We start from the raw sequence: 41,672 nt of genomic DNA, 5'->3' as shown, positions 1-41,672 counted from the left end.
CCGGTCTCTCCCAGGCGTCTCAACCGTCTTTCCAGTCCGTCAGGCCGTCACTCCGACCAACCAACACCGCCTCAGCAGCGCCGGTGAAGGGCGTTCTAAGGATAACTACAAATCACCGCAAGCAGAAAATGACAGGAATAGGAAAAAAATCGCGAAAACAAAAACTATTGTTTATTTTCAATATATTGCTTCCGTCATACCTCCCCAGAACTCAGTTTTTGCCTAGGCCTCGCAGTGAGAAATCACTCACTGTCTGACTTGCCCACATGGTTACCCACAGCCCAGCCCCCGAGTCATGCGGAATCGGCGTGCCGGGACGCCGTATTGAATGCCGGTTTGGGCAGCCGCAGCAGTAACAGGGCAAGAATCACGAACAGGTAGATCAGAGGCTCGATCTGAAAGCCCTTCGCCAACATAACGTAGTGCAGCCCCGCAAGAATGGCTGCCGGGTAGACCAGCTTGTGCAGGCGCCGCCAAGCCGCCCCCAGCCACCGGACCGAGGCATTGTTCGACGTGATCCCAAGCGGCAGCATCAGAACGAATGCCGCCATGCCGACCGTGATGTAGGGTCGCTTTATGATGTCTGCCCAGATTTGACTTGGGTCTTGCACGTCCAGAACCAGCCAAACCAAAAGATGGCACGCCACATAGGACAGGGTCAAAATGCCTATGGCCCGCCTGAACTTCATGAGGTTCAAGCCGGTGAGCCGCCTCAGCGGCGTGACCGCCAAACCCAGGATCATCAACTGAAGCGCCAGTTCTCCATATTCATGTTCCAAAGCCTCGATCGGTTCGACCCCAAGGCCACCGGTCATGCCTTGGTAGAACAACCAGGGCGCTGGAACCAATCCGGCGATGTAGATCGCCCAGACAGGAACGCGGCGCAGTATCTGGTTCAGCTTGTGCATGGCCTCAGTAGTATTCCTTGAGATCCATTCCGTCATAAAGCCCTGCGACCTCTTCTTCGTAACCGTTGAACATCAGTGTCGGTTGTCGCTTGGCAAACAACCCGCCGCCGATGCGGCGTTCCGAGGCCTGGGACCACCGCGGATGATCCACGGTCGGGTTCACGTTGCTGTAGAACCCGTATTCACGCGGGTTGGCCATGTTCCAGCTGGTTGGCGGCTCGTCCTCGGTCAGAGTGATGCGTACGATCGATTTGATCGACTTGAAGCCATATTTCCACGGAACAACCAGGCGCAGCGGGGCGCCGTTCTGGTTGGGGATCGGGCGGCCATAGATACCCGTCGCCATGATCGTCAACGGATGCATGGCTTCATCCAGCCGTAGACCTTCGCGATACGGCCAGTCCAGAACCGGATATGCAACGCCTGGCATCTCGTCGGGGCGCAGTGCGGTTTCGAAGGCCACGTATTTCGCCCCCTCCTGCACACCGGCCATGTTCAGCAGATCGGCCAGCTCGAACCCGTTCCAGGGCACGACCATCGACCAGGCCTCGACACAGCGGAACCGGTAGATGCGTTCTTCGGTCGTCATTTCGGACATGATGTCCTGGAAATCGTACTCTCCCGGGCGGTCAACCAACCCGTCGATCGTGACGCTCCATGGTTCGGTCTTGAGGGTATGGGCGTATTTCGCAGGGTCGTCCTTGCGGGTCCCGAACTCATAGTAGTTGTTGTAGGAGGTGATCTCTTCCCACGTGTTCTGCTCCAGCGCATCTTCCGCATCGGCACGGCCCGCGATCATCGCCAGTCCCGATCCGGCGAGTCCGGCCATGATCTGTCGGCGGTTCAGGAACGCCGCCCGCGGGGTCGTATCGGCATGTGTCAGGGTGTTGATCCAGCGGTGCGCCATTCCGTTCTCCGTTCAATTACAAAAATCAGCCTTGAGTTAGCCCCGTTTTAGCACCGGACCAACGCAACTTGCGTCACGATTGAGAGACGGGACTGTAACGAAGCCTGCGTTGCATTCCCGTCGCGCACAGACGAACACCTGTTTGGAGCGGCATCAACGGGATGGAAGCTGCACACCCGATAAGGTATCGCCGAAACCACCAGAGACTGTGTGAAGGCCGCCCCGTGTTACTGACCAAAACCATTCCTTTGTCCCTTTCGATCCTGTGGCGCTTTGCGGTGACTTTCCCGATCCTGCTCATCGGCCTTTTTCTGTTCGGCGCGTTGGGTGGCGTGATCGGGTTCGTCATCGGGTTGATCCTGCCCGGAACACTGTTCATCGCAACCTTCCTGATCAGCGCCTCATCCGGCGTGATCCCGATCATGGTCGGCGCCCGGTTCGGGTTCCAGTCAAAGCTGATCCGACCCGGTGTGGGCTATCGCAAGCTGATCGTTCCCGCCATTGCCTACGGCGCGGCGGAGTCCCTGGCGATCGGCCTGATCCTTGCGCCAGTGGTCGGGTTGGCCTTCGTTCAGGTCGCGCCGAATCTGGTTGATCTGACCAAGACCCCCGAAACACCGGCCCTGGACTGGCTGACCTCTGCCGGCGCGTCGGTTTCGGTGGCGGGCCTCGTCGTCACGCTTGCAGTATTCACGGTAGCCTCGGCTGCGCGGGCCAGTCTGCTGGTTCCCCTGGCTGCGGCGGCCTTGGGCAGCGATCCAGACGACCGACCTTATACACCCTTCCGCAATCTGGGTGCGTCCTTCTGGCCGCTCTTTGCTTTGGTGGCTATCAGCTATGTATCGATGATGGTGCTTTACGTCCTCGCCTTTCTGGCCGTGGCATTCCTGGCGGGGCTCCCGGCGTTGGCAACGTCCGTCACCGAAATCGAAGGCCTGTTCCGAGGCGGCGCCATCGAAAACCCGATCTGGCCTGCCGTGGCCTTGTTTCTCAGCTTTATCCTGGTCGGGCTTTGGGGGCTGAGCCTGCAATCCGCTGGCGCGGTATTGGCCTATCTGAAACTGCAGGGCGGGCGCCCCAGCCGCCATATGGTGGATCCGGCCCAGCGCATGGCTCCGCCGGCACCACCACCATCGCCCGAGTCCGGTCCGCGCCTGAGTGCCGACGACTTGCGAGCATTGCGCAAAAGCCGTCAGAACCAAGACTGATTGGTGCGCATGAAAAAGGCCCGCCATTTTTGGCGGGCCTTTCCTGTTTCAGCCAAGCCGCAGCTTAGTGGACCACGGCCTCGTCCGGGCGCGGGCGGTCGCTGGTGCCCAACCGGTCGCCGATGATCAGACCATCGGGTCCGGCAGTTACCGGCACGGTGTCGCCATCCCGGATGTCGCCGGCCAGCAAAGCCTCGGCCAGCGGGTTCTGCAGGGCACGCTGGATCACGCGCTTGAGCGGACGCGCCCCGAAGACCGGGTCGTAGCCTTCGTTGGCCAGCCACTCCTTGGCAGCATCGTCCAGCACAAGATCGATCTTGCGCCCGGCAAGCCGCTTCCGCAGGCGGGACAGCTGGATGTCGACGATTGCATCCATATCCGACCGCTGAAGCCGGTCGAAGATGATGGTCTCATCCAGACGGTTCAGGAACTCGGGCCGGAAATGCGCCCGGACCGCGTCCATCACGTCGCGCTTGGCCTGCGCCGTGTCGGCCCCTTCGGCCAACTGGCTGAGCGCCTGCGAGCCGAGGTTCGAGGTCAACACGATCAGCGTTTGCTTGAAGTCGACCGTGCGCCCCTGGCCATCAGTCAGGACACCATCGTCCAACACCTGCAACAGCACGTTGAACACGTCCGGATGCGCCTTCTCGACCTCGTCGAACAGCACCACCTGGTACGGCCGGCGACGGACGGCTTCGGTCAGAACGCCACCTTCCTCATAGCCGACATAGCCCGGCGGAGCACCGATCAGGCGGGCGACGGCGTGTTTCTCCATGAACTCGGACATGTCGATCCGCACCATCGCGTGTTCGTCGTCGAACAGGTATTCGGCGACGGCCTTGGTCAGCTCGGTCTTACCCACACCGGTCGGGCCGAGGAACAGGAACGAGCCCAACGGGCGGTTCTCGTCGTTCAGACCCGCCCGGGCCCGGCGCACGGCGTTGGCCACGGCGCGCACGGCCTCGTCCTGGCCGACCACGCGGGCATGCAGCGCGTCTTCCATGCGCAGCAGCTTTTCGCGCTCGCCTTCCAGCATCTTCGAGGTCGGGATACCCGTCCAGCGTTCGACCACGGCCGCGATCTGTTCGGGACGCACCGTTTCCTTGGCCATGACCGCGTTGCTTTCCTGGCTTTCGGCCTCGGCCAGCTTGCGCTCCAGCTCGGGGATCACGCCATAGGACAGCTCACCGGCCTTGGCCAGATTGCCCTCGCGCTTGGCGATCTCCAGCTCGGCACGCGCCTTGTCCAGATGTTCCTTCAGCTCGCGGGCGCTGGCCAGCTTGTCCCGCTCGGCCTGCCACTGGGCGGTCATCTCAGCGGATTTCTCCTTGAGCTCGGCCAGTTCCTTCTGCAAGGCCTCAAGCCGATCTTTCGAAGCCGCGTCATCTTCAAGCTTCAGCGCCTCTTCCTCGATCTGGAGTTGCAGGATCTGGCGATCCAGCTGGTCCAGCTCTTCCGGCTTGCTGTCCACTTCCATGCGCAGACGCGAGGCGGCCTCATCCACGAGGTCGATCGCTTTGTCAGGCAGGAAGCGGTCGGTGATGTAGCGGTGCGACAAGGTCGCGGCCGACACAAGCGCCGAATCCGAGATTCGGACACCATGGTGCAGCTCGTATTTTTCCTTGATGCCGCGCAGGATGCTGATCGTGTCTTCGACCGTAGGTTCCTGCACGAAGACGGGCTGGAACCGGCGGGCAAGGGCCGCGTCCTTCTCGACGTATTTGCGGTATTCGTCCAGCGTGGTGGCACCGATGCAGTGCAACTCGCCCCGCGCCAGCGCAGGCTTGATCAGGTTGGCCGCATCCATCGCACCGTCGGACTTGCCGGCACCCACCAGCGTGTGCATCTCGTCGATGAACAGGATGATCTCGCCGGCGGCGGCGGTGACCTCGTTCAGAACGGCTTTAAGACGTTCCTCGAACTCGCCACGGTATTTCGCACCGGCGATCAGGGCACCCATGTCCAACGCCAGCAGCTTCTTGTCCTTCAGCGATTCCGGAACGTCGCCGTTCACGATGCGCAGAGCCAGACCTTCGGCGATGGCGGTCTTACCCACACCGGGCTCACCGATCAGAACCGGGTTGTTCTTGGTCCGGCGCGACAGAACCTGCATGGCGCGGCGGATTTCCTCGTCGCGGCCGATGATTGGGTCGATCTTGCCCTCGCGGGCGGCCTCAGTCAGGTCGCGGGCGTACTTCTTCAGCGCGTCATAGCCTTCTTCGGCATTGGCGCTGTCGGCGGTGCGGCCCTTGCGGATGTCGTTGATCGCCTCGTTCAGCTTCTGGGCGGACACGGCACCGGCTTCCAGGGCCTCTTTGGCCTTGGATTTGACGATGCACAGCGCCATCAGCACGCGCTCGACCGGCACGAAGCTGTCGCCGGCCTTCTTGGCGATCTTCTCGGCCTCGTCCAGAACCTTGGCGGTCTGGCCGTCCAGATAGACCTGGCCCGCGTCGCCGCTAACCTTCGGGATCTTGGCCAGGGCAACATCCAGCGCCTCGACCACGCGCTCGGGCGCGCCGCCCGCACGTTTGATCAGGTTGCTGGCCAGCCCCTGGTCATCATCCATCAGTGCTTTCAGAATATGTTCGGGAGCCAGTCTCTGGTGTCCCTCGCGCAGCGCAATGGTTTGCGCCGCCTGCACGAAACCTCGTGCACGCTCGGTGAACTTGTTCAAGTCCATGGCATTCTCCTTTTCCAAGCGCCCGTTAAATTTGCGCCTGCTTGGCAGCACGCAGCGGTCCGGGCCTCATGGATCAATTTGGGAAATGTCTTCGCCGCTTCAAGAGGGTAGCGGGTGAAAAAACGCTCAGCCGCGGGGAATCGTATAAACGGTATAGCCGCCGGTTTCGGCCACCTGCTGAGCATTCTGCATCTCGACCAGCGACTGCGCGGCGGCGCTGCCGGTGGGGCACGAGACAAGGTCGGCCGTGTGGTCCAGGAAATTGACGGTAAAGGCGGTTTCGCCAGTCAACTGGCACCAGTCATCTTCGGACCGATAGCCGCCGACCAGGTACAAATCGTCATTGGTGGGCGGCGGGGCAGCGCCCGTCTCGGGTTGTGGAGGGGTGTCGTCACAAGCGGCGAGCGCGGCCACGGCGGCCAGCGGAAATAGGTGCTTCATGGTCTGTCCCTTTGGTGCAATTCTCGTTTCTGAATGGCGGCACCATAGCACAGTTGGGCCAAAGCGGGGAAACCCGGGCCTCCCCTGCCAGCCGTGGCGGTCAATCGCCTTCGATTTCCCGGATCAGTTTTGTTGCAACGTCGTCGCCCTGATCGGCCGCAAGACGGTAATATTTCAACGCGCCTTCGATCTCGCCCGCTTCGTACAGCAGCCGGCCAAACTTGCGCTGCGAGGCCATATGGCCAAGCTCGGCCGCCCTGCCCCAGAGCACAAAAGCCGCCTGCGTGTCCTGGGGCACGCCGTCCCGCCCGTGATAGGTCAGCGACCCCAGATTATGCAGCGCCACGACGTCATCTTCTTCGGCGGCCTGGAAATAATACTCCAACGCCTTTTCGATATCCTTGGGATATCCGTTCTGGCCGGTTTCGTAGATCAAGCCCAGATGCACCGCAGCATCGACGTTTCCGTGATCGGCGGCCCGCTCCAGATAGTCGACCGCGCGGTCCATATCCTGTGCGACATGCGTACCGTCGCGATGAAAGATGCCCAGGCGGACCATAGAAGGATCATACCCAAAGAACGCAGCCCGTTCATAATACTCGAGCGCCTTGTCGATATCGCGCGCGACACCATCCCCGTGCTCATAGCCGTATGCCACGTTGTGCATCCCCATGGACAGGCCGGCATCGGCGGCCGCCATGTACCACCCGAACGCCGTTTCATCGTTTTCGGGAACGATCTCACCCTCGTTATAGAGCGAAGCGAGCGTGTTCATCGCCAGCCCGCTGCCTTCCATTGCCGCCAGCTCCGAAAATTCGAGCGCCATTTCCAGCTTGCCGCCTTTCATCAGCGCCCGGCCGAACGCGGCGACGACCTCGGCATCGACATTCTGGTCTTTCAGCAGCAGATCGGCACAGATCGCCATCGCATTCTCGGCGTCCATGTCTGCCCATTCCACCCCCTCGAAATAAGGCGACTGGCCCGGAGCGGCAGCGGCCATCAGGCACTCATATTCTCCATCCGAATAGTCGGGCTCGTATGGCGGATCGTCGGGGTCTGGTTCCGGCCGGGGTCGCAGGTCGGTGACAAGCAGGCGTCGTGTCTCTTCTTTGGGGGCGCTGACCTCCTCCGGTTCAGGTGCGCCTTCGTTGAACTGGGCCAGTTGCTCGCGTGCAAGTTGCGAGTAGATCGGGCACTCCGCATAGACCTCGGCAAAGCTTTGGATGGCCGCCGCCGACCCGCTGTCCTTGACGTCCGCCCAGACCAGTCGGGCCTCTCCGCAATCCGTTTCGCCGGCCCAGACAGCGCCCGCCCCGGCCAAAACAGCTGCCGAAGCCATCACACCCAACCGTATCATCCTGTACTACCCTGCGTCTTTTCTTGTCTGATTGCGCCACACGCTCTACAGAAGCGCCGATCCCGTCAAGCCTGAAAGGTCGAAACAATGCCCAAAGCCCTGCCCCAAACCGCAGATGACCGCCTGATCGTCGCCCTCGACGTACCCAACGCGCTGGAAGGGCTGAAAATGGCCGAGACGCTGGGCGACGCGGTATCGTTCTACAAGATCGGTCTGGGCATGCTGACCGGTGGCGGGTTGGCCTTGGCAAACGAGTTGAAGCAGGAGTACGGCAAGCGCATCTTTCTGGACATGAAGCTGTTCGACATCGGCAACACGGTCGAGAATGCCGTGCGGGGGCTGGCGCAATTCGATCTGGATTTCCTCACGGTGCATGGCGACCCCCACGTGGTGCGTGCCGCCAAAGAAGGCGCAGCAGGCAAGGACCTGAAGATCCTGGCGGTGACCATCCTGACCTCGCTGAACCGTGACGATCTGGATGCAGGTTTGATGAAGTCCGGCGACATGCAGCATATGGTTCTGGAACGCGCGGTCCGCGCATTCGAGGCCGGCGCCGACGGCGTGATCGCCAGTCCGCAAGAGGCGGCCCTGATCCGCGCCCTGCCCCAGGCCGAAGGCCGACTGATCGTCACCCCTGGCGTGCGGCCGTCCGGATCGGACCTTGGCGATCAGAAACGCGTCGCGACACCCGCCGCCGCAATCAATGAAGGGGCCGATCACATCGTGGTCGGGCGGCCGATTTATCAGGCCGCCGACCCCAAGGCTGCAGCCGACGCCGTACTGGCCGAGTTGCGTTCGGCGTAGCCTTTCGAGGGCAAGTCGCGTCAAATCACCATTCCAGAAGCACGATTTGGCCCGCAAGCGGTTGACCTTGCGTCACTTTTGGCCGCGGCCGCGCCAAATTGCCTCTGTGCCCCAAAACACACATGAAAAACACGAGTTTTGGGACCTGCTTCGTAGGCCTATCGAAATCGACATTTTTGGGCGATTCTGATCAAGAGACACTCCCCAACGGGCCGCGTCTTCCTGAGGCCCGTTACCTCCCCCCGCGAAACTGCGGGGGGTCTTCTTGTCGGCCCCACCTTTTCGTTCAATCGCTTTGCGCTGCAGCGTGCGGTGTTGTACTTTTGGCACCTCGGCCAGACTGCTCATTCACGGTGCCCGTGGAAAGGAAATGATGCCCGCTCTCTGTCGCGATTGCCTTGCCAGTCTTCACGACGAACGGCGCTGCCCCTCCTGCGGCAGCCCGCGGGTGTTGCGGCATCCAGAGCTGTTCGATCTGACCATCGCCCATATGGATTGCGATGCGTTCTATGCCTCGGTCGAAAAGCGCGACAACCCCGAACTGGCGGGCAAGCCGGTGATCATCGGCGGGGGGCGGCGTGGCGTGGTGTCAACAGCCTGCTATGTGGCGCGTATTCGCGGCGTGCGCTCGGCCATGCCAATGTTTCAGGCGCTGAAACTATGCCCCGATGCAGTGGTGATCAAACCGCGCATGTCCATCTATGTCGAGGTCTCACGACAGATCCGCGCGATGATGGACGAACTGACACCGGATATCGAACCCCTGTCACTGGACGAGGCGTTCATGGACCTGTCAGGCACTCAGCGGCTGCATGGCGCGCCGCCCGCGGTGATGCTGGCACGGCTGGTCAAACGCATGAAAGACGAACTGGGTCTGACCGGCTCGATCGGGCTTTCGCACAACAAGTTTCTGGCCAAGGTGGCGTCCGATCTGGACAAACCGCGCGGGTTTTCCGTGATCGGCATGGCGGAAACCGCCGAGTTTTTGAACGGCAAACCGGTGCGGTTGATCTGGGGCATCGGACCGGCTGCGCAGGAGTCACTGGAACGGGCCGGCATTCGCACATTCTCGGACTTGCTGCGATGGGATCAAGAGGCCCTCACGGCGCGCTTCGGCTCGATGGGCTATCGGCTGTGGCACCTGGCCAGAGGGCAGGACAAGCGGCGCGTTTCGGCCCACGAGCCGATGAAGTCGATCAGCAATGAAACAACGTTTTTTGAAGACACCGCCAACCCCGACATTCTGGACGGCCACCTTTGGCGCATGGCCGAAAAGGTGGCCGACCGAGCGAAGGCCAAGGGGCTGGCCGGGCGGGTCGTGACGCTGAAGCTCAAAAAGGCCAACCACAAACTGCTGACCCGCCGGGTCTCGTTGCGGGATGCGACACAGATGGCCGACCGCATCTACCGCACCGCTCGCGGGCTGTTCGATCAGGTCGGCGATCAGGGCCCCTATCGTCTGCTGGGCTGCGGATTGTCAGACCTGTGCGCCGAAGATCAGGCAGACATATCCGGCGACCTGCTGGACCCTGGGGCCACGCAACGCTCGAAAGCAGAACGTGCGACAGACGAGATCCGCCGAAAATATGGAACTGATGCAATCGTGAAGGGCCGAGCGCTGCGGTGACTCTTCCTATTCGGCGGCCAACCGTGCCGGCTGAGAACCAATTCGGGCGATATCCGCAATGACTTCTTCCAGAATATCCCTGAACGCCAGGAAATTGGCGTTGGGCTCGATCGTGTTCTCATTCATGTAGAGCGCCCGGTCGATCTCGATCTGAATCGCATGCTGATGGCGGGCAGGACGCCCGTAGGTCTGGGTCACGTACGCCCCTGCAAAGGGTGTGTTACGGGCCACGGTCAGACCTGCGGACGAAAAGGCCGCTTCGATCTGATCAACAATGACGCCCGATGCCGAGGCACCAAACCGATCCCCCAGTACGATCTCGGGACGGCGACCCTTGGGGTTCCCGGCCATGGCAACGGCCTCGTGCGGCATCGAGTGGCAGTCGATAAGGATGGCCTGTCCAAACATGTTGATCGATTCGGCCAAAAGAGACTTCAGGCGGGCGTGATAGGGACGCCAATAGGTGTCGATGCGCAGACGCGCTTCGTCCATCGTAAGTTTGCCACTGTAGATTGCGCGACCGTTGGATACGACACGGGGGATCACGCCCAACCCCGATACCACGCGCGGGTTGTGCCCCTGACGGCGCGCGCCCAGAATCAACGCAGGATCCAGTTCTTCGGCGCTGCGGTTGAGGTCAAGGAACGCGCGCGGCATCTGCGCCGCAATCAACGGTGCGCCGTGGATCGAGGCGGAAGCGAACAGTTGATCGACAAAGGCATCTTCGGAAGAGCGAATCACATTGCGGTTCAGAACCGAACGATCCAGAAAGCCTGGCAAATAGTTCCGGCCGCTATGTGGCGAAGAAAAAACAACGCACGACGTGCGTTCTGCGGGCATTTCCAAAGCGTATGCGGCGCTGTGCATGGCCTCTCCTTCTTTGCCGATAACATAGACCGGAAAATTGTTGGACCAAACCCCTTGAACCCCTTCGCGACTCCTTTTATAGACCCCTCCACCGGCGCGGAGATCCGCGCCCCGTTTCGTTATGGGGCAGGATACGCAAAGGGAAAGTGGGCGGTTAGCTCAGCGGTAGAGCACTTCGTTGACATCGAAGGGGTCACAAGTTCGATCCTTGTACCGCCCACCATCGTTTCACTGTTTCGGGTCTGACCCGGGGCACCCGCTAACCCAGGCGCTGGCCACGTCCTTGATGAAGGCGCCGCAGAATTGGAGAGAGACCATGAAGGTCAAGAACTCGCTCCGCTCGCTCAAGAACCGGCACCGCGACTGCCGGGTTGTGCGTCGCAAAGGCCGCGTCTATGTGATCAACAAGACGCAGCGCAAGTTCAAAGCTCGTCAGGGCTGAGAACGGCAAATCGCTGTTTCAAAGAACCGCGCCTCCGGGCGCGGTTTTTTTTGTGCCGCGCGCCGAGACTGACCGTTCGTGTTAGGCTGTCGAAAACAGCCGGGAGCGCGAAACGGATGAAACACTCTTGCATCGACATACTGGTGGGCACCACCAAGGGTGCCTTCGTGATCATCGGAGACCGGGAGCGCGAATCTTGGCGCGTTACGGGTCCGCATTGCGGCGGCTGGCCCATCAATCACGTCGTCGGAGATGACGAAACCGGGACGCTCTGGGCCGGCGGTGGCGGCGACTGGCACGGAGCCGGCGTCTGGCGCTCCGAGGATGGCGGCCAAAGCTGGGAGGTCACCAAACTCACCCAAGGGCAGCAAGACGAGTGGGCCGCGAACGATCCCGACTTTGCCGAGTTGATCGGGTGGACCGGGGAAGTAGCACCGTTCGGCGATGAGTTCTCGCAGATCTGGTCGCTGCATTTTTCAGGCGGCGCATTGTACGCGGGAGCCAAACCGGCGCGGCTGTTGGTCAGTTCGGATGCTGGTCAGACCTGGGAAACGGTCAATGGCCTGACCGATCACCCCTCAGCCGAAGACTGGTCGCCGGGGGCCGCAGGCTTGGTGCTGCACACGATCGTTTCCGATCCAGACGATGCGCAAAAGCTGTGGGTGGGCATATCGGCGGCCGGAGTATTCGCCTCGGAAGACGGCGGCACTACGTGGGAGCGGCGCAACCGGCTGTCGAACGCCGAGAGTTGCGACCAGCACGACCATCCGGCCGCGCCGCGGGACGGTCAAATCGGTCATTGCGTACACAACATGGTCCGGGCGCCCGGCACCAAAGGGCTGCTGTATCAACAGAACCATCATGGTGTCTGGCGTTCGTCCGACGGCGGGCGCAGCTGGGACGATATCTCGGGCGGGTTGCCGTCGACCTTTGGATTCCCAATCCACGTCCATCCCCACGATCCCAATACGATCTGGACCTTCCCCCTGAACGGAGACAGCATCGGACGGTATCCGCCGGATGCGGCAGCGGCGGTCTGGAAGTCGACAGATGGTGGTCAAAGCTGGACCGCTTGTCGCGAAGGGCTGCCGCAGACCAGCTGCTTTTTCACTGTTCTGCGCCAGGCGATGGCAGGAGATTGTCGTGACCCTGCGGGTGTCTATTTCGGAACCAACAGCGGCTCGGTGTTTGCAAGCACCGACGAAGGCGATACCTGGACCGAGATCGCCAGGCATCTGCCGACCATTTTGTCGGTCGAGACAATTCAACGCGTGCGCTAGCCATCTCTGCCCGGCGCACCCAAACACGCTGCGGCAAATTAGACCAAGTAATTTTGTCGGATTTTCTTGCATCCTGCCCGGAATCGTTTAATTGAGCAAATCAGTCGGGAAATGCCCCGCTCACGAGATTCGACAACTGGGACATCCACAGATGAAAACCACGAGCTTTATCGCCGCCGCACTGTCGGCCCTGATCGCGGGATCAGCCGCCGCCGAAGGCGAGCTGAACCTTTACTCCTCGCGCCACTACGACACCGACGAGCGTCTCTACACCGATTTCGAAGAAGCCACTGGCATCAAGATCAACCGCATCGAAGGCAAGGCCGACGAGCTGATCGCGCGGATGGAAGCCGAAGGCGCGAACTCGCCCGCCGACATCCTGCTGACCGTGGACACCTCGCGCCTGGCGCGGGCCAAGAACGCCGGCCTGCTGCAGGCGGTCGACAGCGACGTTCTGGAAGAGCGCATCCCCGCCAACCTGCAGGACGAAGACAACCAGTGGTTCGGCTTCTCGCAGCGCGCGCGCGTCATCTTCTACGACAAGAATGACGTGACCAACCCGCCGGCCACCTACCTGGATCTGGCCGACCCTGAATACAAAGGGCTGGTTTGCATCCGGTCGTCCAGCAACACCTACAACCAGACCCTGCTGGCCTCGATCATCACCCATCATGGTGCCGAAAAGGCCAAAGAATGGGCCGAGGGCGTCGTGGCCAACATGGCGCGTGAACCTCAGGGCGGCGACACCGATCAGCTGCGTGGAATCGTGTCCGGTGAATGCGAAATCGCCGTGTCGAACTCGTACTACTTTGCGCGTGCCCTGCGCAAAGACGTCAAGGGCCTGTCGGACAGCGTCGACATGATCGGAATTCAATTCCCCGCGCAGGATGCCGAAGGCGCACACATGAACCTGTCGGGTGCGGGCGTCGCGGCCCATGCCCCGAACAAGGACAATGCGGTCAAGTTCCTGGAATACCTCGCCAGCGATCAGGCACAGGTCTACTTCTCGAACGGCAACGATGAATTCCCGGCCGTCCAAGGTGTTGAGCTGGCCGAGAACGTGGCCGCTCTGGGTGAATTCAAGGCCGATGAAGTGAACCTGTCTGAAGTCGCCAAGAACATCCCCGAGGCCCAGAAGATCTTCAACGAGGTTGGCTGGAAGTAAGCCGACATCATATCGAGCAGTTGAAGGGGCGCAGCACAGGCGCCCCTTTTTATTTGATTTATTTCTGCTACATTTCTCATTATCGAAACTGATTCTCGGATATGAGAAATGCTAGACAACCTGTCCAGCCGCCTCGCGCGCCATCTGAGCGACCTGCGCCGCAGCCGGGGCTGGTCGCTTGAACAACTCGCGCAGGCCAGCGGGGTCAGCCGGGCCACCCTGTCGCGCATGGAGAAGGCCGAGGTCAGCCCGACGGCCGAGAATCTTGGCCGATTGTGCGCAGCCTACGGACTGCCGATGTCGCGCCTGTTGATGATGGTCGAGGACAGCTTCGACCCCAAGGTTCCTTACGAACGGCAGATCGAATGGCGCGACCCCGAAACCGGGTTCACGCGGCGGTCGGTGTCGCCGCCCTCGGCGGGGCTGACGGGCGAGGTTCTGGAATGTCACCTCCCACCCGGCACAACGATCACCTATGACGCACCGCCTCGTCCCGGGCAGGAACATCACTTGATCGTGCTGGATGGCGCATTGACTCTGACCGTTGATGGAACGTCCCATGCGCTGAACGGGGGTGATTGCCTCCGCTATCATCTGTCGGGCGCGACCCGTTTTGAAACCGAGGCGTCCCGCGGCGCCCGCTACATTCTGGTGCTGATATGATTACACGCCTGACCGAAACGACTTTTGACCAAGCGGTGGAGGATCTGGCGGATATCCTGCATGGCTGCGTGCATACCGGCGCCAGCATAGGGTTCATTCTGCCGTTTTCCCATGACGCCGCGCGCGCCTATTGGCAGGAGCGCGTGCGCCCGGCGCTGTCAGCCGGAGAGCTGGATCTTTTCGTGGCCTATGGCGACGGACGCATCCAAGGGACGGTTCAGCTGATTCCGGCTGCGATGCCCAACCAGCCGCACCGCGCCGATGTGGCCAAGCTGCTGGTGCATCCCGACGCACGGCGGCGCGGGCTGGGCCGCGCCTTGATGGGTGCTCTGCAAGAGCGCGCCGTCGAACTTGACCGATCCCTGTTGGTGCTGGACACACGCAGCACCGACCCGTCGCGCATCCTGTACCAGAGCCTGGGCTTTGAAACTGCCGGAGAGATTCCCGGCTATTGCCGCAACCCGTTCGAACCCGTGTTCGAACCCACCACCTACATGTACAAGGCGCTGGGCTAACGCAGCACCAGGTCGGCCGCGCCCGAGTTCTGCACCACGCGCCGGGCGTTGGGAATGTCATTGGCGAAGGCTCGGCTCTCGGCTTCGTCGCGCGGCAGGCCCAGCCCGATCCAACGGTCCAGCAACCGCGCCTCGAGCGTCGGCAGGGGCACGTCCAGAAACACGGTCAGCGCCCACAGATCGCTCAGATCGTTCCAACCCGGTTCGTCCAGCAGGAGATAATTTCCCTCGACGATCACCACCTTCTGGTCGCGGGTCACGAACGAACAGGCGGCGATGGACTTGTCGAGCACGCGGTCGAACTCGGGCACGGCGACCTCGTCTTCGGCCTGAAGGCGGCGCACCAAGGCGTGAAAGCCCGGCAGGTCGAATGTCTCGGGCGCACCCTTGCGCGGCAGCAGATCGCGTGCCGTCAGGATCTGGTTGTCATAGTGGAAACCATCCATCGACAGCAGCCCGGTCGGAATGCCGCGCCCCTGCAGCGCCTGTTGGGCAAGAGCGGCCACGGTGGATTTCCCCGCACCCGGCGGCCCGGCCACGGCAACAAGCTGGCGCGCTTCGCCGTCCGCCAGCCCGGCTGCGGCGTCGGCGATCCGCTCGGCCAGCGCCTGCGGCGATGACCCTTCGGTCGTCATGCCGCGCGATCCTGGTCCGGCGGCTCTTTGGCGCCCGTCATGAATGCCACGGCATCGGACATGGTGTAGTCTTTGGGGTCGATCACGCAGAGCCGCTTGCCAAGCCGATGCACATGGATGCGGTCGGCCACTTCGAACACATGGGGCATGTTGTGGCTGATCAGAATGATCGGAATGCCACGCGATTTCACGTCCTGGATCAGTTCCAGAACCCGCCGGCTTTCCTTGACGCCAAGCGCCGCGGTGGGTTCATCAAGGATGATGACCTTGGACCCGAACGCCGCCGCCCGGGCCACGGCCACACCCTGACGTTGTCCACCCGACAGGGTCTCGACCGCTTGGTTGATGTTCTGGATCGTCATCAGCCCCAGTTCGTTCAGCTTGTCGCGCGCGAACTTCTCCATCGCCGGACGGTCGAGCATCCGGAACACCGAACCCAACGGTCCCTTGCGCCGGATCTCGCGCCCCATGAACATGTTGTCGGTGATCGACAGGGCGGGCGACATGGCCAACGTCTGATAGACCGTTTCGATCCCGGCTTCGCGCGCGTCGATGGGCGAGTGGAAATCGACCTTGCGGCCTTCCAGCCAGATCTCGCCCTCATCCGGGGCGACGGCACCGGAAACCGCCTTGATCAAGGTCGATTTACCCGCGCCGTTGTCCCCGATCACGGCCAGGATCTCGCCCGGCATCAGGTCGAAATCGCAATGATCCAGCGCCGTGACCTTGCCATAGCGTTTGACCAGATTGCGCCCTTTGAGAATGGGTTCCATCACGCTGCTACCTTTCTGATCCACTGGTCCACGGCCACGGCGGCGATGATCAGCATGCCGATAAGAAGGAAAGTCCACTGCGCATCCGCGCCCAACAACCGCAGTCCGAGGGTAAACACGCCAACGATCAGCGCCCCAAACAACGAGCCCAGGATCGATCCGCGCCCCCCGAACAAGGAAATGCCTCCGATCACGACGGCGGTGATGCTTTCGATGTTGGCCAACTGCCCCGAGGTGGGCGAGACCGAGCCAATGCGCCCGATCAGCGCCCAGCCGGCAAAGGCGCAGATCAGCCCCGACAGCATGTAGACCGACATCAGCGTGCGATGCACGTTTACGCCCGACAGCTCGGCGGCCTCGGGGTCGTCGCCCACGGCATAGACATGGCGCCCCCACGCGGTATGCCGCAGCGCATAGGCCAGAACCAGGATCAGCACCAGCATGAAGATCACCCCGACCGTGAACACAGCCCCGCCGACATTGAACTTGGCGCCGAACAGTTGAAGGATCGGGGCGTTGGCCTCGATTTCCTGCGATCGGATGGTTTCATTCTGTGAATACAGGAAGTTGGCGGCCAGTACGATCTGCCACATGCCCAGCGTCACGATGAAGGGCGGCAACTTGACCCGGCTGACCAGGAAACCATTCACCGCGCCGATGGCGGTCCCGATGGCCAGACCGCACAGGATCGCCACCGTGGGCGGCAGCCCATAGCGGAAGGTGAACTGGCCCATCACCACCGAGGACATGACCATGATCGCCCCCACGCTCAGGTCGATCCCGGCGGTCAGGATCACAAGACTCTGGGCGGCGGCCACGATGCCGACGATCTGCACCTGTTGCAGGATCAGGGTCAGTGCGAATGGCGAAAAGAACTTGGCCCCAAGCAAGGCGCCGAAAATCAGGATCGCCGCGACCAGAACGATCAGCGGCACCAGCGACGGGTTCACATGCAGAAAGTGTTGGACCGTCCCCATGAAACCGCGGTGGTGATCTTCGAATTCGGCAACTTGTTCCGGGCTGCCTTTGGCCGCCGCTTCGAAGTCGTCGGACTGTCTCGATGTGTCGGACATCAGTGAGGTTCCCCCATGCGTCAAGCTCCCGTCTTGGGGCGACTCTAGCAAAATTTCGGGTGAGGTCGTGGTTCAATTCAGGGGCCGCGCGCTGCGGCCCCTGAAGGGTTCAGATCAGCCCCAGCAGAGGTCCATGCCCTCTTTGACAGAGATCGACTCGACGCCTTCGGCCGGCTTGTCCGTCACCAGCGCAACACCGGTGTCGTAGAAGTCCTTGCCGGGCGTGTTCTCGGGCTTCACGCCCTCGTCGGCCCATTTCTTGACCGCCTCCACGCCAAGCGACGCCATCAGCAGCGGGTATTGCTGCGAGGTCGCACCGATCACACCGTCGGCCACGTTCTGCACACCGGGGCAGCCGCCGTCGACAGATACGATCAGCACGTCGTTTTCGCGGCCGATGGCCTTGAGCGCTTCATACGCACCCGCGGCGGCCGGTTCGTTGATCGTATAGACCACGTTGACCATCGGGTCCTTGGCCAGAAGGTTCTCCATGGCCTTGCGGCCGCCCTCTTCATTGCCGGCGGTGACGTCATGGCCCACGATGCGCGGGTCGGTTTCGTCGCCCCATTTATTCGGGTCGCCTAGGTCAATGCCGAAGCCCTGCAGGAAGCCCTGATCGCGCAGCACCCCGACCGAGGGCTGGCTGACTGCGAGATCCAACATCGCGATCTTCGCATTCTGCGCTTCATCTCCCAGCGTGGCTGCGGCCCATTTGCCGATCAACTCGCCCGCCAGAAAGTTGTCGGTTGCGAAAGTCGCGTCCGCCGAGTCGATTGGTTCGAGCGGTGTATCCAGCGCGATGACCAACACACCCGCGTCGCGTGCCTGCTGAACGGCCGGAACGATCGACGAGGTATCGGATGCGGTCAACAGGATACCCTTGGCGCCGTCCAGAATGCAGGTCTCGATCGCCTGCACCTGAGTCTCATGGTCGCCGTCGATCTTGCCGGCAAACGCCTTGAGCGTCATGCCCAGTTCTTCGGCCTTGGCGGTGGCACCCTCTTTCATCTTCACGAAGAAGGGGTTGGTGTCGGTTTTGGTGATCAGGCAGACCGTGTCCTGCGCGGCGGCAGCGCCTGCCATGGCTGTAAAGGCCAGCGCGGTCGCGCCAGCAAATGCTGAAATCTTCAAGGCTTTTCCTCCCAATATCTCCGATACCCGACGGGCATCTAAGGAATCCGAACGGATTTCTTCCGGCTCCCATGTGTCAAACCATCCGGTGATTCTCGGGTTCTGTCAATAAATAAATCACTCTTATTTATTATTGACACTGGGTAGGCGCATCCACATTCTTGACTGAAGGAGGAGCGGCCCGTGCCCGACGAACAATCAGCGCAAAGCAATCCGCCCGAGCGCGTTTCGACCGTGCGCGGGACGAACCAAAGTGGCATGCGCGCCCACAATGAACGACTGGTGCTGTCACTGGTCCGCCGGCACCAAGCGCTCGCCAAATCGGAGCTGGCCCGCATGACCGGATTGTCGGCGCAGACTGTCTCGGTGATCATGCGCCAACTGGAAAGCGATGGGTTGCTGCTGAGGGGCGAGCCACAACGTGGCAAGGTTGGGCAACCATCGGTGCCAATGCGCCTGAATCCGGATGGGGCCTATTTTCTGGGGCTGAAGGTCGGCCGCCGCAGCACCGAGCTGGTATTGACCGATTTCCTGGGCAAAGTACGGGATCGCGCGCGCGAGACCTATGATTATCCCACCCCCGGTGCGACATTGGATTTCGCCACGGGCACATTGGACAGGATGATACACCAGATGCCGGCAGCATCGCGTGACCGGGTTGCCGGGTTGGGCATTGCGATGCCCTTCTATCTCTGGGACTGGGCGCAGACCCTGAATGTCCCGCAAGAAAGGATGGATCCATGGCGCTCGGCCGATCTGCAGGCCAGTCTTTCCCAAGCGCGAAACATTCCGGTCTATCTGCAGAATGATGCCACCGCAGCCTGCGGGGCAGAGTTGGTGTTCGGACCATCTGAAAGGCCGCGGAACTTTCTGTATTTCTACATGGGTTACTTCATTGGCGGGGGAGTCGTCCTGAACGGCGTCATTTTTTCCGGGCGCGGGAATGCAGGCGCCTTGGGTCCGTTGCCGGTTCCCGTCGGCTCGGGCGAAGTCAAACCCCTGATCGATGTCGCCAGCCTGTGCGTGCTTGAGCAGAAGCTTGTCGCCGCAGGGCTGGATCCCTTCCACATGTGGGAGACCCCGGACCATTGGGACATGCCGGACACGCTTCTCGAGGCATGGATGGACGAGGCTGCGAAAGGTCTGGCCTATGCGATCCTGTCTTCCTGCAGCCTGATCGACTTTGAAACGGTGAAAATCGATGGCTGGACGCCCGAGAGCGTTACCGCTCGCTTGATCGAACGTGTTGAGACGCATCTCTCCCAGCTCAACTTCACCGGGCTCGAGCAGCCCTCGGTTCTGGCCGGGTCGGTGGGTCCGGATGCCCGCGCCCTGGGGGCAGCCAGCTTGCCTCTGTCGGACAGATACCTTGTCGAAACCTGAACGACAGCCGCGGACCTCCAAGAGCATTGGCGAGGTTTCGCCTGACGAACGATCACAAAGCCCGCGCCAACCCTTCCCCGTACAGCCGGTCTAAGATATTACAGGCACGGCGCCAGCACTGCTTGGCGGGCTGCAGGTACCACGTGTTCAGAATGAGGTTCTATTATTGAAACTGCGTCACCTTTTACCCGCCCTTATCGCATGGTCAGCCCTCCCCTTTGCGGCCAGTGCGCAATCATCTGACGCCGATGGCGCAGGGTTGTCACTGGAACTCAACGCGGCGCAGGATGTGGGGCAGGCCTGTCGGCTGTCATTTCTGATCACGAACGAAACCGGACAGGCGATCGACAAAGCCGTTTTCGAAACCGTGATCTTCGACACGCAGGGTTCGGTGATCAAACTGTCATTGTTCGATTTTCGGGATTTGCCGCAGGACCGCCCGCGTGTGCGCCAATTCGACCTGCCCGACAGACCATGCGCAACGGTCGGGCGCGTTCTGATAAACGGCGCCAGTTCCTGCGTAACCGGTGGTTCCGAGAGTGATCTTTGCAATTCGGCCCTTTCGGTGACCAGCCGCTTGGAAATGGAGCTTTTGGGATGAACATCTTCAACGCGCTTGGCCAGATCCTTGCACTAGGCGGGCCAGTAGTGGCGATCCTTCTTGTGATGTCGATCCTGACCGTGGCGGTTTCGATCTACAAGCTCTGGCAGTTTGCGGCCTGTGGCGTCGGCCGCCACAGGGTGCTGTCCCAGGCATTGGCGGCCTGGGATGCCGGAGACCACGACACTGCGCGCGAGCGTCTGGCCGCCAGCAGCAGCTACCTTGCCCCGATCGTGGGTGCGGCAATGAACGCCCAGGATACGGCGGGGCTGGACGAACGGCTGGACGCCGAAGCCGGACTGGCGTTGGCCGGGCTCGAGCGCGGTTTCCGGCTTTTGGATACGGTCGCGCAGTTGGCCCCCTTGCTGGGGTTGTTCGGTACGGTTCTGGGCATGATCGAAGCGTTCCAAAGCCTGCAGACGGCCGGGGCCGGTGTGGATCCGTCGCTGCTGGCTGGTGGGATCTGGGTTGCGCTGGTGACGACTGCGGTGGGTCTGGCGGTTGCGATGCCCACATCCATGGTCCTGTCCTGGTTCGAAAGCCGTACCGCGCGCGAGCGGGTGTTCGCAGACAAGGCCTTGCGCACGATCCTCGTACCGACCCAGGCGCTGCCTGCAGCAACGACAAGCACCGCGTTTGTCGCCGCGCCGGGACATGCGTAACGCGGCCCCATTCGTTCGGCGCGCCATGTCGATGACACCGCTCATCGACGTGATTTTTCTGCTTTTGCTGTTCTTCATGCTGACGTCGACCTTTTCGACATTCGGAGAGATTCAACTCAGCAGCGCAGCCGCGGGCCCATCAGAGCCCAGCGCCCCGTCGGATCGCGCTTTTGTGCAATTGGGGGCGAACCGCGTGGTGCTGAACGGAGCACCGCTCTCGCTGGATGAATTGGCACAGGCGCTGCAGCCCGGGCAAGTGCTGGTCAGTCTTGACGGCGACGTTACCGCCCAACGGCTTGTTGACTTTCTGGTGAAATTGCGCGGCCTCGACGGTCTGTCGGTAACGGTTCTGGAGTGACGCCATGATCCGCCACGACCGCCCAAGCCGCAAGCGCGACTCGACCATCCCGTTGATCAACGTGGTCTTTCTGATGCTGATCTTCTTTTTGATCGCCGGAACCGTTGCTCAACCGTTGGACCCGGACTTGGAACTGGTCAACACATCCGATCTGGACGGCCGCGAACCACCCAACGCACTGGTTCTCCACGCTGACGGGACGCTCAGCTTTCGCGGAACACCGACGGATCCGCAGACCTACATGACCGATCGCGGGGAAGATCCTGTGCGGATCGTGCCTGACCGGAACGTTTCCGGGGCACGCCTGATCGAAGTCACCGGCGCCTTGCGCCGTCTCGGCGCCACCGCAGTCTTTGCGGTGACCGAACGGGCGCTCGAATGATCCGGGAATCCCTGTTTGTCGCGGCGCTGGCCGTTGTGCTTTCGGTGCTGTTCCACCTTTTCCTGCTGCTGCCAGCCGCGCGGGGCCCTTCGGAACCTGCGACGGCCGGTTCGCAACCGGACACGGTTGCCTTGGGCAACGCGTTCGAGGATCTGGCGGAAACCGCGACCCCGCCCGAGCCGCCGACCCCCGCAGAAGAGCCCGAGCCAGAGGTCGAACAGCCGACAGAGCCGGACCGGGCCGAAATACCCGTCAGCGAAACACTGGTCGCCTCGTCGGACCCGCAAAAGGTCAACTCGCCGGATATTGGACAAACCAACCCGGTGCAGCCTGATCAGCCCGTTCCGGAAATAGTTGAGCCGGCGGACTCGGCCGAAGGTGATCGGCAGGCCGCCGATGAGGTCGACGAAACACCACCCGTCCAAGCCGAAACGCAGTCCGCAGCGGCGCCCGAAGCACCGGTCGAACCCATAGAGGCCCCGGTTTCGGAACCAGAGCAACTGGCTGCCCTGCCTGCCCCCTCACCGGTTCCGGAGCCTTCAGTGCCGGCAGAGGAGCAGCAACCGGTCGAAAGCGACACCGAAGACGGCGTCTCGAATCTGGCGGTTGCAACATCGATCCGCCCGCGCCTTCCGGACCGGACCCCTGCTCCGGCCCCTGTACCCGACCAAAGGGCCAGCCGGCTGGACAGTTTTGACAACCTGCGATTTCCCAACAAGCAGATCGACTCGCCGCTGACGACCTATCGCCGACAGGGGGTCGATGCCTTTACCCGAGGGAGCAATTCCAATCAGTCCGGCGGTCGAGGCCCAGGCAACTCGAATGTCACCAATTACGCCGGGCAGGTTCTTGTCCACCTCAACAGAACTCCGCCGGTCTATGTCTCGGTTCGCGGCTTTGCCAAAGTCTTCTTTGAAATCAATCCGGACGGAACACTGGCCTGGGTCGATATTATCGACAGTTCCGGCTCGACCGAGGTCGACAGGGCCGCCAAGGAACAGGTCCGCCGCGCATCGCCCTTCCCGAAACCTCCGGGCGGGGTCAGCCGGAAGCTGTCGTTCTACTTTCAGAACGGCTAATCGGGCCTTTGCTGCGCTGGCCCGAAGCAACTGGACGCAATCAGTCAGACCAATGATCTTTCCCACGGAGGCTTCACGCCGATCTCGGTGATCAGAAAATCCATGAAGACCCTTACCTTTGGCGACAATACGTTCGACTTGGGATAGATCAGCCACAGCACGTTGTCTTCCGCCGCCTCATATTCGGGAAGGACATGACGCAACTTGCCCGAGGCAAGCTCTTCCTGAACGCTCCACAGTGAGTTCATCGAGATCCCCGCCCCTGCCACGGTGGCCAGCTTCTGGCTGAGACCGTCATCCATGATCAATGGACATTTCGTGGCTCCGGGATCGAAACTTGCGACAGCTCCCCGGGCAGTTTTCAGCGCCCGGGCCCGGGTGTGGCGAAATGCGATCAGCCGATGATGCACCAGATCATCCGGCGTCTCGGGTTCTCCGTGGGCCGACAGGTAATTCGGTGTCGCGCAAAGGATGCGTTTGTCATCCGCCAGCTTGCGCCCCTTGAGGCTGGTATCGATCAGCGGTGCGTTCCGCAAAGCAAGATCATAGCTGCCTTCGATCAGATCAAACTGCGCATCCGACAGACGCAAGTCCAGGGTCACACTCGGATGCTGTTCCTGGAACTTTGCAAGGATTGGAGCAATGTAGAGCTGGGCAAATGTGCTGGGCGCAGTAAACCGCAGTGTGCCGGTGGCTTGAGCCGACCCCTGCCCCAAGGCGGCCAAGGCCGCAGTCTCTTGCGCCAGAATCTCGCGCGCATAAGGCAGAAACTCGGCGCCTTCCAGCGACAACGATACTTTCCGGGTCGAGCGGTGAAGCAACTCGACACCCAGCTGATGCTCCAGCTTGGCAAGTCGGGCGCTCGAGACTGCGGGCACCAAACCCAGTTCGCGCCCGGCGGCCGATATGTTCAGCTTGTCCGCTGCAAGCACGAAAAGACGAAGCGCTTGTGTGTCCATTAGCTTATTATACGCAAAATCCGAAAACTGAAACCTGATATCCGCTGTTTCATCGGATTCTGCAAGTGATATTTCTGGCTCCACGGAAGACAAACCAAATGGAGCCACAAATGTCCGTTCGCCCGAACGTTCAGTCTCAGATCCTCGAAGCCTTCAATTTCCGGCACGCGACAAAGGTCTTTGATCCCGACCGCAAGATCAGCAACGCCGATTTCGAAACCATTCTTGAAGCTGGCCGCCTGTCGCCCACCTCTTTCGGGCACGAGCCATTCAAGATTCTTGTCATCCAATCGCCCGACAAACGGGAGCTTTTGCGCGAGTTTTCCTGGGGCGCCAATGGCATGATGAACGGCAGCTCCGGCCAATTGGGGACAGCCAGCCATTTTGGCATCATTCTGGCCAGCACTGCGGCAACCATGACCGCTGGGTCTGATTATCTGCAGGACCACTATCGCAAGGTCAAACAACTGCCCGAGGACGTCATCGAATTATTCAACGGTGCGTATGGCAAGTTCCAGTCAACCGACCATCGCATCACCACTGAACGCGAGATCACCGACTGGTCCGGCAAACAGGCCTATATCGTTCTGGCCAACATGATGACGACCGCTGCTTTGATGGGTGTCGATTCCTGCCCCATCGAAGGGTTTGACCTGGAACTCACCACCCAGACTCTGGCCGAGCATTTCGGGATGGATACATCGAAATGGAAACCCGCGGTGATGTTTGCCTTTGGGTATCGCGCTAGTGATCCGCAATTCCCCAAGACCCGCCGCCCGATGGCCGAAACCGTGAACTGGTTCTGAGCCAACGTCGAAAAAGCCAGGGGCTGCGTCATCCGCAATTCAGTGAGGGTACAGATGCAACGAACCGGTATCGTAAACTATCACGTTCACAAACCTGAACGGCAGGCGTTCCAACTGGACGCCGGCGGCATTGTCGGCAACCTGATTTCGCCCGAACTGTTGCCGACACAAGTGAGCCTGACTGATACGCGGACATCGGGGCAACCCCTGCGCTTTGACCCCGACGGCGTCGAGTTTCTGAATGCGCCCAGTGCCATCCGCGATTTTTCCGGGGATCAGTGGAAACGGCCCTACGAACACGAGCTCACTCAACTGCTGACCACAAAGATCGGCGTTCGCGAGGTCGTGATCTTTGACCATACCTTGCGCGTGGACGACCCAAAGGCGGCGCGCAAGCCGGCGCGCAATGTCCACAGCGATTACAGCGCGGACGGCGCTCGGAAACGGCTGGAGGATTTGCTAGGCGCCGAGCGGGCGGCCGAGTGGAGCAAAGGGAACTATGCCTTTGTCAATCTCTGGCGGCCGGTCGATCACCCGATCAACAGCGCGCCGCTTGGATTCGTCCGTCCTTCGTCCGTCGACCCCAAAGACTGGATCCTGCTTGACCTGATCTATCCTGACCGCAAAGGGCAGATCATGGGGCTTGTCGGGAATGCACGGCATGACTGGGTCTATCTGTCTCGAATGAGTCCGGATGAAATCGCTATTTTCAACATCTACGACAATCGGGGGTTGCCTTCCGTCGCGCACAGCGCGCTCGATATGGTCGAGGACCCGACCGTCAACACCATCCGGAAAAGCATCGAGACCCGCACTTTGGTGCGGTACTGACCAAGGAACCATCATGTTGGACAAAAACCAAAACCTGTCCTTTGCCCCGATCAACAAGGCCTACGGTCAGGTATTTCGACCGGATCAGCTGACGCTAGGGCTGGTATTGCCGCTTGAGGCCTACCCGGTGGGATCCGAGCCGACGATGAAGGGCCACATGAAGGCCGCGCAATTGGCCGAGTCTCTGGGCTTTGCCGCGCTTTGGCTGCGCGACGTGCCGTTCAATGTTCCAAGTTTCGGGGACCCCGGCCAGATCTTTGACCCGTTCGTCTATCTGGGTGCGCTAGCGACCGCGACGGATCGCATTGCCCTGGGGACCGCCAGCATCGTCTTGCCGTTGCGCCATCCGGCCCATGTGGCAAAGGCAGCCGCGTCGGCGGATGTATTGTCCGATGGCCGACTGCTGTTGGGTGTGGCGTCCGGCGATCGACCGGAAGAGTATCCGGCAATGCGTCAATCCTTCCCCGATCGCGGTGAACGGTTCCGCGACAGTGTCGACTATATCCGTGCGACGGCAACACCCTATCCCAAGCATGAAAGCCTGCAGGGACATCTGGCCGGCGACATTGACCTTCTGCCAAAACCCTCGCGATCGCGCCTGCCGCTGTTGATCACGGGCGGCAGTCGACAATCCCCGGATTGGGTGGCTGAAAACGGCGATGGGTGGATGACCTATCCGCGCGATGCGGCATCACAGGGGCGCGCGGTGGCCGATTACCGGAACCGTCTGAAAGCACTGGGGCAACCGGACAAACCGGTGATGCAGTCGCTCTATGTCGACTTGCTGGAAGACCCAAATGCCCCCGCACGCCCAATACATCTGGGGTTCCAGTCGGGTTTGAATTTCCTGCGCCGCTACTTGGCTGAAATCCGTGAGTTGGGGATGAACCACGTCGCCCTGAATTTGCGTTTCAACCAGGCTGCCATCGAACCGACACTCAAACGCCTGGCGGATACGATCCTGCCGGAATTTTCATAAGGAACGGATCGCATGACCAAAACCATTCTGATCACTGGCGCAACCGATGGTATCGGACTGCTCACCGCCAAGAAGCTGGCCGCTGACGGTCACCGTGTTCTGTTGCACGGGCGGAACTCTGCAAAGCTGGAGGCAGCCGCCCAGAAGGTTGGAGGGCAGCCGGAAACCTACAGCGCCGATTTGTCCGACCTATCAGCCGTGAGGTCTTTGGCGGAGGCCATCCGGTCCAATCACGACCGGCTGGATGTGCTGATCAACAACGCCGGCGTCCTGAAGGCTCCGCAGACCACTCTCGAAAACGGTCTCGATATCCGCTTCGTTGTGAACACGCTCGCGCCCTATCTGCTGACCGAACTTCTGCTTCCGATCATTCCCAAGACTGGCCGCGTCGTGAACCTGTCCTCGGCCGCCCAGGCCCCTGTGGATGTGGATGCTTTGACCGGCAGAACGCGGTTGGCCGATATGGGCGCATATGCGCAAAGCAAGTTGGCAATCACGATATGGACGCGCGAACAGGCCCGCGCCCTGCCCGATGGACCGGCGTTGATCGCGGTCAATCCGGGTTCGTTGCTGGCGTCCAAAATGGTCAAGGACGGTTTCGGAGTCGCCGGCAACGACCTCAACATCGGCGCCGACATCCTGATCGACGCCGCACTTAGCGATCGGTTCGCGCAGGCGTCGGGCGCCTATTTCGACAATGACGGCGGTACATTTGCAGACCCGCACCCCGCAGCGCTGAAGTCCGAACACGCTGCCGACGTCATGAAGGCCATTCAAGACACTATCCGCCGATACGGCTAAGCCGGGCGCACTCCCGCGCCCCGCCAATCCATGCAGACCCTCGCATCTTTGATGGCGAGAACAGGAGAGGACTGTCCAATGAAATACGAAAATTTCCAGACCTTCGACGTCGCGGTCGAGAATGCAATTGCCACCGTGACGTTCAACTTCGGAGCGGTCAATGTTCAGGGCCAGGAGATGCTGGCTGACCTCAACAGCCTTGCGATGCGGCTGGAGCAGGACCGGCAAACCAAAGTGGTGATCTTCCAGTCAGCGAACCCCGAAATCTGGGTCTGTCACTACGATACCGAGTTGCTCAAGGATCTTTCGACCGAAGCCGTCTCGCGCGAAGACGCCCGGCTGCTGGACCTGCAGTCCGTGTGCGAACGGCTGAGCAAGGTCCCGCAGGCAACAATCGCAAAGCTTGAAGGCTTCGCGCGTGGCGGCGGACACGAACTCGCACTCGCGCTGGACATGCGTTTTGCGGCACGCGGGAAGTTCAAGTTCATGCAGATGGAAGTTGGCATGGGTATCCTGCCCTGCGGCGGCGGAGCTTCTCGCATGGCGCGACAAACCGGACTTGGCCGGGCATTGGAAATCATCCTGAGTGCGCAGGACTACGATGCCGACGATGCCGAGCGCATGGGCACCATCAACAAGGCGCTGGACCCTGACGAGATCGGTCCCTATGTCGATGCTCTGGCCAGGCGCATTGCCCAGTTCCCCGCCGAATCCATCAACGCGTGCAAGCAGATGGTCTACGAATCCATCGACAAACCTATTTCCGAGGCGTTGAGGGCCGAGGCCTATTGGCTGTACCAAGCGACAAGCAAGACGCCGGCGGTCAAACGCTTTCGAATTGCCGATGAACAAGGGCTCGAGCATGATATCGAGAACCAGCGAAACTGGAACGAACTGGTCATGAAGGTACAAGAAATCACCAACTGATCATTGCCCCTTGATCCGCTGAAATCGGTTTCAGCGGATCATATCCCGCAGCCGGTTTGGGCGTTCCGACGGCAAGGGGGCGGAGGCACGCAGGTCGCCATACTGCGGTTGTCAAAGAACTCACACACCCATGTTCCGAAGCCGGCGATAAGCCAAACGATAGACGGCAACAGCACCGCCATCCGGGGCGGCCGGGCTGATCCACGGTGTGCGGCGCTTTTCGGTTGCCAACGCATGGGATCGAATGTGCCGGAACGAACGACAGGCTTACTGAACAAACACCCAAAAAACGTTCAGCGGGTGCCTTCTTTGCGCCAAAAGCAGAAGAAGTGCTCCAAAAACCGCATTGGCGTGGCTCCGAGGTTCGACGCAACTCCTCCTAATCCACCACGCCTTGAAGCGCGGAGAAAAGTGTCGGTCAGCTCGTAAATCAAAGCCATCAACGTCGATTGGGTCTCTTGGATCACTTGCGCGTTTCCGCCCGAAATCCTGAAAGCCGCAAGAACACCGACAAAACCGCCAAATTTGTGATAGGTTACTCGGTATTAACAAGAAATTTTGGGAGGACGAAAATGAAACACAAAACAAGATCAACAATAATGGCCGCGTTGTTTGCTGCAGCTGCCACAGCCGTTTCCGCACAAGATGATCCCCCCATGAACTTCCTTATTATTTGGGGAGATGACATTGGGTTTTGGAATATCAGTGCCTACAACCATGGCATGATGGGGTATCAGACACCCAACATCGACCGTATTGCCAAAGAAGGCGCGCTATTTACTGATTGGTACGGTGAGCAGTCCTGCACCGCAGGGCGAGCGGCCTTTATTACAGGACAATCTCCCATCCGCACGGGCCTGACCAAGGTCGGCTTACCCGGCGCGCCCGAGGGTATGCCTGTCGAAGACCCAACCATCGCCGGACTGCTAAAAAACCATGGTTACATGACTGGCCAGTTCGGCAAAAACCATTTGGGTGACCGTGACGAGCACCTACCCACAAACCATGGTTTCGATGAGTTTTTCGGAAACCTCTACCATCTCAACGCAGAAGAAGAGCCCGAAAACCCTGACTACCCCAAGGATGAAGCCTTCAGGGAAAACTTCGGCCCGCGCGGGGTGATCAAGTCGACCGCTGATGGCTCGATCGAGGATACCGGGCCGCTTACGAAAAAGCGCATGGAAACCGTTGACGAAGAAGTCACAGCCAGCGCGTTGGATTTCATGGATAGAGCCGTCGAACAGGACAAACCTTTCTTCCTTTGGTGGAACTCCACCCGCATGCACATTTTCACGCATCTGAAGGAAGAATCCGAGGGAGTGACGGGACTTGGAGTTTATCCCGACGGCATGGTCGAGCATGATGGGCATGTCGGCGTACTGCTTGATAAACTTGATGAGCTCGGAATCGCCGACAACACCGTCGTAATGTATTCAACCGACAACGGAGCGGAGACGTTCACGTGGCCGGATGGCGGAACGACACCCTTCCGCGGTGAGAAGAACACGCAATGGGAAGGTGGCTATCGCGTCCCGACGGTCATCAAGTGGCCGGGCGTCATCGAGCCGGGATCGAAGGTCAATGGCGTTGTATCGCACACGGATATGTTGCCTACCATTCTGGCTGCGGTCGGTGAGCCAGACATCAAAGAAAAGTTGCTCGATGGTGGCGTTGAAGCCATCGGTCGCCAATACAAGGCCCATCTTGACGGCTACAATCTTCTGCCGTCGCTGTCAGGTGAAACGGATGAGTGGCCGCGCAGCGAGTTCATCTATTGGACCGATGATGGCAGCGTCGCCGCCTTGCGATACGAACAGTACAAGGTGACATTCCTGAAGCAGAATGCGCACGGGCTTGATGTATGGCTCTCACCGTTTGAAGTCCTGCGCGCACCGATGCTGGCAAACCTCCGCAGCGATCCGTTCGAGCGAGCCGAAGAAGAGAACGCTATGGGATACCAGCGCTGGTTCCTCGAGCATATGTTCGCGATAGCTCCGGCCTCCGCCTTCGTTGGGCAATGGCTACAAAGCTTCGAGGAATTTCCACCAAGGCAAAAGCCCGGCAGCTTCAACCTCGACAACGTCATGGAGGAACTCACAAGCCGTGCCGGGAACCAATAGCACCAACGGGACGCCGTGAGCTGTGTTCGCCAGCCTGAATTCGCAGACAACTGTTTGTCGAATTCAGGCTGGTAAATCATCCCCTTGGGCTGAAGACCAGCGCAGCCCAAGGGAAAGAGTGAACGGCGGCTTGGTTCCGTTTTGCGGGCATTGAGCGCTGCTTGCTGGACAGAACCCAGAGCGGTTGTTGGAATAACGTGTAGGTGCTGCTCCGCTCTCATTCTGTTGCCGGCCTAACTCAACAAGGCAGCAACTGGCTTTTTGGGCTTTCCGCCATGAGAACCAGTCGCCTTTCACTTTCATTCCACTTTTCCTGAACCAATTCGCGCGGAGGAGTTTTCAGACGTGAAAAACCGAAAGCTCTACCTTGGCCCCCTGACCGACAATAGACACTGGGATATGGTTCGCATCCGCCCCGATGATGTGTTCGTAGTGACACCTCCGAAATGCGGCACGACCTGGATGCAAACCATCGTATCGCTGTTGTTTTCTGGTGATCCCGAAGTTGAAACGGAGTTGTCCGTGAAAATGCCGTGGGTAGACATCCGAATCCGAGAAATGCCTGAAGTCGCAGAGCGGCTCGAAGCCATGCAGCATCGACGCAGCATGAAAAGCCACACACCGATGGATGGGTTACCTCTGGATGATCAAGCACAGTACATCTGTGTTTTTCGTCATCCCCTCGATGCGCATTTCTCGTATCGCAAACACGTCAGAAACATTCCAATGACCTGGTTTGACACCTGGTATCCCGAGAACGATGAAGAAGGTATCACATTCCGTCGCTTTCTGGACGGCGGGGCGGAAGGGTTCGATACCGATGCGATGCCACTGGCCCATATTATCCGGCATTACAAAGCCGCTGCGGCACTTTCCGACTGGCCGAACGTATCGCTTTTTCACTACGCAGACATGACCCGGGACTTGAGAGGAACGTTCTTCAGGCTGGCTGACATCTTGGGCACGACCCATTCAGAGGCAGTCATGGATCAATTGGTTCAAGCTGCGACCTTCGACAACATGAAGGACAAAGCAGAACGCTATGCCCCCTCAGGTGGCAAAGGGTTCTTCAAGTCGGATGCCGAGTTTTTCCACAGCGGAACAAGTGGCAAATGGCGCGGGAAACTAACGGCGGAAGAACTGGCAAGCTACGACGCGATGATGGATGCACACCTGGATCCCGAAGACCGAGACTGGTTGGAATATGGCTCTCAGGGGAGCCTCGCTGCGTAGACATCGCCACCCCGGGCGAACCAGCAAAAACCGAAGATCTTTTTCACGATTAAATATGGAACAGGGGTTTCCCGAGGTCGCCAATCTGAGGGGGGCGGCATTCAGGCAAGCATTTCCCCGGGTTGGCCGACACTTAGGGTTCCGCCTTTGGTCACCTCGACATAGACTCCCATATCCATGTGCCCCATCAACTTCCTAATAAGATAGGGTATTTTCAAGTCACGCTCGGCCGTATCCGGGTTCACTTCAGTGGCCGCACATCTTTTCGTACGCGATAGTATCTTCAACTCAACATCGCCAAATCTCAGAACTGATCCAACTGCATCCAACTCGGAAAACGAAGGCAAGCCGTCTATCTCGATGTTCGCGCGGAACCGCGCTGGCTGGATCTCTGCGTTCAGTTTTTCACCCAACTCTCTCACCGACGCGCGATTAAGAACGGATATCGCGTTCATCATTTTTGGTGAGACGACGGACACATCCGTAAACCGGTGAGGAGCAGACGAGACGAATTCCGGCAATTCGGGATCTTTCAAGTCGATCTCTGAAGACAGGAAACTTGCCGCATCCGTCCGGTCTTCTGGTGTTCGCATATTGAAACTTTGCGTTTTGCCGTTCGCTTTGATCTCAAGATCTTGGGTCTCAAAATCAAAACTCGTCTCGACGCCTGCCAGCGCTGCCTCATTCAACAGAACAACAAAGCGATCTTTCGGCAGTGGCTGAGGGTTCTGTGGGTCGAATCCGGAGTTGTAGCGCGCAAATCCGAACAGGCGATCACCCGGGATCCCCTCCCCTGCCCGCAGCGTCACGGTTTGCATCGGCTCGGCACTCAAGCCTTTGATTGGGTACCGGTTCAATCTGACGATAGAGAGCGTATTCATACGTCTGCCCCTGACCATACGAGTTACGCACGATCCAGAGTGACCCGTGCCGTTTGACGCTATCTCCAATCCTCAAAGGTATCGACCGAATAATCCGCCAGACCTTCACAAGCAGGTGTCGAAAATCGGTTGGCCGCATGATGGCCGTGATTGTGAGCTGGGCCAATTTTGGCGGGTGCGGCCCTTAAATGCCTCATTGCTGAAAATACATGCACACCGACGAATTGGAATAAAATTACATGAAATCAATGGCTAAGAGGAGAACTAGTCGTCAACCGCCCTCCGCTTGAGGTACGAACCTCAAAAATATCTAGACTTGATGTGCGTACCTCAAATAGCCTTGGAGGTATGCCGCGATTCGCACATCCTCGATTGACGGCGAAAAAAGGGAGGAATGGATGACTTACACAAAACTGGCCTCGGCCAGCGCAATAGTCCTTGCCGCTACTACTCTTTCCACCAAGGCGAATGCTGAAGATCTGACGCTTTGTTGGGCTGCATGGGACCCGGCCAACGCGCTTGTTGAGCTTTCAAAGGAATTCGAAGCCGAATCCGGTCACACGATGAACTTCGAGTTTGTTCCCTGGCCGAATTTTGCGGATCGGATGCTGAACGAGCTGAACTCTGGGGGCAAGCTCTGCGACTTGTTGATTGGCGACAGCCAGTGGATCGGCGGGGGCGCTGAGAATGGCCACTATGTCAAACTGAACGACTTCTTCGATGCTGAAGGCATCAGCATGGACGATTTCGCGCCGGCCACCGTCTATGCGTACTCGACCTGGCCCAAGGGCACGCCGAACTACTATGCACTGCCAGCGATGGGCGATGCGAATGGCTGGTTCTACCGCAAGGACTGGTTCGAAAACCCCGACATCCAAGCCGCCTATAAAGAGGCGACGGGTCAGGACCTTCGCGAGCCTCAATCGCAAAAAGAACTTCTGCAGATCGCGCAGTTCTTCCAAGGTCGTGAGATCGACGGCAAGACTGTCTATGGCGCAGCCATTTTTACCGAGCGCGGCTCGGAAGGGATCACCATGGGTGTGACCGGAGCGCTGTATCCTTGGGGCTTCAAATACGAAAACACGCCGGGTTCCTATGACATGGAAGGCGCCGTGAACTCGCCCGAAGCGGTTGAAGCTCTGGAATTCTACAAGGAATTCTACGAAACGGCGACGCCTCCGGGATATACCAACTCTTACATGGGTGAGAGTCTGGACGCCTTTAAGTCCGGTCAGGTCGCCATGGCGATGAATTGGTTTGCGTTCTTCCCAGGTCTTTACGCCGATCCCAATACCGGTGGTGACAAAATCGACTTCTTCGTGAACCCACCACAAAATCAGGCAGGTTCGACACTGGGCGGACAAGGTATCTCTGTTGTCAGCTACTCTGACAAACAAGACGCCGCACTTGAGTACATCAAGTGGTTTGCACAACCGGACGTTCAGGCCAAATGGTGGGAGCTCGGCGGCTACTCGGCCCATAACTCTGTACTGGAAGATCCAGGTTTCGTTGACAGCCAGCCGTTTGCCGGTGACTTCCTGGAAGCAATGGCCGGGGTGCAGGATTTCTGGCAGGAGCCTGCTTATGCGGAACTGCTGCTGGCGATGCAGAAGCGCATCCACGACTACGTGGTTGCGGACCAGGGCACCGCTCAAGAAGCGCTTGATCTTCTGATCCAAGACTGGACCGAAGTCTTCGAAGACGAAGGCAAGCTGTAGTCCGGACACAGGCAGGAGCGGGTGCAATCCCGCTCCACCTTCACCCGTGAGTACTAAACCAACAAGAGCTGGCAAAGAGATGTCTGACAGGACCGTAGATCGCGTTGCGCAGGCAACGCCCGGGCGAGTTGCGCGAAAAATCCGAGGATTATCCGACCGCGCGATCGCCTGGATATTCATCTCCCCAACGATTTTTCTATTGCTGGCGATCAACATCTTTCCGTTGATCTGGACCATCCAACTGAGTTTTACCAACTACAAGGCCAACCGGATCGGGCGCGAAGTCAAAGACGTCGGGCTCAGGAATTACGAACGTATCCTGACTGATTCAGACACCTGGCTGAACATGCAGGCGACGGCGCATTTCCTGTTCTGGACAATCTTTTTCCAGGTCCTGATCGGGTTCACGCTGGCGTGGTTGATCAACAAGAAATTCAAGGGCAACGATCTTTGGACCACGATCATCGTGCTGCCGATGATGCTGTCCCCGGCCGTCGTCGGGAATTTCTGGAAATTCCTGTATCAGCCTCAAATCGGCCTGTTCAACTACATCGTGTCCTGGTTCACCGGCAAGGACCCCTCAAGCTTTGAAATGCTGGGGTCGGTCACTTTGGCCCCTTGGGCGATCGTGATCGTTGACACCTGGATGTGGACCCCCTTCGTGATGCTGATCTGTCTGGCCGGGCTGCGCAGCATCCCCGACTACATCTACGAGGCGGCTGAGATCGACAGGGCCAGCAAGCTGCGGCAGTTCTTTACGATTACCATTCCGATGGTGCTGCCGTTCCTGATGCTCGCGGTGCTGTTTCGAGGGATCGAGAACTTCAAGATGTTCGACCTGGTTGTTCAGCTGACAGGCGGTGGGCCGGGATCTGTAACGGAACTCACCTCAATCAATCTCAAGCGAGAGGCGTTTGAGAAGTGGCGGACGGGCTACGCCTCGGCCTATGCGATCATCTTGTTCGTCACCGTGTTCGGCCTTGCGTCGATCTACGTCAAAGCCCTGAACAAGGTGAAACAACGATGAGCAGTTTTTCCGTCACAGAACCTTCGAACCGGTCCAAATGGATCGCCGGTTTCCTGGTCATCACTTATGCGCTGATCACGATGATCCCGCTGGTGTGGATCTTGCTGACTGGCTTCAAGTCTCCGGCCGACGCGATCAGCTACCCGCCCAAAGTGGTCTTTGACCCAACGCTTGAAGGCTACGTAAACCTCTTCACCACGCGCACCAGGCAGACGCAGGAGTTTCTGGAAGCCAACCCGCCGCAGAACTGGGCCGATGAGATCGTACGCCAATACGACATGGTGATCGTTGGGCCCTCCAAATTCGGTGAGCGCTTCATGAATTCGGTCATCATCGGATTTGGCTCGACGTTCTTGAGTATCTTCCTTGGCACGCTGGCCGCCTATGCGTTCAGCCGATTTAAGGTCCCGCTCAAGGACGACCTTCTGTTCTTCATCCTGAGTACAAGGATGATGCCTCCGGTCGCTGTCGCCATCCCGATCTTCCTGATGTTCAGAAACCTTGGGCTGAGCGATACGCATCTGGGAATGATCCTGCTCTATACAGGGGTAAATATCTCTCTGGCGGTTTGGTTGCTGAAAGGGTTCATCGACGAAATCCCCAGAGAGTACGAGGAAGCCGCCCTTATCGATGGGTACACGAGGTTTCAGGCCTTCTACAAAGTGGTGTTGCCGCAAGCCGCTACCGGAATTGCGTCAACTGCGATCTTCTGCCTGATCTTCGCTTGGAATGAGTACGCGTTTGCCGTGCTACTGACATCCGCAAACGCGCAAACTGCACCACCGTTCATCCCGACCATCATCGGTATTGGCGGCCTAGACTGGCCTGCCGTTGCGGCCGGCGCGACGATCTTCCTGATCCCAGTCATGATATTCACCATCCTGATGCGCAAACATCTGCTGCGCGGGATCACATTCGGAGCCGTACGCAAATGAGCGAGTTTCTTTCCGGATTGGTGCGGCTCCGCCGCGGCCCATGGGAGATGGTCGCAACCATCCTCATCGCACTGGGTGTCTTCATGCTGATGCAGCCCTTTGTCCTTTGGGCCTTCACTTATTCCTTCATCGTCACGCTGATCGGAACCGTCATGTTCATCATCGTCAGCCATTTCCCGGAGTAGAAATGGCCCAGATCGTAGTCAAAAACGTAAAGAAGATGTTCGGCGATTTCACGGCTGTCCGCGAAAGTTCGTTCACGATTGAAGACGGCGAGTTTTTCATGCTGCTGGGCCCCTCCGGTTGCGGGAAAACGACGACGCTGCGGATGATCGCGGGATTGGAGCTTCCAACGTCGGGCGAAATCTATCTGGACGGCGAAGAGATCAGCCAGCGGCCGCCATCAGAGCGGGACATTGCCTTCGTGTTCCAGATGTTCGCGCTGTATCCCCACATGAACGTGCGCAAGAACATCAGCTATCCGCTTATTTCGCAGGGCATGCCGCGCGCTGCTGTCAAAGCCAAAGTCGAAGAAGTCGCGGGAATTCTGGGGATAAACGACATCCTCGACAGCCCGGTGGGTGGGCTTTCAGGTGGCGACAGGCAACGCGTGGCGCTGGGTCGCGCAATTGTTCGCGAACCCAAGGCATTCATGATGGACGAACCTCTTGGCGCTTTGGATGCCGAGTTTCGTGAGCACATGGCCGAAGAATTGCGCGCGCTCCACGATCGCATGGGCGCAACCACTGTTTATGTCACACATGACCAACTGGAAGCCATGCAAATGGGCGACAAGATCGTTGTGATGAACAACGCTGTGATCGAGCAATTTGGCACGCCGCAGGAAATCTACGACAAACCGGCCACAATGTTCGTTGCGGATTTTATCGGGTCTCCTTCGATGAACTTCCTGCCGTTTCAAGGAAAGGTCGCGCCTGGCTCGGAAATGGTACGGCTGAATGGCCATGACGAAGTCGTGCCCAAACTGATGGAAGGTGCGGAAGGTGACTTGGTTTTCGGCGTTCGGCCCGAGCATGTTTTTCTGTCGGACGCCAGCGCCTACCGTGCCAAGGTGCTGGCCGCAGAATATCTTGGAACCACCCAGATCGTGACGCTGCAAAGCCCGAACGGAGAGCTGAAAGCCCGCATTGATGCTCGTGAAACCGTCAATCCCGGCGAGACGGTCGGATTGGAATTCCGTTCGTCTGCAGTGACCCTTTTCGAAAAATCTACCGGACGCGCGTTGAGGTCCGCACTGAACGACGAGGTACTGAGCAATGGCTGAAGTCGTTCTGGAAAACATTTCGAAGTCATTCGGCGACATCAAAGCGGTGGACGATATCTCAATGACGATCCCCAACGGCGCCTTTGTGGTTTTGTTGGGCCCAACGGGCGCGGGAAAAACAACGACGCTGAGACTGATATCCGGGCTTGAGAAACTGGATTCAGGCACAGTTCGCATTGCCGGACGCGATGTAGGGATGGATACACCCGCCCAGCGCGATGTGGCGATGGTCTTCCAGCAGTACTCGCTGTACCCGCATATGACAGTGCGTGAAAACCTGTCTTTTCCTCTGCGGTCGCCGATCCTGAAAACACCAGAGGATGAGATCGCGAGGAAGGTCACCGAAGTGTCGGAGATCCTGCAGATCCCGCACAAGCTGGACAACAAAGCCACCGAATTGTCCGGCGGAGAAATGCAGCGAGTGTCGATCGGACGGGCGCTGGTGCGCGACCCTCAGATCTTCCTGATGGACGAACCGCTCAGCTCTTTGGACGCCAAGCTTCGGGCGGATTTGCGGGTCGAACTGAAAAGAATTCAGGCCGACCTGGGATCAACCTTGCTTTATGTGACCCATGATCAGGTGGAAGCCATGACAATGGCCACGCATATCGGCGTTTTGGAGAACGGCAGGCTGGTTCAGTACGGTACCCCTCGCGATATCTATGAAAACCCGGGCAGCGTTTACGTGGCCAGCAGGTTGGGTCTGCCACGGATAAACATCCTGCCGTCCGAGTTATTCGGAGGCGACCACAAGGGTCCGCAGATTGGTCTTCGCCCGGAAAACATCATTGAAGGTGAAGGCAGTGAGGCGCGCGTGATACGTGCCGAGCATCTGGGCGATCAAACACGGCTGCACCTGGACCTAAACGGTCACCCGGTCGTGACGTTGATAGATGTCCACCAGGACTATCCATCTGGAAAAATTATTAAAATCCGCCCCCACAACCCATTGTATTTTGACGCGTCCGGCGCGCGGGTGAATTAAGGAGCAAAGCATGGCCCAGTTCCTCAACACAAAAGAAACTCTGGTAACAGATGCCATAGACGGTCTTCTGGCCTCCTCAGGAGGGAGGTTGACCCGGCTGGACGGCTACCCGCATATCAAAGTTGTCTACAGGTCGGATTGGGACAAGTCGAAGGTAGCGTTGGTGTCCGGTGGAGGGTCAGGTCACGAACCCGCCCATGCGGGCTTTGTTGGCGCCGGTATGCTGACGGCCGCAGTCTGCGGCGAAGTGTTTGCGTCCCCGTCTGTCGAGGCGGTTCTGGCGGGCATTCTTGCAGTCACGGGTGAGGCAGGGTGCTTGCTGATCGTCAAGAACTATACCGGTGACCGGCTGAACTTTGGGCTGGCCGCTGAACGCGCCCGTGCATTGGGTCGCAAGGTTGAAATGGTGGTCGTCGACGACGACATCGCCCTGCCCGACCTGCCGCAACCACGTGGCGTGGCAGGCACGTTGTTCGTGCACAAAATCGCCGGAGCGCTTGCGGAAAGCGGTGCTGACCTGGACACCGTTGCCAAAGCAGCCAGTAGCACCATCGAAAAGGTTGTCAGCATTGGTATGAGCCTTGACACCTGTACCGTTCCGGGATCTCCGAAAGAAGACAGGATCGCACCCGGCAAGGCGGAACTTGGTTTGGGCATCCATGGCGAGCCGGGTGTGCAGCAAGTCGAATTCTCAAATGCCGTATCGGCCATGTCCACAGTGGTGGAGAAGCTGAGGCAACGGCTTGGGGCCGGCGAATGTGTGGCGTTGGTCAACAACCTCGGTTCCACGACTCCGCTGGAAATGGCTGTCCTAACGCACGCCTTGTCCGAAACCGGTATTGCCCACCATATCATCGGTCCGGCCCCCATGATGACATCGCTAGATATGCACGGGTTTTCTGTTTCCATTCTACCCGTGGATCAGGCCGATTTGTCAGCTCTTGAAGCACCTGTTGATCTGGCCGCGTGGCCCGGGGTCAATTCCATCGACCCGATCAAAGTGGCACCATTGCCTGACGGCCTGACGCCGATCGATCCAATTCCTTCGAACAATCCCACCACAAGGGAAACGATCTCCCGCTTGTCTGAACTCCTCATCAACGCTGAGAAGAATCTGAACGAACTGGACGCGAAATCCGGTGATGGCGACACAGGAAGCACATTGGCGACGGCCGCAAGAGCGCTGCAAGGCAGCCTTGACCGCATGCCGCTAGCTGATTTGACTCAGCTGTTTCCGGCGTTGGGCAATGAATTGAGCCAAACCATGGGTGGCTCCTCCGGTGTGATACTAGCAATTTTCTTCAACGCAGCTGGTGATGCATGTGCCAATGGGGCAACCGTAGCCAAATCCCTGGAAGAAGGCCTGAAACGCGTCAGCCAAGTTGGAGGCGCCAAGGTCGGCGACAGAACGATGATTGACGCCTTGGCACCGGCGCTTGCCGCTCTCCCATCGGGGTTGACCCATGCCGCAAATGCCGCCCGCGAAGGTGCAAACAATACAGCCAAAATTCGCCGTGCGAAGGCGGGCCGAGCAGCTTATGTTCCCGAAGAAAACCTAGTTGGACATAACGATCCCGGCGCTGAGGCCGTTGCCTTGTTGTTCGAGGGCTTGGCGCGGGAGCTTGAGGGCTGAGGAACACGTGGCAGACCAAAAACAAAAACTAGAATTGGTGAAGAAGCCAACCGTCAATGACATCGCGCGGGTTGCGGGTGTCAGTCTTGCGACTGTGGACCGGGTCTTGAACAGGCGCCCCGGCGTGCGCGCAGTAACCGTTCAGAAAGTACAAAAGGCAATTGATGAACTGGGGTATGTGCGCGACACCGCCGCGGCCAACCTCGCACGAAACCGGGTTTACAATTTCCTTTTTGTTTTGCCGGACACCGACAATGAATTTGTGGAAGCGATCAGCAACCAGATCGCAGAGCAATCCCGTGACCAGTTTATCGAGCGGACACGCATTACGATCAAAAGGGTCGCTCCGTTTGAACCGCAGGATATCGTCAACATTCTGGATGCTGTCGATAGTTTGGATGTTGATGGAGTTGCCGTTTTCGGACCCGAAACGCCTTCTGTTCGCGATGCCGTGAGACGGCTCAAGGACAAAGGGGTTCCGGTGGTTGCCTTAGTGTCTGACCTGCCGAGTTCCGAACGAGACCACTTTGTAGGAATTGACAACGTTTCCGCAGGACGAACCGCCGGTCAATTGATGGGGCGCTTCGTGCATCGGGAAGGCAAGGTCCTGGTTCTGACTGGCTCTCGTTTGGCACGTGACCACCTAGAGCGTCGCCAGGGCTTTGATCTTGTTGTGGCCGAGGAGTTTCCGCATCTCGAGGTCGTGGCGTCTGTTGAGGGCCGGGATGACCCGGATCTGATTTACAAGATGATGCCCGAGATCTTCGAAACCTACCCGGATCTGGTCGGAATATACTCGTCAGCAGCGGGCAATGCCGGCCTTATTCAATTCCTTTCGGAAAACAAGCTCAGCAAGGATTTGGTGATCATAGCGCATGAGTTGACTCCGCTTAGTCGAGAGGCTCTGAAGCTTGGCACGTTTGACGCCCTGATCTCGCAAGACACCGGGCACATTGTTCGTTCAGCCGTCCGCCTTCTGCGTGCGACTTCGGACAAAGTCCCATTCAACAAAGCGCAGGAACGTATCCGTATCGACATCTATCTGAGGGAAAATTTACCGCCATAGCGGCTTAGGTTTTGGGGAGGAAACTTATGAAAACGATCAAAGGTCCAGCATTGTTTCTTGCACAATTCGCAGGGGACGAAGCACCGTTCAATTCGTGGGACGCGATTACCAAATGGGCGGCTGACTGTGGATACAAGGGCGTCCAGGTTCCCAGTTGGGATGGCCGGTTGTTCGACCTTGAACAGGCCGCGTCCAGCACCGGTTACTGCGATGACTTCAAAGGCAAAGCCAGGGAAAATGGCGTCGAAGTCACTGAACTGTCAACGCACCTTCAGGGTCAACTTGTGGCCGTTCACCCGGCCTATGACAGCGCCTTTGATGGCTTTGCCGCCGAGAGAGTCAGAGGAAACCCGAAAGCCCGGCAAGAATGGGCCGTAGACCAGGTCAAAAAAGCATTGTCCGCTTCGAAGAACCTGGGCATTTCGGCGCATGCGACATTCTCGGGCGCGTTGGCCTGGCCCTACGTCTATCCCTGGCCGCAGCGCCCTGCCGGCTTGATCGAAACGGCATTTGATGAACTCGCCCGCCGTTGGGTGCCAATC

Annotated in this window: 43 protein-coding genes and 1 tRNA gene (1 of these 44 only partly in view); 32 read left to right on the top strand and 12 right to left on the bottom strand. The window is 59.2% G+C overall.

The window, feature by feature from the left end; translation table 11 throughout:
- Window positions 1-226: hypothetical protein (locus tag ACR0IR_RS18420; protein WP_480779156.1), on the top strand; the 226-nt coding region annotated here is incomplete at its 5' end.
- Between the two features lie 67 nt (window positions 227-293).
- Here ACR0IR_RS18420 and msrQ read toward each other — a convergent pair.
- On the bottom strand, window positions 294-908 hold the full coding sequence (msrQ, locus tag ACR0IR_RS18415) for a protein-methionine-sulfoxide reductase heme-binding subunit MsrQ (RefSeq protein WP_480779155.1): 615 nt from the start codon (window positions 906-908) through the stop codon (window positions 294-296).
- A 4-nt stretch (window positions 909-912) separates the two neighbouring features.
- Entirely contained in the window at window positions 913-1,815 is a 903-nt protein-coding gene (gene msrP, locus ACR0IR_RS18410; protein ID WP_170366322.1) for a protein-methionine-sulfoxide reductase catalytic subunit MsrP, read from the bottom strand.
- Window positions 1,816-2,039: 224 nt separating this feature from the next.
- On the opposite strand from msrP, the gene ACR0IR_RS18405 reads away from it, so the two are divergent.
- Window positions 2,040-3,023, top strand: a complete 984-nt coding sequence (locus ACR0IR_RS18405; protein WP_170366324.1) for a hypothetical protein — start codon at window positions 2,040-2,042, stop codon at window positions 3,021-3,023.
- A gap of 64 nt (window positions 3,024-3,087) precedes the next feature.
- Here ACR0IR_RS18405 and clpB read toward each other — a convergent pair whose 3' ends face one another.
- From clpB to ACR0IR_RS18390, 3 genes are all read right to left on the bottom strand, one after another.
- Window positions 3,088-5,706: an ATP-dependent chaperone ClpB gene (gene clpB, locus ACR0IR_RS18400; RefSeq protein ID WP_170366326.1), complete on the bottom strand. Its 2,619-nt coding sequence runs from the start codon at window positions 5,704-5,706 to the stop codon at window positions 3,088-3,090.
- 126 nt (window positions 5,707-5,832) lie between these two features.
- Entirely contained in the window at window positions 5,833-6,147 is a 315-nt protein-coding gene (locus ACR0IR_RS18395; RefSeq protein ID WP_093965477.1) for a hypothetical protein, read from the bottom strand.
- Window positions 6,148-6,247: 100 nt separating this feature from the next.
- Window positions 6,248-7,504 (bottom strand): tetratricopeptide repeat protein, encoded by a 1,257-nt coding sequence (locus ACR0IR_RS18390; protein ID WP_170366328.1) that lies wholly within the window; start codon window positions 7,502-7,504, stop codon window positions 6,248-6,250.
- An 87-nt stretch (window positions 7,505-7,591) separates the two neighbouring features.
- Here ACR0IR_RS18390 and pyrF point away from each other — a divergent pair, with 87 nt between their 5' ends.
- The gene (gene pyrF / locus ACR0IR_RS18385; RefSeq protein WP_170366330.1) at window positions 7,592-8,308 is read left to right on the top strand and encodes an orotidine-5'-phosphate decarboxylase; all 717 of its coding nucleotides are present in this window, start codon (window positions 7,592-7,594) and stop codon (window positions 8,306-8,308) included.
- 373 nt (window positions 8,309-8,681) lie between these two features.
- Window positions 8,682-9,935, top strand: a complete 1,254-nt coding sequence (locus ACR0IR_RS18380) for a DNA polymerase IV (RefSeq protein ID WP_170366331.1) — start codon at window positions 8,682-8,684, stop codon at window positions 9,933-9,935.
- A 6-nt stretch (window positions 9,936-9,941) separates the two neighbouring features.
- Here the strand turns inward: ACR0IR_RS18380 and ACR0IR_RS18375 are convergent, their stop codons facing one another.
- Window positions 9,942-10,802 (bottom strand): N-formylglutamate amidohydrolase, encoded by an 861-nt coding sequence (locus ACR0IR_RS18375; protein WP_170342874.1) that lies wholly within the window; start codon window positions 10,800-10,802, stop codon window positions 9,942-9,944.
- 148 nt (window positions 10,803-10,950) lie between these two features.
- On the opposite strand from ACR0IR_RS18375, the gene ACR0IR_RS18370 reads away from it, so the two are divergent.
- The 6 genes from ACR0IR_RS18370 to ACR0IR_RS18345 all read left to right on the top strand — a co-directional run bounded on the left by ACR0IR_RS18370 (window position 10,951) and on the right by ACR0IR_RS18345 (window position 14,867).
- A tRNA-Val gene (locus ACR0IR_RS18370) sits at window positions 10,951-11,025 on the top strand.
- 93 nt (window positions 11,026-11,118) lie between these two features.
- Entirely contained in the window at window positions 11,119-11,244 is a 126-nt protein-coding gene (ykgO, locus tag ACR0IR_RS18365; protein WP_005648635.1) for a type B 50S ribosomal protein L36, read from the top strand.
- 116 nt (window positions 11,245-11,360) lie between these two features.
- Window positions 11,361-12,524: a WD40/YVTN/BNR-like repeat-containing protein gene (locus tag ACR0IR_RS18360; RefSeq protein ID WP_480779154.1), complete on the top strand. Its 1,164-nt coding sequence runs from the start codon at window positions 11,361-11,363 to the stop codon at window positions 12,522-12,524.
- A gap of 151 nt (window positions 12,525-12,675) precedes the next feature.
- A complete protein-coding gene (locus ACR0IR_RS18355; protein WP_170366335.1) occupies window positions 12,676-13,689 on the top strand; it encodes a Fe(3+) ABC transporter substrate-binding protein in 1,014 nt (337 codons plus the stop codon).
- A gap of 108 nt (window positions 13,690-13,797) precedes the next feature.
- A complete protein-coding gene (locus tag ACR0IR_RS18350) occupies window positions 13,798-14,352 on the top strand; it encodes a helix-turn-helix domain-containing protein (protein ID WP_170342880.1) in 555 nt (184 codons plus the stop codon).
- The gene (locus tag ACR0IR_RS18345) at window positions 14,349-14,867 is read left to right on the top strand and encodes a GNAT family N-acetyltransferase (protein WP_170366336.1); all 519 of its coding nucleotides are present in this window, start codon (window positions 14,349-14,351) and stop codon (window positions 14,865-14,867) included. The genes ACR0IR_RS18350 and ACR0IR_RS18345 overlap by 4 nt, the downstream gene beginning before the upstream one ends.
- Here the strand turns inward: ACR0IR_RS18345 and ACR0IR_RS18340 are convergent.
- From ACR0IR_RS18340 to ACR0IR_RS18325, 4 genes are all read right to left on the bottom strand, one after another.
- Window positions 14,864-15,502, bottom strand: a complete 639-nt coding sequence (locus ACR0IR_RS18340) for a nucleoside/nucleotide kinase family protein (protein WP_170366338.1) — start codon at window positions 15,500-15,502, stop codon at window positions 14,864-14,866. The genes ACR0IR_RS18345 and ACR0IR_RS18340 overlap by 4 nt on opposite strands.
- Window positions 15,499-16,275: an ATP-binding cassette domain-containing protein gene (locus tag ACR0IR_RS18335; RefSeq protein WP_170366340.1), complete on the bottom strand. Its 777-nt coding sequence runs from the start codon at window positions 16,273-16,275 to the stop codon at window positions 15,499-15,501. Before ACR0IR_RS18335 ends, ACR0IR_RS18340 begins: the two co-directional genes overlap by 4 nt.
- Complete coding sequence (locus tag ACR0IR_RS18330; RefSeq protein WP_093965462.1) at window positions 16,275-17,348, bottom strand: ABC transporter permease; 1,074 nt, start codon at window positions 17,346-17,348, stop codon at window positions 16,275-16,277. The genes ACR0IR_RS18335 and ACR0IR_RS18330 overlap by 1 nt, the downstream gene beginning before the upstream one ends.
- Window positions 17,349-17,462: 114 nt before the next feature.
- Window positions 17,463-18,431, bottom strand: coding sequence for a sugar ABC transporter substrate-binding protein (locus ACR0IR_RS18325; protein WP_170366448.1), 969 nt, complete (start codon window positions 18,429-18,431; stop codon window positions 17,463-17,465).
- 306 nt (window positions 18,432-18,737) lie between these two features.
- Here ACR0IR_RS18325 and ACR0IR_RS18320 point away from each other — a divergent pair, with 306 nt between their 5' ends.
- The 6 genes from ACR0IR_RS18320 (at window position 18,738) to ACR0IR_RS18295 (ending at window position 22,944) form a co-directional block, all read left to right on the top strand.
- A complete protein-coding gene (locus tag ACR0IR_RS18320) occupies window positions 18,738-19,862 on the top strand; it encodes an ROK family transcriptional regulator (protein WP_170366449.1) in 1,125 nt (374 codons plus the stop codon).
- 259 nt (window positions 19,863-20,121) lie between these two features.
- Window positions 20,122-20,463, top strand: a complete 342-nt coding sequence (locus tag ACR0IR_RS18315; RefSeq protein WP_244952491.1) for a hypothetical protein — start codon at window positions 20,122-20,124, stop codon at window positions 20,461-20,463.
- Entirely contained in the window at window positions 20,460-21,125 is a 666-nt protein-coding gene (locus tag ACR0IR_RS18310; RefSeq protein ID WP_170366345.1) for a MotA/TolQ/ExbB proton channel family protein, read from the top strand. Before ACR0IR_RS18315 ends, ACR0IR_RS18310 begins: the two co-directional genes overlap by 4 nt.
- A gap of 31 nt (window positions 21,126-21,156) precedes the next feature.
- Entirely contained in the window at window positions 21,157-21,483 is a 327-nt protein-coding gene (locus ACR0IR_RS18305; RefSeq protein WP_093965501.1) for an ExbD/TolR family protein, read from the top strand.
- 4 nt (window positions 21,484-21,487) lie between these two features.
- A complete protein-coding gene (locus tag ACR0IR_RS18300) occupies window positions 21,488-21,865 on the top strand; it encodes an ExbD/TolR family protein (protein ID WP_170366347.1) in 378 nt (125 codons plus the stop codon).
- Window positions 21,862-22,944 (top strand): energy transducer TonB family protein, encoded by a 1,083-nt coding sequence (locus ACR0IR_RS18295; protein ID WP_170366349.1) that lies wholly within the window; start codon window positions 21,862-21,864, stop codon window positions 22,942-22,944. Before ACR0IR_RS18300 ends, ACR0IR_RS18295 begins: the two co-directional genes overlap by 4 nt.
- A 44-nt stretch (window positions 22,945-22,988) precedes the next feature.
- Here ACR0IR_RS18295 and ACR0IR_RS18290 read toward each other — a convergent pair whose 3' ends face one another.
- On the bottom strand, window positions 22,989-23,903 hold the full coding sequence (locus tag ACR0IR_RS18290; protein WP_170366351.1) for a LysR family transcriptional regulator: 915 nt from the start codon (window positions 23,901-23,903) through the stop codon (window positions 22,989-22,991).
- Between the two features lie 110 nt (window positions 23,904-24,013).
- Here ACR0IR_RS18290 and ACR0IR_RS18285 point away from each other — a divergent pair, with 110 nt between their 5' ends.
- The 7 genes from ACR0IR_RS18285 to ACR0IR_RS18255 all read left to right on the top strand — a co-directional run bounded on the left by ACR0IR_RS18285 (window position 24,014) and on the right by ACR0IR_RS18255 (window position 31,600).
- Complete coding sequence (locus tag ACR0IR_RS18285; protein WP_170366353.1) at window positions 24,014-24,709, top strand: NAD(P)H-dependent oxidoreductase; 696 nt, start codon at window positions 24,014-24,016, stop codon at window positions 24,707-24,709.
- A 54-nt stretch (window positions 24,710-24,763) separates the two neighbouring features.
- Window positions 24,764-25,540 (top strand): CmcJ/NvfI family oxidoreductase, encoded by a 777-nt coding sequence (locus ACR0IR_RS18280; protein ID WP_170366355.1) that lies wholly within the window; start codon window positions 24,764-24,766, stop codon window positions 25,538-25,540.
- A 13-nt stretch (window positions 25,541-25,553) separates the two neighbouring features.
- Window positions 25,554-26,519: an LLM class oxidoreductase gene (locus ACR0IR_RS18275; RefSeq protein ID WP_170366358.1), complete on the top strand. Its 966-nt coding sequence runs from the start codon at window positions 25,554-25,556 to the stop codon at window positions 26,517-26,519.
- 12 nt (window positions 26,520-26,531) lie between these two features.
- Entirely contained in the window at window positions 26,532-27,320 is a 789-nt protein-coding gene (locus ACR0IR_RS18270; protein WP_170366360.1) for an SDR family NAD(P)-dependent oxidoreductase, read from the top strand.
- 78 nt (window positions 27,321-27,398) lie between these two features.
- Entirely contained in the window at window positions 27,399-28,247 is an 849-nt protein-coding gene (locus tag ACR0IR_RS18265; protein WP_170366362.1) for an enoyl-CoA hydratase/isomerase family protein, read from the top strand.
- A gap of 572 nt (window positions 28,248-28,819) precedes the next feature.
- On the top strand, window positions 28,820-30,367 hold the full coding sequence (locus ACR0IR_RS18260) for an arylsulfatase (RefSeq protein ID WP_170366364.1): 1,548 nt from the start codon (window positions 28,820-28,822) through the stop codon (window positions 30,365-30,367).
- Between the two features lie 345 nt (window positions 30,368-30,712).
- Window positions 30,713-31,600, top strand: a complete 888-nt coding sequence (locus ACR0IR_RS18255; RefSeq protein WP_170366366.1) for a sulfotransferase domain-containing protein — start codon at window positions 30,713-30,715, stop codon at window positions 31,598-31,600.
- A 101-nt stretch (window positions 31,601-31,701) separates the two neighbouring features.
- Here the strand turns inward: ACR0IR_RS18255 and ACR0IR_RS18250 are convergent, their stop codons facing one another.
- Window positions 31,702-32,481 (bottom strand): MOSC domain-containing protein, encoded by a 780-nt coding sequence (locus tag ACR0IR_RS18250; RefSeq protein ID WP_170366368.1) that lies wholly within the window; start codon window positions 32,479-32,481, stop codon window positions 31,702-31,704.
- A 398-nt stretch (window positions 32,482-32,879) separates the two neighbouring features.
- Here ACR0IR_RS18250 and ACR0IR_RS18245 point away from each other — a divergent pair, with 398 nt between their 5' ends.
- The 9 genes from ACR0IR_RS18245 to ACR0IR_RS18205 form a co-directional block, all read left to right on the top strand.
- Window positions 32,880-34,199: an ABC transporter substrate-binding protein gene (locus tag ACR0IR_RS18245; RefSeq protein ID WP_093965439.1), complete on the top strand. Its 1,320-nt coding sequence runs from the start codon at window positions 32,880-32,882 to the stop codon at window positions 34,197-34,199.
- 79 nt (window positions 34,200-34,278) lie between these two features.
- Window positions 34,279-35,226, top strand: coding sequence for a carbohydrate ABC transporter permease (locus ACR0IR_RS18240; protein WP_170366370.1), 948 nt, complete (start codon window positions 34,279-34,281; stop codon window positions 35,224-35,226).
- A complete protein-coding gene (locus tag ACR0IR_RS18235; protein ID WP_010442361.1) occupies window positions 35,223-36,161 on the top strand; it encodes a carbohydrate ABC transporter permease in 939 nt (312 codons plus the stop codon). Before ACR0IR_RS18240 ends, ACR0IR_RS18235 begins: the two co-directional genes overlap by 4 nt.
- On the top strand, window positions 36,158-36,346 hold the full coding sequence (locus ACR0IR_RS18230; protein WP_170343500.1) for a hypothetical protein: 189 nt from the start codon (window positions 36,158-36,160) through the stop codon (window positions 36,344-36,346). Before ACR0IR_RS18235 ends, ACR0IR_RS18230 begins: the two co-directional genes overlap by 4 nt.
- Before the next feature lie 2 nt (window positions 36,347-36,348).
- A complete protein-coding gene (locus ACR0IR_RS18225) occupies window positions 36,349-37,446 on the top strand; it encodes an ABC transporter ATP-binding protein (protein ID WP_170366372.1) in 1,098 nt (365 codons plus the stop codon).
- Window positions 37,439-38,431: an ABC transporter ATP-binding protein gene (locus ACR0IR_RS18220; RefSeq protein WP_170366374.1), complete on the top strand. Its 993-nt coding sequence runs from the start codon at window positions 37,439-37,441 to the stop codon at window positions 38,429-38,431. The genes ACR0IR_RS18225 and ACR0IR_RS18220 overlap by 8 nt, the downstream gene beginning before the upstream one ends.
- A gap of 10 nt (window positions 38,432-38,441) precedes the next feature.
- Window positions 38,442-40,064, top strand: a complete 1,623-nt coding sequence (locus tag ACR0IR_RS18215; protein ID WP_170366376.1) for a dihydroxyacetone kinase subunit DhaK — start codon at window positions 38,442-38,444, stop codon at window positions 40,062-40,064.
- A gap of 7 nt (window positions 40,065-40,071) precedes the next feature.
- Window positions 40,072-41,130, top strand: coding sequence for a LacI family DNA-binding transcriptional regulator (locus ACR0IR_RS18210; RefSeq protein WP_170366378.1), 1,059 nt, complete (start codon window positions 40,072-40,074; stop codon window positions 41,128-41,130).
- Between the two features lie 26 nt (window positions 41,131-41,156).
- A protein-coding gene (locus ACR0IR_RS18205) for a sugar phosphate isomerase/epimerase family protein (protein ID WP_170366380.1) crosses the window boundary here: on the top strand, window positions 41,157-41,672 show its 5' portion. It continues 540 nt past the right edge of the window; 516 of the gene's 1,056 nt are visible here — the first part of the coding sequence; its start codon is at window positions 41,157-41,159; the stop codon falls past the right edge of the window.

The sequence above is a fragment of the Ruegeria sp. CF2 genome (genome assembly GCF_056537385.1).
Note: the sequence above shows the minus strand (reverse complement) of the source record. Positions and strands in the feature narration are given on the sequence as shown.

Bases quoted from the DNA above. Each gene is read 5' to 3' on its own strand.
- ACR0IR_RS18235 (WP_010442361.1), top strand. From the start codon at position 35,223: ATGAGCAGTTTTTCCGTCACAGAACCTTCGAACCGGTCCAAATGGATC.
- ykgO (WP_005648635.1), top strand. From the start codon at position 11,119: ATGAAGGTCAAGAACTCGCTCCGCTCGCTCAAGAACCGGCACCGCGAC.
- ACR0IR_RS18340 (WP_170366338.1), bottom strand. From the start codon at position 15,502: ATGACGACCGAAGGGTCATCGCCGCAGGCGCTGGCCGAGCGGATCGCC.
- ACR0IR_RS18375 (WP_170342874.1), bottom strand. From the start codon at position 10,802: ATGCACAGCGCCGCATACGCTTTGGAAATGCCCGCAGAACGCACGTCG.
- ACR0IR_RS18335 (WP_170366340.1), bottom strand. From the start codon at position 16,275: ATGGAACCCATTCTCAAAGGGCGCAATCTGGTCAAACGCTATGGCAAG.
- ACR0IR_RS18380 (WP_170366331.1), top strand. From the start codon at position 8,682: ATGCCCGCTCTCTGTCGCGATTGCCTTGCCAGTCTTCACGACGAACGG.
- ACR0IR_RS18355 (WP_170366335.1), top strand. From the start codon at position 12,676: ATGAAAACCACGAGCTTTATCGCCGCCGCACTGTCGGCCCTGATCGCG.
- msrQ (WP_480779155.1), bottom strand. From the start codon at position 908: ATGCACAAGCTGAACCAGATACTGCGCCGCGTTCCTGTCTGGGCGATC.
- clpB (WP_170366326.1), bottom strand. From the start codon at position 5,706: ATGGACTTGAACAAGTTCACCGAGCGTGCACGAGGTTTCGTGCAGGCG.
- ACR0IR_RS18215 (WP_170366376.1), top strand. From the start codon at position 38,442: ATGGCCCAGTTCCTCAACACAAAAGAAACTCTGGTAACAGATGCCATA.
- ACR0IR_RS18300 (WP_170366347.1), top strand. From the start codon at position 21,488: ATGATCCGCCACGACCGCCCAAGCCGCAAGCGCGACTCGACCATCCCG.
- ACR0IR_RS18270 (WP_170366360.1), top strand. From the start codon at position 26,532: ATGACCAAAACCATTCTGATCACTGGCGCAACCGATGGTATCGGACTG.
- ACR0IR_RS18265 (WP_170366362.1), top strand. From the start codon at position 27,399: ATGAAATACGAAAATTTCCAGACCTTCGACGTCGCGGTCGAGAATGCA.
- ACR0IR_RS18305 (WP_093965501.1), top strand. From the start codon at position 21,157: ATGACACCGCTCATCGACGTGATTTTTCTGCTTTTGCTGTTCTTCATG.
- ACR0IR_RS18285 (WP_170366353.1), top strand. From the start codon at position 24,014: ATGTCCGTTCGCCCGAACGTTCAGTCTCAGATCCTCGAAGCCTTCAAT.
- ACR0IR_RS18245 (WP_093965439.1), top strand. From the start codon at position 32,880: ATGACTTACACAAAACTGGCCTCGGCCAGCGCAATAGTCCTTGCCGCT.
- ACR0IR_RS18230 (WP_170343500.1), top strand. From the start codon at position 36,158: ATGAGCGAGTTTCTTTCCGGATTGGTGCGGCTCCGCCGCGGCCCATGG.
- ACR0IR_RS18280 (WP_170366355.1), top strand. From the start codon at position 24,764: ATGCAACGAACCGGTATCGTAAACTATCACGTTCACAAACCTGAACGG.
- ACR0IR_RS18260 (WP_170366364.1), top strand. From the start codon at position 28,820: ATGAAACACAAAACAAGATCAACAATAATGGCCGCGTTGTTTGCTGCA.
- ACR0IR_RS18310 (WP_170366345.1), top strand. From the start codon at position 20,460: ATGAACATCTTCAACGCGCTTGGCCAGATCCTTGCACTAGGCGGGCCA.
- ACR0IR_RS18325 (WP_170366448.1), bottom strand. From the start codon at position 18,431: ATGGCAGGCGCTGCCGCCGCGCAGGACACGGTCTGCCTGATCACCAAA.
- ACR0IR_RS18390 (WP_170366328.1), bottom strand. From the start codon at position 7,504: ATGATACGGTTGGGTGTGATGGCTTCGGCAGCTGTTTTGGCCGGGGCG.
- ACR0IR_RS18240 (WP_170366370.1), top strand. From the start codon at position 34,279: ATGTCTGACAGGACCGTAGATCGCGTTGCGCAGGCAACGCCCGGGCGA.
- ACR0IR_RS18275 (WP_170366358.1), top strand. From the start codon at position 25,554: ATGTTGGACAAAAACCAAAACCTGTCCTTTGCCCCGATCAACAAGGCC.
- ACR0IR_RS18345 (WP_170366336.1), top strand. From the start codon at position 14,349: ATGATTACACGCCTGACCGAAACGACTTTTGACCAAGCGGTGGAGGAT.
- msrP (WP_170366322.1), bottom strand. From the start codon at position 1,815: ATGGCGCACCGCTGGATCAACACCCTGACACATGCCGATACGACCCCG.
- ACR0IR_RS18250 (WP_170366368.1), bottom strand. From the start codon at position 32,481: ATGAATACGCTCTCTATCGTCAGATTGAACCGGTACCCAATCAAAGGC.
- ACR0IR_RS18350 (WP_170342880.1), top strand. From the start codon at position 13,798: ATGCTAGACAACCTGTCCAGCCGCCTCGCGCGCCATCTGAGCGACCTG.
- ACR0IR_RS18320 (WP_170366449.1), top strand. From the start codon at position 18,738: ATGCGCGCCCACAATGAACGACTGGTGCTGTCACTGGTCCGCCGGCAC.
- ACR0IR_RS18360 (WP_480779154.1), top strand. From the start codon at position 11,361: ATGAAACACTCTTGCATCGACATACTGGTGGGCACCACCAAGGGTGCC.
- pyrF (WP_170366330.1), top strand. From the start codon at position 7,592: ATGCCCAAAGCCCTGCCCCAAACCGCAGATGACCGCCTGATCGTCGCC.
- ACR0IR_RS18330 (WP_093965462.1), bottom strand. From the start codon at position 17,348: ATGTCCGACACATCGAGACAGTCCGACGACTTCGAAGCGGCGGCCAAA.
- ACR0IR_RS18395 (WP_093965477.1), bottom strand. From the start codon at position 6,147: ATGAAGCACCTATTTCCGCTGGCCGCCGTGGCCGCGCTCGCCGCTTGT.
- ACR0IR_RS18225 (WP_170366372.1), top strand. From the start codon at position 36,349: ATGGCCCAGATCGTAGTCAAAAACGTAAAGAAGATGTTCGGCGATTTC.
- ACR0IR_RS18295 (WP_170366349.1), top strand. From the start codon at position 21,862: ATGATCCGGGAATCCCTGTTTGTCGCGGCGCTGGCCGTTGTGCTTTCG.
- ACR0IR_RS18290 (WP_170366351.1), bottom strand. From the start codon at position 23,903: ATGGACACACAAGCGCTTCGTCTTTTCGTGCTTGCAGCGGACAAGCTG.
- ACR0IR_RS18220 (WP_170366374.1), top strand. From the start codon at position 37,439: ATGGCTGAAGTCGTTCTGGAAAACATTTCGAAGTCATTCGGCGACATC.